Consider the following 57671-nt stretch of genomic DNA (forward strand, 5'->3'; position numbering starts at 1 on the left):
CACTCCTTTCAAAAATTATTAATTGGCGTATATTGCCATGTTTTTAATGTAATTGTTGAACTAACTGGAAGCTTTTACGTGAATTAAATGATCTAAATCATAGCTTTCTGCAATGTCAACATAACGTGCATTCATATCAAATGGATCGAATGCTCTTCCTCCGGCTTTGTAAAATTTGCTGAAGAATTCGACGTATTGGAGACGCAAGGAATGGACAAATGCCCCTAAAACGTTAACAGCTATGCTAAATATATGTCCGCCTGCGAACAAAATTATCCCCAATAGCCAGCCTATGTAGGGAATATGAAATAGCTGCAACGTCAATGTATTGATGATCATCGCTATGGCTGACGTGGCTAAACCAAGCGCTAAGAGCCTGCTGTAACTTAACACGTCACCTAAGTACGATGTTATGGAATATAGGCTCATGATACCGGAAAACAATTTGGAAAAGATATTTTTCTTTTCCCTTCCCTGAGTTGCAACCAGTATACAGGCTCCTGCAATCGCTGCTATTGCGCTGGGAGAAGAAAGCGAAGGCGACAACATTCCAGCACGAACGAGTATATAGAGAGCCAAACCCAGAAGGAAAGTTATCCAACCACCTTGGTCCCCTATCGCTCCGATGTAATCCTTCTTTCGAAGATTATCGAAAAAGGCGATGAAGAGCCCGAAGATTATTTGTACGAAACCAATGAACAGAGAAAAACCGAGGAAAGGCATGGGATTGTACATTACGTCAGTGATCTTTAATGAATTTTTGATATCTCGAAGTGATGTTAATATGGGAAATGCATCGATCATATCCCCGAACAGCGAGCCGGTCAAAACACCCACAAGTACCGATGAAATTCCTACCAGAACAAACAAAGTAAAGAATTTAAAGGCATCTTTACGGGGGCAATACTTCTTAATAGTATACAAAAAGATCAAGGCTAAGAGGGCGCCATATCCTGCATCCCCTAAACACATGCCGAAAAATAAAAAATAAAAGGGAGCAAAAAATGGTGTTGGATCGATACCATTGTACTCTGGTAATCCGTAAAGTTTTGTCAATGGCTCAAAGGGAGATGCCCATTTCCTTGAGACTAGATATACAGGCGGTTCATCCTCTTCCTCCGGATCCGAAATTTCCATGTGAACTAATGAGTCGTAGGAAGACAATACAGACTGTATGCGATCGATCGCAATCCTTGGAACCCACATCTTATTCCAAGTGGCATGTTCCGTCGAAAGCCCGGAACCAATAGCTTCAAGCCTTCGTTTAATTAAATCATAATAATCGTGGAGTTGCTGGAGGCACATGAAATTCTTTTTAGCTTCATCGGAGATTGACGCAAATAGTTTTTCTTCTTCAGCGATGAGTTCCTTCTTTGTCTCTGCCATGTTTTCAAGCTCTTCAACTGGCGTTCCAAGCAATCTGGGATCGAGCTCTATTATTGAAGCTCCGTTAGACGTCAACAAATTTCTGATTTCTTCCTTTTTTTCCCTTACGAAAAGGGCAATCAGATATACCTCCTTGTCCTTTTCTTTAGGGGTAGATATGAAGAAATCCCCTTCGTCCGGATTGATCGAACCTTCCAGCAACGATTTAAACACCCCAGTTTGTTCGACCGGTATAGCAGCCATTATGCCGGTTACGTAGTCCGTTCCCTTTGTTATCAACGAAAGAGGAAGTTGAAAATCGACGACTTTTGCTACTATTCCTTCAATGTTTCTGAGCCTGGAAAGTTCTGCCCTTATTTCAGATAATTTCTTTTCGACCTCTCTCAACTTAGCCGCATATTGAACAATGTCAAAACTCTCTTCCAGCCTCGATATTTCGTCAAGTGATACCTTAGGCTTGTTTCCAAGCATTCTGGCTATCTTGCTTCCCTCTCCCTGATAGTAAGGCTCGAGAAATCTTATAGCAAATCTTGCGTCAGACAGCTTTTCGTCGAGAGATTTAATGCTTTCGGGCCGCCATTGATCTTCTTCGGCTCGCTCTGTAGTAATTACCTCACAGCACCCGAGACGCTGAAGTTCGCTCATAACCTCTTCTCTTACGGACTCATGAACGACGAGATCGAGCTTGCAAAACTTAGTTATTGCCATATGTTTTCATCACCTCTTCCATCACTAAAGCAGCAACACGATCTACTTTAGGAAGGTAGGTCTCTCTTTCAGAGAAGATTTTCTTTTTGCCTTGCTCGATAATAGATTGGGCCTTTTTCTCAGCTTCGGCTTGAGCTTGTTGAACTATTTCCCTGTACTGAGCTCTTGCTTTGGTTTTTGCCTCTTTGATGATTTCTTCTGCCTTCACGCGAGCTTCTTCGATGATGCCGTTGGCTTTAGATTTGGCCTCTTCCACCAACTTCTTCGCAGATTCTTCAGTCTCCTTGAGCTCTTGCGCTATATCTGCCGGCAATGTTATCAACTCCTTTGCTCAGAAATTGTGAGACCGCTTATGGACGGGATAAACCTTGTTATGAACAACACAATCGAAACTCAGTGTAATCATTTTTAGACGCCCTGTCAAATCGATAGAGTTCTTTGTATAAAAAAAATGGAGCAATCATCGGGAATAGAGCATTTGGCCAATTATGACCTGCCCGATCGCGCCCCATGATATACTATCACAAATCATAATTTAATATCAATGATTCATATGAAAATTCTTAAAAATCAAATGTACCTAATATTATTTTACACAACAAGAAGAGAGGAAAGATCTTACATTTCGGGAAAATGCTAATTTTTAGGAGTCATCTAAAGCACTGCCTTATAAAATCCAGGCCGACGCTCCTAAATAAGCACAAAAAAATCCCCGACAGGCCAAGAAGGCTGTCAGGAACTGATTTTTGGCGCGCCCGGCGGGACTCGAACCCACAACCTACGGATTAGAAGTCCGTTGCTCTGTCCAGTTGAGCTACGGGCGCCCTTCAAATAAACTGGAGCGGGAAACGGGATTCGAACCCGCGACCTACGGCTTGGAAGGCCGTCGCTCTAGCCAGCTGAGCTATTCCCGCCCTCGACGCGAATAATACTAGCATAACGAATGTGCTTGCGCAATACCTTGGATGTTAAAAAAACAAGGCAAGAAAATCATAAAATTCTCTAATTCTCAAATACTACATGCCAAACTTCCACAACCATAATAAAAAGGACAGGATAAAGCATATCTAATGATAATGTCCTGCCCTTTTTATTGTCATTCTGGTCGGGGCGAAAGGATTTGAACCTTCGACCCCCTGCTCCCAAAGCAGGTGCGCTAACCAGACTGCGCTACGCCCCGAAATTTTTATTGGTGGAGCTGGGGGGACTCGAACCCCCGACCTTTTCCGTGCGAAGGAAACGCGCTCCCTCTGCGCTACAGCCCCTTAAGCGAAATTCATTGTAAGCGTCTTATCGCTCGCTTGTCAAGCATCATTACATGTGATATGGTATTTTTTCGCGTCAATACCTGTTCATTATTAGTAACACAAGGGGGCTCTGAAATAGTGAGAGTTCGCTACAAAAATGAAGTGCTTGATTTTAAAGAGACGATGTCAGTAAATAAACTTTTAAAAAAAATGGCTTTAAATAAAGGCGAGGTGGTCGTCATAAGAAATGGAGCGATCGTCACCGAGGATGAGATGCTCAATCCCGACGACGAAGTCCGGATCATCGATACCGTCAGCGGAGGTTAAGCATCTATGAAGTGCAGAATTTGCCGTGAAAAGGCCATTATAGGCTTGCCTCAACATAATTTGGCCCTATGTGCCGATCACTTCGACAATTGGATGTTGAAACGAGCCGCCAAAGCTATAGATGAATTCAAGATGTTTACCAAAGACAGCAAGATATTGGTAGCCGTATCGGGCGGCAAGGATAGTTTGGCGCTTTGGGATATACTCACTCGCCTCGGCTACAATGCTCATGGTTTGTACATAAATTTAGGCATAAAAGAAAATGATTACTCCGATGAAAGCGAAGAGCTCTCGAGAACATTTGCAAATCGTATCGGGAAAAAGCTACAAGTCGTAAACGTCAAAGAGCTTCATGGCATGTCAATTCCCGATAAGGCGTATTCAAAAAAGCGCAAGACCTGCTCAGTATGCGGAGTAACGAAGAGGTATTACATGAACAAAACGGCCAGAGAGGGAAATTTTGACGTAATAGCCACAGGACACAATTTGGATGATCAGGCGGCTGCCCTACTTGGAAACTTTCTTTACTGGAAGTTCGATTATCTGGCCAAAGGAGCGCCTTACTCTCCTCCCCTTCGGAAGGGCGAATTTGCTAAGGCTAAACCGTTGATTCTTTGTACGGAGAAGGAAAATACCGTATATTGCTTGCTTCAGAGGATTGATTATATTCAGAAGGAGTGTCCCTATTCCAAAGGAGCCACGTTCTTGCGCTGGAAACACATTCTAAATGAGATCGAAGAAAACTCTCCAGGTGCAAAACAAGCTTTTTACCTCGGATATGTCAAACACATAGATATCTTTAAAGTCCAGAATGAGGACATGCCTGACTCCCGCTGCAAGATCTGTGACACTCCTTCTTGGAATGAAGTCTGTTCTTTCTGCGCCTTATGGGATTTGAACAAAAAATAAAGGAGAAATCTCAAGTGCACTACGGACCGGAGATGACCCATGGTTGGGTTTTGGATATAAACGAGCGATTCGCAAACAAAAAACTTTACCGTTGCGAAGCCGGACCTGAATGGTTGGCATTACAGCTTGGGCATAACGGCGACTGGCTTTGGTTGAGTTGGGATAGTCGCTGTTGCGGGATGGCATTGATCGATAGACATGAATTGAAAATTTTAAAGGACCTCAAAGACAAAACTCACCCTATTTTTGGAGTCGTCAAAAGCCATATTGTCGGTGGCTTGTTGGTTCGTGCCTTTCAATTGAACAGAGATCGTGTATTAGTGTTGGAATTTTCAAGACCACTGGGAGCCGGAGTTGACGTTTCCCGCTTTATCGTATTTGAAGCAACGGGAAGACAGGCTAACTTGATTATTTTAGATGACAAGGAAAAAGTCATAGAGACCGCAAAACACGTTCACCCCGAAATAAACAGGTATAGATCCGTGCTTCCCGGGCTGCCTTATGTATCTCCTCCGCCTTTCAACGGTCCTGACATTGAAAACTTCAGCAAAGAGGATATGACGAACTTAAAGAGGTACCGAGGCATTGGAGCCACTTTGGCCGGAATTTTGTCAAAGGAATGGGAAAATAAGTGCGTCGATTTTGAACCCTATTTGCAGAGGCTTTACTTTCTCCCCTTAAGTGAATTAATTTGCCAGGATATAGACGGCTATTTGACCGTTTTTCCGATTATTTTGGACAAAGCCTTGAAGTGCGACGAAACCCCCCTCCTTTTTTCCAGGAAGATCCTTTTTCAGTTTTTCGATCGGGAGAGAGAGGTTATGCTCCAACAAATACACAAAATCCTTGATTCCGATAGGCGGAGGTTATCGGATAAAATTAGAGGGTTATCGAACCTCATTTCCATGGTCGAGAAAGCAGAAAAATGGAATCACTACGGCACCCTGCTGTTATCCTATGCTCATGAGGTCCGCAAGGGATCTTCTTCGGTTAAATTAAGGAGTTGGGACGAACGCTTCGGAACGGTTGAAATAGAACTTGATCCGAAACTATCACCTATTGAAAACGCAAAAAGATACTTTAACCTTGCCAAAAAGTATCATAGAGATCAAGAAAGGCTTCAAAGGAAACTGGAGACCTTACAGGCTTCCTTAAGGGAACTCGACGAATATCGTGATTTTGTCTCAATTTTAACCGACATTAGCGATATAAAAAAGATATTGGATGATTTTACATTTAATGGCACCGGCACTGAGGACTCAAAAAGAAAGAAAAGATACATCCCCCCTCATAAGAGGTTTGACCTCAAGGGAGGTTATATCGTTTATGTCGGATTAAACGCAAAGGCAAACAGATATGTTACATTTGAAGTAGCTTCGTCGGAGGACATTTGGTTTCATGCCAAGGAAGTTTCAGGATCACATGTAATTTTAAAATTATCTGGGAAAGGGGCAAATGACAGATTAATCGAATTCACCGCTTCGTTGGCAGCCTATTACAGCAAGGCTAAAAATACATCCTATCATATTGTTGACTACACTCTAAGAAAGTACGTGAAGGCATTGCCGAAATCAGGCCCCGGACATGTCACCTATACCAACTTTTCTTCGATTCGAGTTTCGCCTAATTTGTGGATCGAGCTCCTAAAAGAGCTTTCTTGAGTTCCAAGGGCAAGAAGGACCTAAAAGTCATTATCCTGCCATTCCCAGGATGCGGAAAAGCAAGCTTCCATGCATGGAGAAAGAAACGATCCTTGGGAACCCATTCTGCTTTCAAATTGCATCCGTAAAGCCTGTCTCCAACGATGGGACATCCCATATCCTTTAAATGAACCCTTATCTGGTGAGTCCTGCCGGTATGGATCGTGCAGCGTAAGAAAGAAAATTTATCGTTACTCCAAAGAACCTCATATTCTGTGACAGCCTCCCTGCCTCCAGATACGACAGCCATCTTCAGTCGGTTCTTCGGATGTCTGCCTATGGGACTTGCGATGGTTCCCTTTTCTTTATTGAGATGCCCATATACTAAGGTTAGATATTCTTTTTTCACAGAGCGCGCTTTAAAGGCATCTGTAAGTTTCTGTTTCGAGAAAAGGTTTCTGGCTATTACCATTAGTCCCGATGTTCCGGCATCCAGGCGATGGACTATACCAGGTCTTCTCATATCCGAATCAGCAAGCTCAGGGTATCGATATACAAGCCCGTGTACCAAGGTGCCGTACCAGTGACCAACAGCAGGATGAACGACAAGGGGAGCAGGCTTATCTATAACTATGATATCGGCATCCTCGTAGAGCACTTCAAAATTTACAGGTTCAGGCTCGAGCGTTGCCTCCTTCTTTTCATCATGAAAGCTTAGCTCGAGGTTCATGGCCTCTCTTACTTTCATCGATGGCTTAAAACCCGCTTCCCGCAGAGCTCTTTGAATTTGGCTTCGAGATCGGGCTGTTATTTTGGATACTGCAACGTCGAGTCTTTCACCTATAAATTCATCCGAAACGACGACTTCAACTTTCTCAGCCATATTCTAGGATATCGTCATCTCCGTTTATCCATATTGCTTTTACAGGTTATGCAATAGCGAGACCACGGCATAGCCTGTAGCCGTTCATTTTCTATTACGTTACCGCATCGTTCGCATAATCCAAACTTATCGCTCTTTTTTTCGAGCTTGGCAAGAGCATGGTCTATATCGGCAATCATTGCCTTTATACTCTCCAATTTCCCGGTTATTTGCTCACGGTCGAGCATGTCCATAGCAGTATCAACTAGGTGATTTGTATCCAGCGTCGATAATTCACCAACATTGATATCCGTCGCCTCAAGTAGCAGCGATTCCACCACTTTGCCAAGCTCTTCCTTCTTCTGAATTAATTTCTTTTTCATGTCCTCACAGTAATTGTCCATTTTATACCAACGCCTGCCCCCATTCCGTTTACCGAGATTGTTGCAACACCTGATTGCACCTGTTGCAAAGGCCGATTTCCGACACTTCAGGCGCATACATCCAACATCTCGGACACTTCTCTCCCTTGGCCCTGGCAATCGCTACTTCGACACCCGTCTCATCGTCATCGTGCATTACCGGCGCTTCTGGCAAATCTTCAACCCACTGAACGTCAGATACTATAAAAACTTCCTTCCACCAGTAGGAAGATAAGAGATCCTTTAGCTTTCTAGTTTCGTCATCAAGTTTTATGTTTACACAGGCTTCCAGAGATTGCCCAATCAGATCTTGGTTGCGGGCAATTTCGAGGCCTCTGCTTACCGCTCCCCGAAGCCATAGTATCCTGTCCCATTTCTCCTCCAGCGATTCGTGATAAAGATTCGAATCCAGGACAGGCCAATCCTCCAGAAATACACTTTCGGGAAGCGAGTTATCAATTTGACGCAAGTATTGCCATACCTCTTCGGAAGTGAAGCTCAGTATGGGCGAAAGCATTAATGTTAATTCCTTTATTATATTCCATAATGCAGTCTGACAGCTTCTCCGCAATTTCGAGTCAGAAGCCTCCACGTAAAGTCGATCCTTATTCACATCCAGATAAAATGCCGAAAGCTCGTTGACGCACAGCTGATGAATCGTGAAGGTGGGAACGTGGAATTCAAAGTTCTCAAATCCTTTGGTGACTTTGCTTGTCACGCCCTGAAGTTTAGATAGTATCCAAAGGTCCATCTCCTCCATTTCCTCAAAGGGAACGCTGTCTTTATGGGGATCGAAATCGCTAAGGTTGCCAAGGATATATCGCAGAGTGTTTCTTATCCTTCTGTAGGATTCGACCAAATTGCGCAATATGGTTTCCGATATCCTTATATCGTTTCTATAATCGGTAGAGGCAACCCATAGGCGCAATATATCTGCCCCGTATTTACCTATGACCTCCTGGGGTTGTACCACATTACCGAGGGATTTTGACATCTTGCGACCCTCACCGTCCACGATGAATCCATGGGTTAACACCATCTCAAAGGGAGCTCTTCCTCTTGTGGCAACGGACGTAAGCAGAGAAGTTTGAAACCATCCTCTATGCTGGTCACTCCCCTCCAGATACATTGTGGCAGGCCACTTTAGCTCGGGTCGTGTAGTCAGAACCGCCATGTGGCTAGTCCCCGAATCGAACCACACGTCGAATATATCAGTCTCTTTTCGGAGGGACTTCGATTTGCATTTCGGGCAAAAAGCAAGATCATCCAATAAATCCTCCGGTTCCAGCCGCCACCAACAATCGCTACCTCCTTGGCTTACCTTCTCGCTTACCCTTCTAATGCGATCGCTTGTGAGAATTAGCTCTCCGCAGTCGTTGCAATAAAATGCAGGTATGGGAACACCCCAAATCCTCTGTCTGCTGATGCACCAATCCGACCTGTCTCTTACCATATTGGCAATTCTGTCCTGCCCCCAGGAGGGTATCCACTGAACCGACGATATCGCCTTTAACGAATCATCCCTGAATTTTGACACGGCAATAAACCATTGATTCGTCGCTCTGAAAATAACCGGCTTTTTGCACCGCCAACAATGAGGGTAGGAGTGCATTATCTTGCCCTCTCCCAAAAGCCTACCTCTTTCCCTCAAAACTCCCATCAATTTTTTAGATCCGTCATCCAGACTTAAACCGCCAACTAACGGCGTCTCCGGGGTAAAATAGCCTCTGTCGTCGACGGGATTGTATATTTCGAGTCCATACCTTACTCCGGTTTCAAAGTCCTCAACGCCATGTCCCGGTGCAGTGTGGACGCAACCGCTTCCTTCGTCCAAGGAGACATATTCTCCGAGGACAAATAATATCTCTCTGTCATCGTAGAAGGGATGAACGGCCTTCCGACCTTCTAATTCTTTTCCCTTTATCTCGTGAAGTATACTGTCGAAATGAATACCTGTCTGCTGCTGAACCTTCTCAATCAGCCCCTTTGCCAACAAGAAGATCTTGTCCCCGGAACTCGCGAAGACATAATCGAAATCAGGATGGACTGCTATTGCTAGACTTGCGGGAAGAGTCCATGGCGTAGTAGTCCATATGATGGCATAGGCTTCTTTCCCCTTCAAAAAAGAAAAGTCGCTCGCTTTCAATGAATAGGCGACGTATATAGATGGCGAATATATATCTTCGTATTCTATTTCTGCGGCTGCAAGTGCAGTTTGGCAATCCGTGCACCAGTAGATGGGCTTCTGGCCCCGATATACGTACCCATGGTCTACCATTTCTGCGAAGGCCTCAAGTTCAATAGCTTCAAATTCCGGCTTGAAAGTGATATAAGGGTTTTCCCAATCTCCGATTACTCCCAAACGCTTAAACTCATCGCGTTGAACATCTATGTAGCGTTCCGCGTATTGCATGCATTTTTTTCTTAATTCGAGGGGATGCAGGGAATCTTTATCGAGGCCCTCATCCTTCAGGGTTCTAAGCTCTATAGGAAGACCGTGAGTATCCCAGCCGGGCACATAGGGCGCAAAATAACCCCTCATCCATTTATACTTAGGTATCATATCCTTTAATATCTTGTTAAAAGCAGTCCCGATGTGTATATTGCCGTTTGCATAAGGGGGACCGTCATGTAGGATAAAGGGTTCGGCACCCCTTCTTTTTTCCATTAATTTTTCGTAGATATCGATGTCCTCCCAGAACTTCAACATATCCAATTCTCTTTTTGCAAGGTTAGCTTTCATTGGAAATGAAGTTTTAGGCAAATTCAACGTGTCTTTATAGTCGTCCGGCATTTACAAAACCTCCTAGAATCGTTGTTTAAGAAGGTGCCGCAAAGACATAAGCGGCACCTTATAAAGTGCATTATACACATAATGACATGAATATAGTAGCCTTATATATTTTTCAATTTATCTTTAATGCTCTCCTTTTTTGGAAGAAGATGGTAAATATCATGACCGCCAGACCAAAGGTATCGGAGTATAATCCAGGTTTTAAAAGGCTTATGGCTCCACAGAAAATTATACTCCTGAGCCAAAAAGGTATTTGGGCTTTATAGTAGCCTATGGTCGACATTCCAAGGAGAAATACGCCCATCATGGCCGTTGCTATGGCTAGGACAAAAGGTATAGGTGTTACGTCCACCAATACAAGCATCGGGTTCATTACATATATATAAGGAACCAAAAAACCTGCCAGCGCCAGTTTGACAGCAGTAACGCCTGTTTTCATTGGTTCAGACCCTGCAATGCCCGCCCCGGCGTAAGCCGCCAAAGCTACCGGCGGACTCAAATCCGCGGCAATACCAAAGTAAAGGACGAACATATATGCCGCTATGGGAGCGACGCCGAGCTGAAGAAGGGCAGGTGCTGCAATTGTGCTCGTTACGATGAAGTTCGCCGTCGTAGGAAGACCTGCTCCCAACAATATACAGGTTACCATTGTAAGAAGTAGTGTTATTAACAAATTTCCTTTAGAAATCGTAATTATCAGGCTCGCAATTCTAAGTCCGAGACCCGTCAATGTGGCCATTCCTACTATGATCCCTACCGTGCCGCAGGCGCAAGCCACTCCCAGAGAACCCTTGGCTCCGTTGGCTAAGCCGTCAATTAACTTGGGAAACGTAAGCCTCGTTTCTTTAGATATGAAGGACACGGCTATTGTGGTAAGTACGCCATAGTAAGCAGCCTTCATGGGAGTATAGCCGGCAACGAGGAAATATATGATTGCAAACAATGGAATGAGCAAATGCCCCTTTGCTCTCAGCAATTTCCAGAGTTCGGGCAATCTTTCCTTAGGCAATCCCAACAGGCCAAGCCTTGTAGCTTCGAGGTGTACCTGTATGATGACGGCAGCGTAATATAAAAGTGCCGGAATTATGGCTGCCAGGGCAACCTTTATATAAGGAACGCCCAAAAACTCAGCCATGATGAAGGCAGCTGCGCCCATTATTGGGGGCATGATTTGCCCGCCGGTGGAAGAAACGGCTTCAACGGCAGCTGCGAAATATGGTTTATATCCTATACTCTTCATAAGGGGGATGGTAAAAGTGCCGGTTGTGCAGACATTTGCTACCGACGAACCTGATATGGTCCCCATGATTCCCGAGCTTAATACGGCCACTTTCGCGGGACCTCCCGTAGACTTGCCGGCTATGGCCAATGCCAAATCTATTACGAATTTACCCATCCCCGTCTCCTGAAGAATGGAACCAAAGAGGATGAACATAAAGACAAAAGTTGCCGAAACGGAAATAGGCACTCCAAATACACCCTCTGTGCCCAAGTACATATGGTTAATTATGCGAGCGGTGTTAAACCCCCTGTGGGCAAAAAGCGCAGGAAAATATCTGCCGAAATAGCAATAGATGATAGAAATAATAGCAAGGATCGGCAACACAGGGTTTGAAACTCTTCTGGTAGCTTCAAGGAGCATGCCAATACCCAAGAATCCAATGAATATGTCCATGGTCGTTGGAAGCCCGGCGCGCATGATAAGCTCGTTAAAATGTATCACCATATAAAGCACAGAATATGCCGCAACAGTCGCCAGAATGAAATCATACCAAGGAATTTTATCACTTGGGGATTTTTTGGTAGCAGGATACATTAAAAAGGTCAAAAACAGCACAAATGCCAGGTGAACCGCCCTCTGCTTCATGGCCAAGAGAAGACCGAAACCAGCTGTGTAAAGATGAAAGAGCGACATTGCAACAGCTATTACTAAGATAAAATAGTTCTGCCACCCCTTTAGCGTTCGATAACGCGATTCAGTATCGTATTGACGTATGACTTCATTTAGGTCGATTACTTGATCCTGAAGCTTGTTATCCACCATTCAGCGTCCCCCTTTTAAGAATGAATTTTCTTTATTTTACTATAATAGGGGTCTCATTAGCACGTATAGGCGAATCGACTCTCCTCGATAAGTATTGTAAAGTTCGTATCGCTTACTGCCTATGGTCAATATATTCTCACCTATTGAATCATTACCCACTCTGCATTGAACATATGGCCAATGACGTCTACCTCCACGAAATATCAGCCAATCCTTCGTCTTGATCATCGAACCCGGATATTGGTCAAATGTCGGCAGCCCCGCATTGTGGGATTTAACCCTCTCTTCGTAAAGCCATATGCGGTCCCCCTGTAATATGAACACATCTTCGACGGGAGTTCGCTCGAGGCTGTGGATATAGCTTAAAACCACCCCTTGCCCTAGGGGAACCAAAAATCCGTCTCTTCCGCTTGCATGGGAAAGACATAACCAATACTGCGGAACAAACAATAAATAAACTTCAGCAAATAAAAGAAGCAAACAAAGCAATACCAAGCTGAGCTTTTTTCTCATATCTCTTTCACTCCTGGCAAAAGCGGCACAAAAGAGCAATAGTCATGTCGTTCTTCATGAAGCCTGCCTTTGAGTTTTGTCATTTTAATCAATTGTTCTGTTCTGAAGGATACGACCAGTGGGACCACCAACCTGCCGCCTTCTGCAAGTTGATCTATCCATGTCTCCTCTATTTTGCTCGCTGCTGCCGTTACAATGACGCAGTCGAAGGGAGATTCTTCTGCCCAGCCCAACCTTCCGTCGCCTATCTTTGTCCGGACCTTATCTGCAATTCCAAGCTTCTCAAAGACCTTTTTCGCCCTTTCCGACAAAGGGGCGATCCTTTCTATTGTGTATACCTCGCATCCTAAAAATGCCAAAACCGCTGCCTGATAACCCGATCCAGTGCCAATTTCAAGGACTTTGTCACCCTTCTGAGGATCCAGCAATTCTGTCATCTTGGCCACGATGTAAGGTTGCGATATTGTCTGGCCTTCGCCGATAGGTAGAGCGCAGTCCGCATAGGCAACGCGTCGCAAATTATCGGGCACAAAAAGATGACGCGGCAACTTCGACATCGCTTCAAGCAATGCTTCGTTTTTTATATTACGACTTTTTATTTGAGTTTCCACCATCACTCTTGCTTCCTCATGCCAATCTGGGGATGCCATTTCATTCACCCTATATATGAAATGTTTGTTACCAGTATACTATAGAATAGAATAGCGCATAAAAAATAATAGACAGATCGAATTGAAAGACCTGTCTATTATTTTTTATGTCATCATTAACTCGACGAACTACATTAAATGGCGGGCCTGGCCGGACTCGAACCGGCGACCTACGGCTTAGGAGGCCGTCGCTCTATCCTACTGAGCTACAGGCCCGTCAAGGACGGAGTTAATATTATCATGAACAACGGTTGTGATTCAACTACCTTTGAGAGAAATCCCAAAAATTACTAGATGGTTAAGAGGTAAATGAACACTTCTCTCGCAATCTGTGAAATAATATTTCTTGTATTTATTACGTATCTCTGCTGACAGCATTAAATATAACGGTCAAGCAGAAGCAAGTTTATATACACGCTGATAATTTGCGAATATATTGCAACATCATAATTAAGCCTTTATCTAGAAATTCTATTATAATTCGTAACCTTCAAGCGATACTCATAACTTTTCCAGCATCCTTTTAGCGAAAACAACAGCCCCTCCCGCCTATAAAACCAAGGACGGCAAATTTCTCTTACCCTGTCAACATCATCTTTCATTTGAACAACTAGCCCTTCTGCTGATTCAAACTTTTTTTCTTCTCTTATATGGGCCAACAACAGAACAGCGATCATTTCACCGTAGAGATCGCCTTCGAATTGATCCAAATGCACTTCTATCCGAATTTCATCTCCTCTTTCAAAAGTGGGATTATATCCTATGTTTAAAGCTCCACACCACCATCTGTCATGAGCCAAGACCGCCGTCGCATACACCCCTTTAGGCGGTAGCAGTTTAAGTTCTGATGCAAGTAAATTAGCCGTAGGAAATCCCAGTTTCCGCCCCCTGTGATCGCCTTCCGTAACTGGCGCTATGATGAAATAGGGATATCCCAACATTGCTTCGGTTTGTTGCATATATCCTTTTTTCACGAGTTGCCTTACCAGGGAACTACTCACAACCGAACCGTCAATTTTAAACGGCGGTATAGCCGCGAAAAACCAGCCTTTTTTTGTTAAGTAACTTTTCAAGAATTCGACATCACCGGAGCGATTTTTACCGAATTTGAAGTTTTTACCCACTACTATTCCTCTTACTTTATATCGAGATCCTAACTCCTCGATGAAATCTTTTGGGTTTAAATCTTTCACGTCGCTGAAGGGGATTTTTATAAAATCCGGAATATTGAGGAAAGAAGCTATAAAATCCCTCTCCGAATCTGTAAAAAGGGGAACAAAACAGCCGTTTCCCAATACGATTTGGGGGTGTGGCACAAAGGTCATTACCCCCCAAGGCATATCCATCCTGTCCGATGCATCTCTGGCAACTTCAACCAAAGCCTGATGTCCCTTATGAAATCCGTCAAATGAACCCAAGACAACTATCACAGACACCACCCCGATCGCGTCTGGTAAAAATTAAAGAACAATGTTAGTGTCTGGTTTAATTGCACAGCCACCATTGAGCCACCTGATCTTACAAAACGATATTGTTCTACATCCTTTTACCACAAAGGCCTTTGAGGGTTCAATTATGCCCCACCATTTTATTCTCGGGATGTTTGTTAACTCCTGTCCATTCAATAACCTGTCTTCCTCGGTTTCATTCGCTTCGCAGGTACAAAAGTTTTTGAGCATTTCTTGAGGAGGGATTATCATTTCTTTTGCAGCATCATTCGAAAGTTGTCTAATAAAATCAAGACTAAGGGCATCCTGCAACTTAAAGGAGCCTATTTCAGTGCGTTCCAAGAAGGCAACGTGGGCCAAACTGGCCAATTTAGAACCTAAATCTCGAGCTAGGCTTCTAATATATGTACCCTTAGAACAAACAACTTCAATGGTGAACTTACCCTCTTTCGTGATAGGGCTTATTCTTTTGATGCTCTGTATGAATACCGCCTTTGGCTGTAAGAGGACTTTTTTATTTGCGCGGACAAGCTCGTAGGCACGACTCCCTTTTACGGACACGGCAGATACGTTAGGAGGAACCTGTAACCTGTGCCCTAAAAAACTCAGCAAAGTTGAGTCTATATCGCTTTCTTTGATATGCCGCCATTCGGCTGTGCCTATGACCCTTCCGCTTGCATCGTCGGTGTCCGTTTGTTCTCCAAGTTTTATTGTAGTTATATACTTTTTGGGAAGCTCCATAACGTAAGATGAAGCACGAGTCATTTTACCTACGAGTAAAACGAGCAGCCCGAAAGCGGGTACATCTAAAGTTCCGGCATGCCCCACTTTAGTCTTTCGCCCGACTTTTTTCTTGAGCAGGGCAACACATGCAGCACTGCTTATACCTTTAGGCTTATTTATCAAAAGAAAACCCGATTTACACATTTTTGACGTATTCCTCGATCGATTTCGACACTACATCCAAAGCTTTCTCCATGGGAAGGTATATCTTACAGGCTGCAGCCTGAGGATGACCTCCGCCATCCCATTTCTGTGCCAATTCTCTCACGGACACGCCGGTCACCGCTCTGAAACTAACCCTTACTTCTTCGCCGTCTTCTCCTTCTGTCATCAGAGCGCTTATTATAACTCCTTTGACATATAAAAGTTGATTCACTATACCTTCTGAATCGTAAGGATCAGCATCGAGCTTTTCAAAGTCTTCTTTTTTTAGCCAGCTGACAACCGCCTTCCCATCGGGCGTGGAAAAGGCTCGCATAAAAGCTAAACCCCAAAGCTTAAGGCCTTCGAGTCTCCTGCTGGCATATATATATCTAAATATTTGTTCGGGATTTATCCCGGAGCTCAAGACGTCCTGAGCAATTAAGTGGGACTTAGGCGTAGTATTTGAATAGGTAAAATGACCCGTATCAGTAATTATTCCGGTGTAGATTCCAATACGGGCGTCCTTTGGAATAGGAAGCTTGCTCTCATTAAGCAAGTCCCAAATGATTTCAGCTGTAGCCGATGAAGATGTATCTATATAATTGAGCCGACCGAACCTCTGATTATCCATGTGGTGATCGATGTTTACAATTAAAGTAGAATCATAAAGATCAAGAATGCCCTGGACGGTCCTCTCGAGATTGCTAGTATCTAGCACTATTATTGCTGTATCCGGCTCCCTTACGACATCGGGCACAAAATTCATAACTTGATATTCCTCGACAAAGGGCAAATATCCATATGCTTTGGGCACAGGATGAGTACCTCCCCAAATGCACCTTTTACCAAGAGCCACGCCCCAAGAATAGAAAGCACTGCCCGAACCGATAGCATCGCCATCGGGCCGCTCGTGAACAAAAATAGCCCATGTTTTTTTAGTCAATATGGCATTTAAGATTTCTTTTAAAGAATCCCCATTACCATTCATCGTCTGACAACTTTTCGTCTCTCTTCGGTTTTGAATGTTTTTGGGCTATTTTATCGAGCAGCTCCTCAATTCTTTGAGCTCTGTCTTCGGTATCGTCCACGACAAAGACCAACTTTGGCGCAAATCTGAGTCTCATTTGCCTACAAACAATTCCACTCAAAGCTCCTGCCAAGCTATTCAATGAATCGCCGATCTCTTTTAGATCGGATTTATCGATCGAGGTGAAGTATACTTTGGCAATGCTCAAATCGTTTGTACATCTTACTTCTGTGATGACCGCCTTTTTCAACATTGGATCTTTGGCATTGTTCACTAAAAATTCGGATATCTCTCTCATCATCTCCTTGTTGACCCGTTCAATTCTCAATTTGTCCATAACATTCAACCTCTCGATCGAAATTAATTATTTCAAAACCGTTTTTGGCTTCTGCCAAAAGGACGTGGCGTTCCACAGCATCGAGAAGAGACTCGGCCTCCTTAGCGGAAGCCGATGCCGAAACAACAGCTATATAGGCCAAATCCCATATATTATCAGGACCGAGATCGACAACCGATACGTTTAACCTCTTTTTCAAAAGATCGGTCAGAGATTTCACGATTTGACGTCTGTCCTTCAGGCTGCCGGCAGAGGGTATTTTTACGGTCATTATTACAACGGCAACGAATAATTTTGGGATATCTCTCATGAAACATCACTTAGATGTCTTTTTTCCTCTAGAATCTCGAAGGCCTCTATCATGTCGCCTTCCTTTATGTCTTGAAATCCAGCGAGAGCTATTCCGCATTCGTATCCGGCGTTTACTTCCCTTACGTCGTCTTTAAACCGTTTGAGGCTGGATAGCGGTCCTTCCCATATGACAATGCCGTCCCTTATAATTCTTGCTTTGGCATTTCGCCTGATTGTTCCTTCTTTTACGTAACAACCGGCGACTTGTCCTACTTTGGGAACCTTGAATACTACCCTGACCTCCGCTTCTCCGAGGATGTGTTCCTTTAGTTTTGGAGCAAGCATCCCTTCAACCGCTGCTTTAACGTCGTCGATCACGTCATATATGGTACGATAAAGTCGTATCTGGATGCCCTTTTGTTCGGCTAATTTTCTTGCATTTCCGTCAGGCCTTACGTTAAACCCAATGATGATGGCATCCGACGCGTCGGCGAGCATCACATCGGACTCTGTAATCCTTCCAACGCCCTCATGAACGATCTCAATACCTACTTCTTCAACGGAAAGACGCTGCAAAGAGGACTTTATAGCTTCCAAGGTTCCTTGCACATCAGATTTTAATATTATCTTCACTGTGGGCATTTCGCCTTTCTCCATCTGTTCAAAGAGCTCTTCTAATGAGGCTCTTTTTACAGCTTGCATTTCCTGCTGTCTTTTCTTTTCTAAGTATTTATCGATGGCATCGCGCGCTTCCTTTTCGTCTTCAACCCTTACAAACCGTTCACCGGCTTGAGGAACTTCGTTTAAGCCCAAAATTTCAGCAGGCAAGCTTGGCGTGACCTCTTTTATGTTGCGCCCGAGATGATCTATCATAGCCCGAACCCGTCCCCACGTGGTCTCAAAAAGGAGTATATCTCCTCTCCTTAGGGTCCCTTGTTGGACTATCACCGTCGCCACCGGACCTTTGCCTTTATCTAATTGTGCTTCTATGACAACCCCCTCTGGATTTGCTTCGTAGTCAGCGACCAGTTCGTTCATTTCTGCAACGAGGAGTATCATTTCAAGAAGTTCGTCTACGTTGAGCCCCGTTTTTGCGGATATCTCAACCATGATGGTGTCCCCGCCCCACTCTTCAGGGATAAGGCCGAGATCTGCAAGTTGTTGTTTTACCCTATCGGGCTTTGCGTTTGGTTTGTCGATCTTGTTTATAGCTACTACTATAGGCACATTTGCTGCCTTAGCATGATTTAATGCTTCAACGGTCTGTGGCATAACTCCATCATCTGCAGCCACTATAAGTATTACTATGTCGGTAACTTGCGCCCCTCTGGCACGCATAGACGTAAATGCTTCATGCCCCGGAGTATCCAAAAAAACTATTTTTTTGCTGTTGTGTTCAACGACAGAAGCTCCTATGTGTTGTGTTATACCTCCTGCCTCTTTTGCGGTGACGTTGGTCTTTCTTATGTAGTCCAAAAGTGTCGTCTTGCCGTGATCCACATGGCCCATAACCGTGACTATAGGGGGCCGTGGCAATAATTTTTTGGGAGGTTCCTGTTGTCTTTTTCTCTCAGATTGTATTGCCACTTCCTTTTTCTCTTCATCAGACACCTCTGCTTCGACAGGAACTATCGATAAAACCACATTAAATGCTTTGCCGATTGCCTTAGCTATTTCATCATTCACTATCGCGCTAGCAGGAACCATGAAACCTGCCGTTATAAGCTCTTTTACCACCAAATTAACGGGCTTTCCCAAAATTTTTGCGACCCTTTCAATTGTAGAGCCTTCATCGATCCTTATAACTTCCTTTGCAGTTACAGTAGCTTCTTTTGAATCGCCATGTTTTGCTTCCTTGTCTTCCCGCAACGTTTCCTCAACTATTTGTGCAATATCTGTATCTATGGAGCTCATATGGCTCTTTGCCTCCACCCCTAAGTCTTGTAAAATTTCAAGCAGATTTTTATTTTCGATGTTTAACATCTTTGCCAATTCATATATCCTTATCTTTCTTTTTCCCAAATGCCATTCCCCCCCTTGAAAATCATTGGCCGGCATTTCCTGATTCGCCAATCTTTTGCGACAACTCCTCATAGATTTCCGCCGGAACTTTTGTCCTCAAAGCTTTGGACAGAATGTCCTTTTTCTTTGCCTGTTCAATGCAATTTTGATCGCTACAGACGTAGGCTCCCCTTCCCTGGCCCTTGCCGGTAGGATCGACATAAACGTGCCCTTCGGGGGATCGTACGACTCTAATGAGCTCTTTCTTTGGTTTTTCTGTTTTGCACGCCACACAGGTCCGAGGACGCCTTTTCGTCATCATTCCTCTTTTTCCCATTCTTTGGGCAATTCCCCCTTAATTATATCCTCGAATAGATCTTGAAGTGTTGGAAGTCGGTCCGGCTCCATTACATTTATATCTATCTTCCATCCTGTAAGTTTGGCCGCCAGCCTAACGTTCTGCCCTCCCTTCCCGATGGCCAAGGATAACTGATCGGGCCTTACGTAAACGTTGACTGCCTTATCCTCATCGAGCCTCGGCTCTATTTTGACTACTTTTGCAGGCGAAAGTGCGTTTTTGATATATGCTATTGGGTCGTTACTCCAAATAATAACATCAATTCGCTCGCCCGCAAGTTCGTCGCTGATAGCTTTAATTCTATTTCCCTTAGTGCCAATACAGGCACCTACCGGATCGACGTTTGGGTCCAAGGTGGTCACGGCAACTTTGCTTCTTACCCCCGCTTCCCTTGCGATGTTTTTGATATCTATTACGCCTTCCTTTATTTCCGGGACTTCCAATTCAAGAAGGCTCTTCAAAAGCCCAGGATGAGATCTTGACAATACTATTCGAGGACCTTTGGAAGTTTTGCGCACATCCAATACATAAAATTTCTTTCTGTCTCCCGGCCGATACGACTCCGTAGGAATTCTCTCCTCGCGCGGAAGCATGGCATCTATCTTATCTCCTATGCGCACTAAAGCCTGGCCGCCTTCGTCCCTGAAGACCACTCCGGTGACAATCTCTCCCACTTTTCCCGAAAAGTCGTTGTAAATGATCTGCCTTTCGGCATCTTTTAACCTTTGAGTTATAACCTGTCTGGCCGTCTGAGCCGCAATCCTGCCAAAATCCCGGGGGGATACCTCTATTTTGACCATCTCCCCTTCTTTCGCATCATCTAACCCCATAGATTGAGCTTCTTCTACGGAAATTTCAAAGGCAGGATTTCTAACCGAATCTACTACCTCTTTTATTTCATAGATCTTTATAATTCCGTTATCCGAATCGAGTTCTACCTCGACATTTGAATTGGTCCCTTTATATTTTTTATATGCCGAAACCAGGGCTGCCTCTATGCTGGAAATTATTACTTGGAGAGGCAATCCTTTTTCGGTTTCTATTTGTTTTAAAGCTCTCATGAAATCTCGTCCCAACTCCATCTCAACCATCTCCCTCTTTAATACGATTACTCGCCGTCATCAATTTCTGGCACTAATCTTGCCTTTGATATGTTCTGAAAGGGAATTAATATTTCCGTTCCGTCATCCAGCCCTAATTTGATATCGTTATTAGCTAATATTTCGATAATTTTTCCTTTAAAATTTCTGCGCGATCCAACGGGATCATGAGTTTTTATACGCACTGTTTTGCCAACGTAATTTTTGAAGTCTTTTATATAAAATAGAGGGGCGTCCAGTCCGGGAGAACTTACTTCCAGATAGTACCTCCCTCCGAAGATTTCTTCTCTGGAATCCAAAAATTTATCGACTTTTCTCGACACGGTTTCGCAATCCTTAACGTTTATTCCTCCGAGTGTATTGATATAAATCCTTAAAACCATTCTTCCCTGTTCGTGGACCAATTCCATTCCCACAAAGTCATATCCCAATCCTTCTATTATTTCCCTTATTTCGTTTTCTATTGACATCAATTCGTCATTCTTACGTTGCATTGCCCTTATTCCCCCAAAAGTAAATTAACGAGGCGTTTTTGCTTTAAAAAAAGAAGAGTGGGATTTGCCCACTCTCCAAAAGATATGCCTCAAAGCCCGTTGTGTATTGAATTTTATCATCGACAGAATTTATTTTCAAGCACTACACGTAACACACAGGCTTTAAAAAGCTGCCAAATAAGGATAACTACTTGGCGACGGCGTCTTTCAGCATCTTCCCTGCTCTAAAAGCGGGAACTTTTTTCTCGGGGATCTCTATGATCTCCTCCGGATTTTGTGGGTTGCGGCCCTTTCTTGCAGCTCTATTGCGCACCTCGAAGGTACCAAAACCCATGATTTGAACCTCTTCCCCCTTAGATAGGGCATCCACTACAGATTTGATAAAGGCATCGACTGCGACAGCTGCGTCTTTCTTGCTCATTCCCGTAGCTTTCGCCACTTCACTAACGATGTCGCTTTTTGTCATTTCCTACACCCCCTTTGATTTATAAAAAATACATCTCGACAATAATTATCAACGCTTTAATTGCTGTGGTCAAGCGAGTTTTCGCCTGTTTTTCCAAAAAACCCTGATTGGGACTCCTCTAAAATCACCGATCTTTACAAGTTCATTTATAACTTTTCGTTCAAATGGTTTATCGACCAGATTTTTATCGTTTACGAAAAAGAGAAAAGACGGCGGTGCCGTTCCAACTTGTGTCACGTAAAATATCTTTAAAAACCTCCCCTTTCCATCCGAAGGAAGCCTTTGGAAAGATATTATATCTCGAATTATATTATTTAAGTTTGAAGTAGAAATCCTGGTCTGCCAACGAGTGTAAACCTCTCCGCAGACATTAAAAATTTTAAAAAGATTTCTTTTTGATAGAGCTGATATAGTGACTATAGGGGCGTCATTTATAAAATACAGCTGATCTTTAACATCTTTTATGATATTATCTCCCAATTTTGGTTGCCCCTCCGGCAACAGATCCCATTTATTGATCGCAACGGCAATCCCTTTGCCCTTTTCCAGAGCGATGCCGGCTATACGCTTATCCTGATCAGTGACTAGTTCCGTTACATCCAAAACGAGCAAAACTACATCGGATCTGTCGATTGCACGTTCCGCCCTAAGGAGAGAATAAAACTCTATATCATCTTTAAGCCTGCTTTTCTTTCGCAATCCTGCGGTATCGATGAGCAGATATTTTTTTCCTCCAAAAGTAATTTCCGTATCAATAGGGTCTCTTGTAGTTCCCGGTAAATTACTGACTATTGCTCTCTCTTCCCCGATCATAGAATTGAAGATACTGGATTTACCAACGTTAGGCCTTCCTACTATTGATATTTTTATTGTTTCGCCGTCCTCTTGAAAAGAGACTTCGCTTTCTATATACATAACAACTTTATCAAGCAAATCCTGGATGTTTCTGTTGTGTTCTGCGCTTACTCCAACCACATCCTCAAAACCCAAAGCGAAAGCTTCGTATAGGAGAGGTTCATGCATGGGTTCGTCTATCTTGTTGACGGCCACAATCACCCTGCGATTACTTCGCCGAAGGATCTCGGCTATCCTGAAATCAAGGGGTAATATTCCCTCTCTACCATCGACAACAAATATGATGACGCTGGCTTCTTCTATAGCTCGGTCTATTTGCTTTCCCACCATATCAAAAAGCGGTTCATCTTCGTTGGGAAACCCTCCCGTATCTACAAGATAAAAACTCTTCCCTGCCCATTCTACTTGGGCGTAGAGCCTGTCCCTAGTTACACCGGGGATATCGTCAACTATCGCCATACGCTTCTGTATGAGCCTGTTAAAGAGTGTAGATTTGCCTACGTTAGCTCTTCCGATTATCGCAACTACATTAGTATTCCTGTCCATTTTTACTCACCGCTTTTGCCCTTATTAGTCTCTCCAAATTCTTATCTTTGGGAATCCGATTTTAGAACGCGAGATATGGAAGTATGGTTCCAACAGCTCTCTAAGAACTCTTACATCTTTCACTTTGACCCATATTATGCCTTTATCAGCTATTGGCTTATACACGGCAAATCCGGATTTGTCAAGTAACAGAAAGATCTCTTCGATTACTTTTACCGGAGCAGATATTTCGATCAACAGGGTGAAAGGGGGGAAATTAAGCTCATACCTCTCTTTGAGTTCATCCTCCCAAAAAAAGTTCCATCCATCTTTCAGTCCCCTTTGCCAACCATGATATGGCCTTCTGGACTGAATTATAACTTCTCTGCTTTTGGGATTAATACCTCTGAAGCGTGATTCCCACATCATGCTGAATGCCATAAATCGAGCGTTATAATTTGGCCTCCACGTTTCGGCATCAGCATCGATCCATCCTATTAAACCTACATTGCAATCATCGCAAAGAGAAAGAGCCAACCTAGAGCCAACAACAAGACCGCCTTTTCCTATTTCTTGCAACATTGCAGTTTTACGTTTTTTTCCACTTTTCTCCTTGTACCACATATAAACCGATGTTACGTCCCCAGCCAAAGCTTGAGCTATTCCATGAAGCGCCTCCAGACCCGGACGTTTACCAGTCAAAAGCCTAGACATGCAGGATGGACATATCGTAGGCATTTCATATCTTTTTCCGCAAAAGGGACATATTACAATATTTTCGCTGATCCTGCAAATACTGCCGCAATGACTACAGGCAAAGGTCCAGCCACACTCCTCGCAGGATATCTCTCCGGCATAGCCTTTGCGGTCCAAAATCCACATCGCAACTTCTCCGCGGTTTACAACTTCTAAGGATGATTTTAAAAGAGACGAGCTAATGGGAAGGCCTTGAGAAATCCCCGGAATAATAATTTTATTCGCAGTCTTTATGTTTACGAATCGAATCTGTTCTTTAACATTTTTGCTTAATTTTGGCTTTTTTAGTAAATACAATCGGGATGATGGCAGCCTGCCTCCCAAGATTAGCTTCGCCTTCCACATTTGAGCTCTTTTGGCTGCTACATGGCGTAAGGATAAATTAGGATATCGGGCTAAATTGTAGGAAAAGCTGGCATCTTCCTCCACTACAATGAACTTAATTGGGGTTAATGGAGCGAAGAGCAACCCCACTGACCCCACCAAGAAAGACACTTCGCCCCGCCTAGCCTTTAGCCACGCTTCAAAGGCTTTTTTGCCCCCGCCGGATGGCCATAACAGGCCTTGCTTTTTAATGTCTTCTGGAAGGTCATTCCAAAAAGTTCTGGCCACCGATTCCTCGGGAAAGAAGACGAGACCGCATTTGCCTTCGCCGATTGTTTCCCTGTAGCGTCCATATCTTTCATTATCGTATACCTCGTAAAAGCAATATTCGCTGTAGCCTTCTTTCGGCGGGTTAAAAACAAGGGGAGGAATATCATTCACTTTACTACCCTCGATGATGGGAGTAGGGCACATTAATTTTAATATCTCACCTTGGCTGCATAGATATTGTCGGGATATCCACTCGCTTAAGCTCCACAGTTCTTGCCCCAAAAGAGGCACATCGTCCAATATCTCAATTACCTCTTTTACCTCGTAATCAATCTTATTTTCGATATTTTCTTTTATCGCTGAAAGAAATCCCAATCTCTTGCTGTCTCGCGAACCCATGGGGACCAGAACTCTGCTGCCAATTTTCGCGGGTGCCGATATTTTGTAAGTTAATGAATGCCACCAAACACCAGGCACAAGAACATCGGCATACATTTCTATGATAAAAACTCCGCCTCAACGATATCCCATAGGCCCCATGCAACCTCTTCCTTTGAACCTTCGAGCCTCGAGGTGCGTCCTGTCTTGCATATGACCGTTACGGAATTGGTATCCGATTCGAATCCGCTTCCCCTGGCTGTGATATCATTGGCGACTATCATGTCCATATTTTTTTTGTTGAGCTTTGAAAGTGCGTTTTCTACTACTTCCGTCGATTCGGCTGCAAATCCAACCAGAATTTGCCCTTGTCTCTTTCTTTTCCCCACTTCCGCCGCAATATCGGGGTTTTCTTCTAAGATTACCTCTAGGTGGCCCCTGCCTTCGCGTTTAAGCTTTTGATCTAAAGTATGAGCAAATCTATAGTCACCTACAGCTGCTGCCTTTACTACTATATCCGCGCCATCACTCTCTTTTAATACGGCATCGTACATCTCTTGGGCAGTGGTAACGTCTATTGTTCTTACACCAAAAGGAGGCTCGAGATATGTAGGGCCTTTTATCAACGTGACATCGGCACCCCTATACCATGCCGTCCTTGCTACAGCGTAACCCATCTTACCGGAGCTTGGATTGCTGATAAACCTGACGGGGTCCATGAATTCCCTGGTAGGCCCTGAGGTCACAATTATCTTTTTGCCAATTAAATCTCTCTTAGGGGACAATACCCTCCACAAAATTTCGAGTATGACTTCTTTTTTTGGGAGCCTCCCTTTGCCCTCATATCCACAAGCCAAGAACCCTTCTTCAGGCGGTATCACGATGTAGCCAAGTTCACCTGACATCTTAACATGACGCTGAGTTGCGGGATGTTCCCACATATGAATGTTCATGGCAGGAAAAATTACTACCGGTGCTCTCGTTGCAAGCATGGTAGCCCCTAAAAGGGTTTCTGCTTCTCCGAAGGCAGCTCTCCTGATCACATTAGCTGTTGCCGGCGCAATGATGAAGACTTCCGCCCAATCGGCCAAAGATATGTGGGGTATTTTCCACCCACGTTGATCGCTTAAGAAGTCCTCCTCCATCCAGGTTTTTTTGCCCGTCAATGTGGAGAGGGACAAGGGTGTCACAAAAGAAGAGGCAGATCGAGTCATTATTACCTCGATATCGCTTTTATACTTCATTAACGTGCTAACAACATCAGGAATCTTGTATGCCGATATACCCCCCGAAATACCAAAGAGAACCTTCCTGTTGGTCTTCCATTCGAGCATGATTTTCCCCTTTTAAATTATTTGGTTATTTTTTGTTTTTACAATAAATGCGACCTTACCCTCTTTAATTTCTTCTATGGCCGTATTTATTGGCTTATCTCTATCTCCGCCAAAGAGACGCTTCGAAGCGTCCTCGCTAAGAGCTCTGGCCCTTTTTGCGATCAGCATGGTTAAAACATATTTATTCGGTATATTGTATTTTTTCATGATCTGATTTACATCAATATATATCATTTCTTCTAGCCTCCCTTCCTGTAGCTTTTTATTAACCTGACAATCTCTTCTGCAGCACGATTTACATCATCGTTTATTATCGCATGGTCGTACAAGCCTGCCAATTTCATCTCCCACGCTGCGTTATTTAACCTGGTGCGCAGAGATTCCTCGTTCTCTGTGCCACGGGATATAAGCCTTTCCCTTAAAGCCTCCTCTGACGGGGGTAGTATAAATATCAATACTGCTTCCGGGAATACCTTTTTCACATTTAGAGCTCCCTGGACATCTATCTCGAGGATGACATCTTTTCCCTCTTCCAGGTTCTTCAAAACCTCTTTTTTAGGAGTTCCGTAGTAATTCCCGTGGACAAGGGCCCACTCTAAAAAATCTCCCGACCTTTTTCTCTTTTCAAATTCCTCGGCCTCGACGAAACAATAATCTACGCCGTCTTGCTCCCCCTCCCTTGGTTGACGCGTCGTGCACGATATGGAATAGACCAAATCGGAGAGCCTTTTAAAAAGCTCCCTTCGTATGGTCCCTTTTCCTGCCCCGCTGGGCCCGGAAATTACGAAGAGATGCCCTTTTTCCCTTTTGCCATTTACATTGCTATATTTCGTCATTTTGTGCAATTCCCTCGAAACGATGAGCTATTGTCTCAGGCTGTATAGCCGAGAGTATCACATGATTACTGTCGGTTAATATGACTGCCCTTGTTTTCCGGCCCTGAGTGGCGTCTATAAGCTGTCCCCGTTCCTTTGCTTCGTCTTTGAGCCTTTTAACGGGCGAGGAATCGGGATGAATGATTGCGATTATCCTGTTAGCTACGACTACATTTCCAAATCCTATGTGAACTAATTTATACATGTAAGATCGACCCTCATTCAACGTTTTGGATTTGCTCTCTCATTTGCTCCAACAAGCACTTGCTTTCAACGACATGCCAACGAATTTTGGCGTTTTTCACTTTAGAAGCTATTGTATTGATCTCCCTCAACATCTCCTGCAACAAAAAGTTAAGTTTTTTGCCCTCCGAAACATTCGATTTAAGCGTTTCGCGAAACTTTTCAATGTGAAACTTGCTTCTCGTGATTTCTTCTTTTATGTCCCACTTATCTGCTAAATGTGCTACGGCTTCAAAATGAGATGGGTCGTCCTCTAAGGCAATGTTTGAAACTAATAAATTTATTTTACTCTTTAGTTCCAGAAGCTCCTCTTCAAATGCAACGTCCCACTCCCCAGCTATCTCATCTACCAACTTTTCAAATTTATCAAGAGATTCGTTTACAAAAGAGGATATGTGTTCACCCTCGCCCTTTCTCATTTCGTTCCAATCAGACAAAGCTTTATCCAGCAAGGCTATAGCGTCCTTATTTATTTGTTCGTAAAGATCCAATATTCTTCCTTCGGGTTGTTCTAGGACGCCGGGCAAATCGAGGAGAAGTTCGAGCTGTATTTCTTCCAGGAGCTTTAACTTACCGTGGATTGACATTAATTCCTCGAAATAATTCCCGAGAACCTTGCCGTTAATGCTTGCCATTTTCAGTTCTGGGGCAAAAGTTGAATATAGGGTAACGATTACCTTTCCTCTTACATAACGATTTTTAAGTTCCTCTCTTAAAGAGTTCTCCAACATGGAAAGCTCCTTTGGACAACGAACAATTATATCTTTGTATCTGGAGTTGACGCTATAAACGTCTATACGCAATGTACCCCAGTCGAAGGTATCATAGGCACTACCAACCCCTGTCATGCTTATCAGCAAAGAGGCTCCCTCCATTCAATGTGCATTGTCATTATATAAGCATTTAATCATGCTAACTTATAAGTATCTGTAAACAACTTTACATCGGAATCAATATGAGACAAAGAAGATTCTATTCTTTTTAAAAGCGTCGATATGTTTATATTTTTGAGCGCACTTACAGGCACTGCCTCAAACCCCGAAGGCAAGGACAACCGCTCAAGTAATGATTGTAACTGATCTTTTTCTATCATATCAATCTTATTTACTACTATAATCCTCGGTATGGAGGCTGCCCCTATTTGTTTTAAGGTCTCCTCTACGACGGTTAAGGATTCCAGTGGATCTTTGTCAAGGGGATCTATGACGACCAATAGTAAGTTTGCTTCATTTACTTCTTCTAGTGTCGCTCGAAAGGCGGCAACCAACTCTACCGGCAGTTTGCGAATGAAGCCGACAGTATCGGCAAAAAGGACATGCTTGCCTCCGGGAAGTTTTACTCTCCTTACCTTGGGATCTAAAGTAGCAAAAAGCTTATCTGCGCAGTATATTTCATCGTCGTGACTCAATGCTCTAAGAAGGGTGGATTTGCCGCTGTTCGTATAACCTACAATGGCAACTGTAGAAATATTGCTCCTTTTTCGCCTCTTTCTGGAGTTGCAACGTCTTTTGCGCACCTGTTCGAGCTTGCGCTGAAGCGATACAACTTTCCGTTCCAGCTTGCGACGATGTCTTTCGAACTCTGTTTCACCTGGGCCTCTTGTGCCAATACCTCCCCCTGTTTGAGACATTTGTTTACCCAGACCTTTTAATATTGGAATTTCATATTTACACATAGCCAGTTCCACTTGAAGTTTGGCCTCAGCGGAATGCGCTCTTGATTCAAATATTTTCATAATGACAAAGGGCCTGTCCCACACTTCAACGCCCAAGAGAGAGCGCAAATTGTGCAATTGCGTGGGCAGTAAAGAGTCGTTGCACACAACGATATTAACCCCGAGAAGATTTATCAACTCCCTTGCTTCTAAAACCTTTCCCTTTCCCAAAAAAGTTGCAGGATCGGGAGATATCCGCTTTTGATCGATCCTGCCTACGACTTTTATGTTTAAATTGGCAAGAAGCAGTGCCAGTTCATCGGCAAGTATATCAGGGTCTTCGTCGCTTCTTTGTCTATCTAAGCAAAGAAGCAGGGCCTTATTATATCTATTTTCCAAGTTCGTACATCATCTCCTCCATCTGTTTTTCCAACTGCAAGAGCAAATGGAAGCGTTTCTGCTTGTCCTTCATATCCGTTGGCAAATCCAAGGGGTCGATTAGCTTTCCAAACAGGACCTCTATCTTCTTTGGTTTTGGGAAGGAGGTACCTCGAGGCATTGCCTCGAATGATCCTTTAACGTATACTGGTAAAATAGGAGCTTTTGAGTGTAAGGCCAACATGGCCACTCCACCCTCAAGGGGTTGTAGCTTTCCGTCTAATGACCTGCTTCCTTCGGGAAATATCAATACATCTTCTCCACTGAGCAAAATATCTAGCATGGTTCTCAATACGACCCCGGCTTTAAGCTCATCTTGCCTTGAAACGGGAATTGCTCCAAGGTGCCTTATGATAAAGCTTAAGAAAGGCACTTTAAATAGCTCTTCCTTTGCCAGGTAACTCAACTTCCTTGGATAGGCCACGCCCACGATTACCGGATCCAAATTGCTATTGTGATTCGAAGCCACGATAACAGCCCTCCCTTCGGGGAGAAGGGGAGCGTTATTGATGCTGAGTCTATTGTATAAAGCCAAAAACACTCTACACAGACATTTGGAGAAGGCATAAAAAAGGGGGCTGCGCTTAACAGTCACGCTCTTTCACCTTTAAAACGCACTCTTTTATCAGGTTTTTAACAGCTTCTACGACCTCTTCCAGTGTTAAGTCGCTTGTATCCAATATTATCGCGTCCTCTGCGGGCAACAGAGGGGATAACTTCCTTTTGCTGTCCAACTCGTCCCTTTGAATGATTTGATAATATACATCATCGTAGGATATTTCTACCCCTCGTTCTGCCAGTTCTTTCCATCGCCTTGCCGCTCGCGTCCTAGCATTGGCCTTCAGAAAGATCTTTAGATCAGCATTGGGAAAGACAACCGTTCCCATATCTCTTCCTTCAGCTATCAAATTCTGTCTATCCCCTAGCTTTCTTTGAATAGAAAGAAGCCGGTGCCTGACTACCGGCAAGGAAGAATAAAAAGAGACAACTTCATCCACTTTAGGAGAGCGTATTTCCCCCGTAACGTCGGCACCGTTCACGAAAATACGCTGCTGATAGTCGATTTGAATTGTCAGTTTCTCGAGCTCCACTTCAATTTTTGCAACATCATCCGAAGAGATACACTTTTGAGATAAATAGAGAGACACAGCTCTGTATATTGCCCCGGAATCAAGATAGGCAAACCCCAATTCTTCGGCAACCCTTCGAGCGACGCTGCTTTTTCCTGAACCCGCAGGACCATCTATGGCTATTATTATCGTTTTACCGCTCTTCATATGATCTCCTCTGATCTTATTTCTTCGTCCAATTGATATAGTATGTTAACTGCCTCAGACATCAGAAGCTCAATTTCGTCCTTTAATTGCAGCCTTTCTAACGATTTTTCCGACATATAATGCTGGAGACCGTCAGCACCCAGTCCAAATCCCAACATAAGACATATAGAATTGGATGCATGCACGACATCGACAACAGGCCTATAGGAGGCCTTCTCGTCCGGCAAATCATCTGGTGTATGGTGATATCGAGCGGCCAAAGCGTATACTTCCGGCAAAGCCCATTGATCTATTATTATTTCGCCTATTTCGGCGTGATCGAATCCTAAAACTTCCCTCTCTGCTTGAGTAAAGGGGACAGCCTCTTCTTCTACCATCTTGCTTATTATCGAATATCCGTATCTGACGTATTCGTTGAGAACTATTTTCCCTATGTCGTGCAACAATCCGGCAAGGTACAATTCCTCCAGATCCAATCCACCCACCTTCTCACCAATATAGCGGGAAAGGTATGCCACACCCAACGAATGACGCCACAACTCGCCCTTATCGAGAGCATATCCCTTTTGCGATCCCGACATATAGGGATAAATACTAGCTGCCAAAACTATGCTTCTAAGGGTTTTATATCCCAATATGGCAACAGCTTCGGTTACACTGGTAATTGTCCTTGGAATCCCGTAATAGGCAGAATTGGCCAGACGTAAGACACGAACGACCAACCCCTGATCCTTTGAGAGAGTGTTGGCCACGTCGGAGGCACTGCTTCTTTCGTCATCTAACTTCTTGAGTGTTAAAAGCACAAACTGAGGCAGGGATGGAATATCTTTTACCTTTTTGAGTATGCGTTTTTTTACTATTTCCCTCGGACTTCCATCTGTTGGCATATCCTGTCCCCCATATCTTAACTGGATTGATTTAAACTACGCCCCCATTGCAAATCATTTTTAATAATTTATCTTTACCGAACTTCAAAAAACAACCTTCATCTAATGTTTTAAGCTCCAGGCGGCCTATCTTTATCCTGACCAATTCGACGACCTTATATCCGAGACATTCGGCCATTCTCCTAATTTCACGCTTCTTGCCTTCGTAAATCTCTATTACGCACCATTTATCCGAGAGTATTTTAACATCTTTTGGTTTTATTAATCTATCGTCGAGATAAACTCCCTTACGCCATTTTTCCAAATCGCCTGAAGTCATAGGCTTATTAAGCATTACACGATATGTCTTGGTTATGCCGTTCCTAGGATGTATTATATCTTGGGCGAAATCACCGTCGTTCGTTAATATCAATAGTCCACTGCTGTTTTTGTCCAACCTTCCAACAGGAAAAAGGCGATACCCTATAAAATCTTTGGGAAGAAGGTCTATGACCGTAGTATATCTTGAATCCACAACGGCACAAACGCAATTGCGTGGCTTATTCATAACCAAATAGAGATTCCTTAAAGGAGCTACGATTTTCCCATCTACTTCCACATTATAACTTGTATTGACCATGATCCAGGGACCTGCAGCGATCTCTCCGTCCACTTTAACCCTTCCGCTTACGATTAGAGCCTCTGCCTTTCTCCTGGAACCCAAGCCACACATGGCAAGGTACTTATTTAACCTTATTGGTTTATCATAATGTAAATTAGCATCAGCTGTTATTTCCTTCATTTTTCAATTCCTCTTCAGTGGGCAATTCGCTAAGGGAATTGATCCCAAAGACCTCCAAAAATTCCTGAGTTGTTCTGTATAGCAAGGGAGATCCTGTCCCCTTTTTGCGGCCTGCCACTTTGATCAACCCCGTTGATAATAGGGTTTCCAGAACTTTATCGCTTCTTACGCCCCTTATTTCTTCTATCTCGGTCCTGGTGATAGGTTGTTTATAAGCAATTATCGCAAGCGTCTCCATTGCGGCTTTGCTCAAACGAAGCTTATAACCATAGGAGTTGTTATACTCCTCTATCACATCTTTCAGATCGCCGGCCGTTGCCATCTGCCATCCCCCGGCCACATTTATAAGGGTAAGACCGTGGTGAGATTTGTAATGTTCTTTGATGTCATTTAATCTTTCCTCGACAATTTTAACGTCGACTCCAAGTGCATTGGAAATGTCTGCAGATTTCACCGGTTCCGACGATACAAATAAAATAGCTTCCACTTTTCTTGCAAGCTCATCCATTGCATTCCTTGAGTCGGACATGTATATCTCCAAAATGCTGTCTTTGTTTTAAGTAAATAATACCAATACGGGCAAGTTCTAGCAATGCTATGATAGTGCTTACAACAAAGCTTTTATCCCTTTCCCCTTTAAGCAACTCATTCAGCGTCAATTCCTTATATTCGAGCAAAGAATTTTTGATGTCCTCCATCCTGGCCTCAATTGAATATCCTTGATTTTCTTCTATAGATATAGAGATAATGTCTTCCTCGGGCGAATTTACCTTAAAACTGAAGTTATTTATCAATCCCCACCAAAGAGAGGCCAAAAAATAAAGGTCACCGACTTCATAAAAAGGTCTTGTTTCTCCTAGCTGTCTCGTAAAATATTTGGAGCGCCGGTAGTGTAAAACCTCCAAATAAATTGCCGCCAACTGGAAATGATGAAGTTTTTCGTTGGGTTCATCTTGATCATCCGATATGACATCCTCTTCCCCCTCGCATTTGAACACAGGGCGAGGAAAGATGGCACGGACTTTGGACAAAACTAAAGCGGCTGCCTGTGCCAAAAAATCAGCTACATCGCTTAAAGAAAAGTTTTCCGATCTAAGCAAATATGCAGCGTAAATTTTTATAACCTCGCTTACGCTGACGTTTGAAGCTTCAACTTCCCTACTTTCAAGTAAACGAATCAAGTTGTTTATAGTATCACTAAAATTATTATAATCTTCTACTCCGGCAGCCACTTGGTCCTCCTATTGCGGGGATCGCTTTATCTTCTACAGGATGAAGCCTACGGCACTTTTTACTTCTTCGATAGTCTTATCTGCCACATTCGAAGCTCTCTCGGCTCCCTCCCGCAAAATATCCATCATCTCAAGCCCATGTTCTTCATAATATTTTCTTCTCTTCTGAATTGGTTCGAGTTTGAACCTGATCCATTCCATTAATACCTTTTTGCAATCTATGCAGCCAATCCCTGCAGATCGACATCCATGGGCAAGCTCTCTTTTTTTCTCCTCGTCCTGGGTGAATATTTTGTGCAAATGCCATACAGGGCATTTCTCTGGCTCTCCGGGATCCGACCTTCTCATCCGAGCGGGGTCTGTCATCATAGTTCTGATTTTGTCCCACATCTCGTTTAAATCCTCTGAAATGAAAAGGGCATTATTGTAAGACTTGCTCATCTTTCTGCCATCGATGCCTGGGACTCGGGGCGTTGGGGTGAGCAATATCTCCGGCTCTGGAAATACCTCTTCAAAAGTACTATTGAATTTTCTCGCCAACTCTTTGGCAATTTCTAGATGTATTGATTGATCTTCACCCACGGGGACTTTTGTTGCTTTATACAATAATATATCGGCCGCCATTAACACCGGATACCCAAGAAATCCATAGGTTTGAAGGTCTTTATCTGCAATGTTTTCGAGTTGTTCTTTATATATGGGGTTTCTTTCAAGCCTTCCAAGGGGAGCGATCATCGATAAAGCAAGATGAAGCTCGGCATGACCACTAACATGGGACTGTTGAAAGATCACCGCCTTTTCGGGATCTAAGCCGACGGCAAGCCAATCCAGAAGAATTTCCCGGCAATAATCTTTAATTTTTGAGCTGTTCATGTATTCCGACATCAAGGCATGCCAATCGACGATACAGTAATAACACTCAAATTCGTCCTGAAGCTTCAACCAATTGGACAGGGCTCCTGCTAGATGGCCAAGATGCAATTTTCCGGTCGGACGCATGCCGCTAAACACGCATTCTTTCATTGTATGTATCACCCCATTATCAATATATTTCTCATACCAATTTTATAAATATATTACAAAGGCATCGTCTGTATTTTATTCTATACAGATAATCTTTGGGTCATCGTAAGCTTTAATCTCCGTCAGATCGTATACCCTTATTTCCGGAAGTTGCTTTAATTTCTCCATAAATTTTGACAATCCGCCTCGCTCCATCTGTCCGTGATCGACGATTGCCAGGGTTAAATATCTCTGGGCCTCGGCTATTTGATGGTACTTCATATCAGCAGTTATATAAATATCAGCTCCTACATTAAAAGCATTGACCCAAAATTCTCCACCCGATCCGCCACAGAGGGCGACTTTTTTAAACCTTACCCTTTGCCCGTAAAAGGCTATCCAGGAAACATTCCAAGCCCTGGCCATCAGCTCTGCCAATTCATCCTTTGAAACTTCGGCTTCAAAATGTCCCCATGCCCCCAGTCCAAAGGCGTTTTCTTGGAAATCGATCAATGGCTTATAGTCATGAATTTTAAGGGATTCAGCTAGGGTAACATTTATGCCATTATATGACATATCGAGATTTGTATGAGCTGAAATTACATTCATTCCATAATGTGCAGATTTGTAAAATAGAGAGGCGCTGTAGTTTGAAACATCCCATTTCTTCATTGGAGAAATGATGGGGGGATGGTGGGTAATAATTACATTGACGCCCAAATCGCGAGCTTTATCTATGACCTCCGGCGTCAAATCCAAAGCAAGTGCCAGGCCATCGACCTTGCAAGACAGATCACCTATAACCAGTCCCGAGTTATCCCACTCTTCCTGCACATTGAAAGGAGCTATCTTGTCTACGGCTGCCAAGATGTCCTCAACGACATAGGGCATAAAAACATCTCCTTGCATAGGTGGTTGTAATTAACAGAAAAAGCCACCTCTTCGGTGGCTTTTGTTGGCTTTTGGTGGGCCCACCTGGACTCGAACCAGGAACCTTCCGGTTATGAGCCGGTGGCTCTGACCTGTTGAGCTATGGGCCCGCCCGCTTGAGCATTTATGATTATAACTACGAGTTTCGTTTAGGGCAAGTAGTAGGTCGTATTTTTTATTAAAAATTTACCTACTTTTCAACGGTTATGCAGCTGACAGGACAGCTTTCTGCTGCTTCCATGGCACATTCAGCACCGCTGGGCTTCACCACCTTGGCTTTGCCTAGTTCTTCGTCCAGCTCGAAGACCTCCGGACACACCTGGGAACAAACACCGCATCCAATACAAAGTTCCTGATCCAGTTCCACCTTCATGTAATTCCACCCCCTTTGGCACATACTATAGCAGCATTTTCGTTCTAATCAAATATTTTTGATCACAAAACTTTCACTAACGGTTCCCCCAAATTTTTTTCCAACATTAACAGAGCCTTATATTCTGTTATTGCTTTATTTTCAGGTAAAGCCGACACAATAAATACCCCTTTCCCCACTACAGCTGCATCGAACTCCCGCGTCATCATAATCATGCCCGCTATCGTACTGCCTCCACGCATGAAATCGTCGATGACCAAGACTTTGGAACCTTTCTTTAAATTACGAGTGCCCATGTACATGGTTCGAACATCACCTGTGCCTGAAGGAAAGTGAAGCGCCACAGCCGGACCATCACTTGGTCTGTTTCTGAATCGACAAACAGCCAGGGGAAGACCTAAAGCCTGGGCAACGAATAAGGCTATGGGTATGCCCTTGACCTCTGAAGTCATAACTACATCGGCACCTGAATCGACGAACATGGAAGCCAAGGCCCAACCTAACCACTGTGCATAATAGGGATTAAATATGATATCGCTATAGTATATTAATCCTCCAGGCAGAAATCTTTCTTCTTTGGAAAGTTCTAAAGCAATCTCTTCTAGGAATTTTACTCTGTCCTTTTCGTTGAAGGAGGGAATTAAATATGCCCCTCCTCCCCTTCCCCTATCGATGATAATTCTGCTGTAGCCTTCATCGTTTATTGCATTTGATATGATCTCAACGTCATCGCTTAACACGGTTTTTGATACCTCAAATTCTTTTGCAATATCGCTTAAAGAAAAGGATTGAGACGGATTTTTTGCCAACCTCCAAACGATCCTTGCAATGCGTTCCGGCCTGGAAATTTTCATATCAGATCACTCCAGCACAAAAGTTTTACAATCACATTCGAGCTTCGAGCTTACCAATTCTTGCGCTTTGATAGCCTCGTGCTTGTCTGTGAAAAGACAAAAAACGGAAGAACCGCTCCCGCTTAAACCCCAAGCCAGGCTATTGTTGAAAGTTGAATTGCATAGATCGAAAAATCCATCGTAAAAGTCGCTTTTTTTTCTCAAAACCGCTACGAAGTCATTTGGCAAAAACCCGATCCTTCTTTTCTTTTCAAGGTCAGCATAAAGGTTTAAAGCTTCGTATATAGCAAATGAGACGGGCACTATCTCGGCTTCGCCCCTTTTCCTGCTTTCATCGAGCTCTCTGTATGCTTCAGCAGTAGAAATTTTTATATTAGGTATGGCAAGCAATGCATATATCCCTGTGAGGGGGTCCAAAAGTTTTAACCTTTCCCCAACGCCAGTAGCCAATGCCGTCTTTGTCTTCGAGAGAAAGAAGGGGATATCAGCACCAAATTTAGCAAGTTCTGCAGGATCTAGGATTAAATCGTAAATTGTCGAAGCCCATTCTAATAAGGCAGCTCCGTTCCCGCTTCCGGCACCTATGCCGCTTCCAACGGGTAAAACTTTCCAGATATTGCATTCTATTGGAGGCAACTTTACAGATTTCGACCTCAAAAATTCGATTGCCCTTGAAATAATATTCGTCCCGGATATTTCAATATTATGGGAATTTATAATATCATCCCGATTTGATCCATTTAACCTTCTAATACCCAACCATTCGATTGGCCCAAGTTTATGGAATAACGTAGAGATTTCATGGTAGCCATCATCTCTGGGAACAAATACCCTTAAGGTAAGGTTAATTTTTATATAGCTCGGTATATATATCAATGTACTACCTCCAATCTTTGTATCGCAAATTGTCCGCCCAATTTAAGGCTTATTATAAGCTCTTCGTCTGCATTTTAGCCATTCGGATGAAAATTAGTATAGATGTTTGAAATTATATTAGATATGTCCAATGATATCAAAGAGCACACAATGGCTATTTAGCCTATTGACATTACATCTCCTTAAGCGCATCATTTTATGTTTTCTCATGCTTGCTCTGTTCCCCCTAGCGGGATAAAATAAATAAAAGAATTGTTTAAAATTATCTGTCAAGTTTTTTATTGCGCTATAGAATACGAATGTCACTTTAGCTTAAGACACGTAATGCGAATGGGTGTGGTGGGTATGCTTAAAGTTAAAAAAGTGTTAAATAATAATGCCCTTATCGCAGAACACCCTGCTTACGACGAGGTTATACTCCTGGGAAAGGGTATAGGTTTCAACAAAAAGGCAGGCGAAAGCATATCTAACGCTGATGCCGAAAAACTGTTTGTCCTCAAAAACCCTGAGGAAAGGGAGCAATACCTTCAAATGCTAAAAGAAATTGATGAAAATTTTATCGGCATCATGAACGATGCTATATCTTTCATTGAAGACAAGCTTGGCACTACATTAAATGAACACATTCATACCAGCCTTACGGATCATTTATATTTCGCCTTAAAACGCCTGAAAAACGGTGTGGAGATAAAAAATCCTTTCAGATTCGAAATTGAGCTGGCATATCCGCGAGAATACGCGGTTGCTGCTGAATTGACGGAATGGCTTGAGAAAGAGCTCAGTGTAAACATTCCCGAAGATGAGGTGGGGTTTATAACGTTGCACATCCATAGCGCCATTTCAAAGGCAAGCATAGCTAATCTAACGAAAAGAACGCAAATCGTCTCCCAATTGATTTCTATCGTGGAGAACTCGCTAAAAGTAACTTTAGATAGAAGCGATATAAATTATTCGCGCTTCATCAGACATCTTCATTTTGCTCTCGATCGAATAGAATCGGGAAAATATGTGGAAAATGCGGAGTTCTTAAAAGATGTTTTGCAGAAAGAATGTTCGTTTTGTTATTCCATTGCCTGGAAAATGATAAAATATATGCAGAAGCAACTAAAGAAAAAAATTCCAGAGGCGGAATCAGTGTATTTGACATTGCATTTACAGAGATTGTATAATATAGCTCAGGCTGGAACCGCTAAAGTGTGTTAAAGCGCATTAGTTTCATTGCAGCAGGAGCTTTCATTGTCTCGTAATAAGTTACAGCATAAATAATAGATAGCTAATATACTCTTCTTGCGTGTTACTGTGTAAGCACAGGCATGAGCAAAGGAGTGTACGGTAAGTTATTGCCGTATCTCTTTTGCTCATGCCTTTTTTAATGCTCGAATCCATAGGACAGGAGGTTGTGGTAGGTGTTCAAAAAATCATTTGGACAATTGCAAAGAATAGGTCAATCGTTGATGTTGCCGGTGGCTATTTTGCCGGCGGCCGGATTGCTGCTTGCCATAGGTACCAGCATGAAAAGCCCAAACGTCGTAGCTCTCTTGCCTTTTTTGCAGAATAGCGCTTTCGCCGCCTTGGCATCGATGATGCAATCTGCGGGAGGAATAATTTTTGAAAACCTGGCTTTAATCTTTGCTTTGGGAGTTGCCGTAGGATTATCTGGGGGAGCAGGGGCTGCTGCTCTCGCAGCATCAGTAGGCTACCTGGTAATGAACGTCACTATGAGCGTGATGGGCGGAATATCATTAGATAGCGTCATATCGCAGACAAATCCGGCCTATGCCCTGGTTTTGGGCATTCCCACCCTGCAGACTGGGGTGTTCGGAGGTATCGTCGTTGGGGCTTTGGCAGCATGGTGTTATAACAGGTATTACACTATCGAGTTGCCGCCCTTTCTGGGTTTTTTCGCTGGCAAACGTTTTGTTCCTATTGTCACCGCTTTCAGCTCCTTTTTCCTTGGCATCCTAATGTTTTTTCTATGGCCTCACGTACAAGCGGGGATCAACGCCACATCGCAGTATTTAATGGGGTCAGCCTACCCTATTGCAGTGTTCTTCTTCGGGTTTGTAAAACGTTTGTTAATACCTTTCGGCCTTCACCACATCTGGCATGCTCCATTCTGGTTTGAGTTCGGTCAATACACAACCGCGGCAGGAAATATAGTGCGCGGAGACATGAATATTTTCTTTGCTCAGTTGCAAGATGGAGTAAATTTAACGGCGGGGCATTTCATGGCTGGCGAGTTTCCCGTAATGATGTTCGGCCTTCCGGCAGCGGCCTTAGCCATGTACAGATTGGCAAAACCGGAAAGCAAGAAATGGGTCGGTAGTTTAATGGCTTCCGCGGCGCTCACGTCTTTCTTGACGGGAATTACGGAACCCATAGAATTTTCCTTCCTATTTCTGTCTCCTTTGCTCTTTTTATTCCACGCAATTTTAGACGGCATATCCTTTGTGGCACTCTATTTTTTAGATATCAACATAGGCTATACTTTTTCCGGCGGAGCCATCGACTTTTTCTTATTTGGAGTGGTTCCCGGCCGTGAGCCCTGGTGGCTCGTTATTGCTGTTGGCGCTCTTTACGCGCTCCTCTATTATTCTGTTTTTACCTTTGCCATCAAAAAATTTGATCTGCCGACTCCCGGACGAGAAAAGTCCGAGGCCAAACTTAACGGGGCTTTTATCCCCACATCAACTCCAAAAACGTCAGAAACTTTGCCCTACGACGTCCTGGAGGCCCTAGGCGGTCGAGAAAACTTGACTAAACTCGATGCCTGCATTACCCGACTGCGCGTTTCAGTCAAAGATGTTTCCAAGGTAAATAAAGAAAGCCTACGAGCCTTGGGAGCTTCGGGAATTATGCAGGTAGACAAAAACCTTCAAATTATATTTGGGACCAAATCGGAAAAGATAAAAGAACAAATCGCAGACATCCTAAGGGGAGAAAGACACGAAATCTCTCCTTCGGAAGACGAACAACTTGGAGAAGGAAGCAGCATTTCGGGCAAAGATATGATAATCTCAATGCCCATGACCGGAAAACTGATGCCTATCTCCGAAGTGCCCGATAAGACCTTCTCAGAGAAAATCTTGGGTGACGGCTTCGCCATATTGCCGAAGGACGGCACCGTCGTATCTCCGGCAGACGGAAAAGTGGCTGTCTTCTTTCCCACCAAACATGCCATAGGAATTGTTGCAGACAACGGACTAGAGATGCTTATTCACGTAGGCATCGATACGGTAAAACTCAACGGAGAAGGTTTTGAGGCATTTGTCAAACAGGGAGACGTCGTCAAACGGGGACAGGTCCTCCTTAAAACAAATCTGGAGTACATCTCTAAAAATGCACCCTCTACGATATCCCCGATAGTATTCACAAATTTAAGCTCCGACGAAAGAATCGAGATAATCGAGGAAAGAGATGTGAAAATCGGGGAAACTGGTTGTGTGCGCATCATAAAGAGACAACCTGTACCTCGGGAAACGGTTAACCTATAAGCAAAGAGGTCCCTACAAGGGGCCTCTTTTATATTTGCCTGTAATGCAGATTGTCATACTATCTGGCCTTGTGGGGCATTCGATCATTGGATGACAGAAATTCCAATTCCACGTCATGCGTTAGGAGATCGGAATAGCGAAAAGAGACAGTGCTGTTTTGGGCCTTTACATACAGAGTAAATACATTCGGATAGGTCTCCATGATAACACCTTCATGTTCCTCTGTCTTTCTCCTGCCCTTGGCCTGTCGATATCTAACGCGATCACCGATGTGGGAAGCCAGTTTTTCGCGTATACAAAGTAACTTCTCAGACACCGGACATCACTCCTTAAATGTCATTTGTACATATTTTACTACATATTTCTATAAAATACAAGCAAAACAAAATTCACACATCAAATTGTTAGTATATAAAAAACTACGGCCCCCACGTTCGACATTGGAGGCCGCTGCAAGACCGCCGATCTTCAGATGTTTTAATTATTTCCTTTCGTACTTTCCAATCAATTCCCCATATGCCAATATATGGCCTTTGATCGCCTTTTCCACGGCAGACTTATGAGCCCCACTTTTAAGGTTGAGGGAAGGTATATCAAGGGCGTATACTTTGAAGTAGTACCGATGTGGTCCATGCCCCTTTGGAGGACAGGGACCGCCATACCCCAGCCGACCAAAGTCATTTACGCCAGCAACTCCTGGAGATTCGCCCTCTTCTATACCCTTTTTTTGGGGCTCTATATTGAAGAAAATTGCATGAGTAAAAGTTCCGCTAGGCGCATCCGGATCATCTACTATCAATACTAGGCTTAGCGTATTTTCCGGCACTCCCTCCCATGTCAGAGGTGGCATAATATCCTTCCCCTCACAGGTATATTTTGATGGGATGAACTCATCGTTATTGAAGGCCGGCGATGTCACTCTTATTTGCATTTCACACACCTCCGCCAAATAATCGCCTGTAGAATTTGCCATTAAATTATGTACTGGCCATAAAATTATTATACAACACAAAATATATAGCACTTTTTTCACGTTTTAATAGCCTCTTTCCTCGTTATTTTTACTCTTTTTTGTCACCGCACTCCCGCCTAAATAGGCAGCTTTCACTCTTTCGTCGCCTGCAAGTTCACTTGCAGGCCCTTCAATGCTTATCTTTCCCGTCTCGAGAATGTAGGCATAATCCGATTCGGCCAAGGCTTTTTTCGCGTTTTGTTCCACAAGTAAGATGGAGGTCCCGCTTTCTTCATGAATCTTTCTTATGGCATTAAAAATTTCCTTTACTAAAATTGGGGCTAATCCCAAGGAAGGTTCATCTAACAAAAGTAAAGTCGGCCTCGCTATCAATCCCCTCCCTATGGCAAGCATTTGTTGCTCTCCCCCGGAAAGAGTACCGGCAAGTTGGTTTTTCCTTTCGGCAAGGACAGGAAAAAGCTCAAAAATCCATTTTTTTGTCTCCTCAACTTCCTCGTCCAACAGCCGCTTTCTCGCCCCATAAGCCCCCAGGTTAAGGTTTTCTTCAACTGTCAGAGTAGAAAATACCCTTCTGCCCTCAGGAACATGCGAAATTCCTTGAAAGGCAAGATCATGGGCGGAAAGAGAGGTCATATCTTTCCCTTTATAGAAAATCTTTCCCTCTTTTAAAGGAACTATTTTGGAAATCGATTTGAGCATAGTAGATTTTCCCGCTCCATTGGCCCCTAGGACAGCTATTATCTGGCCTTCATTAAGTTTTATAGATACGCCTTTAAGAGCCGTCACGGCACCGTAGGACACTACCACGTCTTTTAAAACCAGAAGCTCTGACATCACCTACTCCTCCCTGCCAAGATATGCCTCGATGACTCTGGAGTTGTTGTAAATATCCTGTGGTCTTCCCTCTGCTATTTTTATGCCCATATCCATTGCAACTACCCAATGTGAGATACCCATGACCAAGTTCATGTCATGTTCAATGAGCAAAATAGAGAGATCCATCTCGTCCAAAAGGTTTTCAAGAAATATCATGAGGTCTTCCGTCTCTTTGTCGTTTAGGCCCGAGGACGGTTCGTCGAGGATGAGCAACTTTGGCGAAGAGGAAAGAGCTCTGGCCAACTCCAGAAGCTTTTGCTTACCGTAAGGAAGATTTTTGGCAAGTTCGTCGGAAAGGCCGGCAAGTCCTGTCTTATCAAGCCAATACATGGCAGTTTCTATGGCCCACTTTTCTTCCAATATTTGAGATTCCGTTCTCATGATCGAAGAAAATACGTAAGAATTCATTCTATGATGAAGACCGGCCATAATATTTTCAACACATGTAAGGCCAGGAAAAAGGCGTATGTTTTGAAATGTTCTCGCAATGCCAAGGCTCGCTACTTTGTGGGGCTTAAATCCCGTAATATCTTTGCCTTCGAAGTATACTTTTCCGGAGACGGGTTTATATATGCCGGTTACGACATTAAACACAGTAGTCTTTCCCGCACCGTTGGGACCTATTATACTAGTTATCTTTCCATGGCCCACAACTAAATCTAAGTCCTTTACAGCAACGAGGCCTCCAAATTTCATGGTAAGTTTGTCGGTTACCAAGATATGTTTTTCAAACGAGCTGGCTTCTCCATTAACCGATTGTTTCGCCGTTGCCCGAGTTTGGTCGACGGCAACAGGTCTTATCATTTCTTCGGCTTCTTCTGCCGATCTGACGTTTGGTATCGCAATTTCCCTCTTACGTGGCCAAAGCCCACCGGGACGAAAAATCATGGCTAAAACCAAAGCGCCTCCAAAAAAGAGCATTCTGTAGTTTGCCACTACCCTGAATATCTCAGGAAACACTGTGATAATACCAGCTCCAAGTATTGAACCGGGAATAGAACCCAACCCTCCCAACATGACAATGCAAAAGAGCATGGAGGATTCCATGAAAGTAAAAGTGTCGGGAGAAACAATCATTAGTTTGCTAGCGTAGATGTTACCTGCAACCCCTGCCAGGGCAGCCCCCAAGACAAAGGAGAGCAGTTTGAAGTGCCTGACATCTATCCCGCTCATTTCGGCAGCTATTTCATCTTCCCTAAGGTAGTTCCAGGCCCTCCCTATGCGAGACCGTTGCAATCTGACCAAGCCCAAAATTACTATAGCTAGTATGATCCAAACGTAAAAATAAAACCTCATAGATGTATCTATTGTAAACAACCCGAAGGAGGGTCTGCCTATTCCAGTGATCCCATTTGGTCCTCCAGTAAGTCCAAAGGGATTGTTTATTAAAGCCAGCCTGACGATTTCGCCAATTCCTATCGTAACTATACATAAATAGTCTCCCCTCAAGTGTATTATGGGAGAAGTCACAATATAGGCAAAAACACCTGCACATAGGGCACTTAAAGGTATTAACCATACGATTGGTATGCCATATAAGGTATTTAAAATAGCAGTAACATAAGCACCAATGGCATAAAAAGCGGCATGACCAAGGTCAAATAATCCCGTTTCCCCCAGTACTATGTTCAAACTCAAACCGAGCAAGGCGTATACCCCAAAGAAAAAGGCGACATCAATCCAATAAAAATTAGAAAAAAGGGGAAATGCCAAAAAAAGGGCGATGACCATCCCTAATATCAATTGAGATCTCTTATGTCTTTTATTCATCTGTTACACCTTTTCCGCAACTTTTTCGCCTATCAATCCGGTAGGCCTGAAGATCAATATCAATATGAGTATTAAAAAAGTAAACACATCTTTCCACGCGCTTGATATGTAGGCTGCTCCAAACATCTCTACCAAACCAAGGAGCAATCCGCCAAGCATTGCCGCCGGTATATTCCCTATCCCTCCCAAAATAGTTGCAGTAAAGGCTTTAAGACCGTAGTTCCACCCCATGACGAAAGAGATCTGGCGATAGTACATGCCGTTCATCACTCCTGCCATGCCGCCCAAGGCAGGGCCCAGAAAGAATATAAATAAAGTGATCTTCCCCACATCAATGCCTAGCAAGGTTGCCATCTCCTTGTCCAAAGCTGTAGCCCTAATGGCGGCACCAAAGGTTGTTTTTTGGACGATGTAATATAAAATCAGCATCAATATGAAGGATAAGATCAATATGAACAGTTGCATTGACGTAATATGAAACCACCCAAAAGAGATGGTATAGATGGGAACGACGGAAGCGGGATAAGCTTGATACCTGGGCCCCCATACAGCCATTATCAAATTTTCTAGGAATATGGAAACACCCAAAGCCGAGACAACTAGCGGCAATCTTCCCGATTTTTGAACAGGCCTGTAAGCCACTCTCTCCATCAATACACCTGCACAACCTACGGCGAAAAAAGCAAAAAGCAGGGCCGCAGCCATGCCTCCCCACAAACCAAACCTCTGGCTTACGGCCCCGGCACTCCAAACCAAAAGAGTATAGCCCAAGTAACTCCCTAGGGCGAATAAATCACCATGGGCAAAGTTTATTAATTTCATCACTCCATATACCATAGAATATCCAAGCGCGATAAGGGCATAAAATGAACCTATAGTCAGTCCGTTAAGCAACTGTTCCAGGATTATCGACAAGACGAGCCCCTTCTTTCCTGATCAGTTTTATGGTTGATAAACCACCATGTCTCCCTCTCCGGTCACCACATACATCTTGTAAATAATTCCCTTTCTATCCCCGCGTTCCGTGAAGGCAATGCTTCCGGTTATCCCCTCGCAGCCTTCCATACCGGTTCTTAATACCTCCAGCACTGCATCGGTATCGGTCGAACCTGCCTTATCGATCGCCCAGGTAAGGGCAATAAGGGCATCAGCAGCATACACAGGCCACGGACTAGTCGGTACGGTGTTATGTTTTTGTCTGTAAAGTTCCAGGAACCGCTTTGCCTTTGGAGTATCCAAATCTGTAGGCATGGGTTCTTGCGTCATCAGGCAACCTTTTGCGTACTCTATGCCCGCTATTTTAACAAAATCTTCATTAATGGCTGCGTTTCCTCCGACGAAGGGACACTTTATTCCCAATTCTCGTCCCTGACGCACCAGCAGGCCGGCCTCGGGAAAGTATCCGGTAAAATACCATACATCGGGATTGGTCTCGCGGAGTTTCGTCAATATGGGCGTAAAATCTTTCTCGCCTGGTGTTATGGCATCATAGAAAACGAGTTCGGCTACTCCGGCATCCAGGTATTCTTGAAGAGCCTTTCTAGCTTCTTCGGCAACTCCCAAGGCAAAGGTCGTATTGTCATGCATGATGGCTATACGACGCGCCTTCATCGTCCCTACTGCATATTCACTAAAGAACTGACCCTGAGTGTCATCACGTCCGCAGGTTCTGAAAAAGTATTTACGTTCTTTGGCCATTGTCAGCTTAACGGCGGTGCTTCCATAAGCTATATCGATCATCTTGCTTGCCTCGTAAATATCGGCAGCCGGTTCGTTCACGGAAGAACCGTAAGTACCGATAACCGCTGCAACCCGTTGGGATACTAACCTTTGAGCCGCCAATGCGCTGTCTCTGGGATTGGAGGCATCATCGGCTACCACAATCTCAATCTTCCGCCCTCCGAGGATACCCCCCTGCTCTTGGATCATCTGAAGGGCTACTTCAACTGAATTTTTGGCCATTTCTCCTTCATATGCCCACTGACCCGTTATAGGCGCTTGCAACCCTATCTTTATGGGCTTCTCCTCGGCTGCAACAGCTCCAGCAGAAAGCACGAACAAAAAAACTATAAACAGACAAAACCACGCCTTCTTCATTTTTCCCCTCTCCTCCTTTTAGTTGTGTTCTTTATTATATTACTATGGATTTTGATTTGTTTACAAGCAAGTTGTAGTAATTATACAACATACTCTTCCCCAAAAAAGAGATGAACTCAAAACCAATTAGAGGAAAGGGGTTCAGGTGCAGTTTTATGCTAAACTAAATTCTCTGGCGACTACTCTAACAGCTTTCTCTGCATCATATTTGGGAACCAATGTGGATATTTTGATCTCTGATGTGCTAGTGCCTAGCAAGCTAATGCCTTCTTTATCCAAGGCGGCAAAAAATCTTGCGGCCACTCCAGGCGAGGACTCCATACCGACGCCCACTGCCGTTACCTTTGCTACTTCGTCATCTTCTATGAGCCTATGTTCGCCGTATTGAGATAAGACCTCTTCAACTACCTCCCTGACCCTTTCGCTTGCACCCTCAACGACAGTAAACGTCAGGTAAGTATCTCCGTTGTCCTTCACTATGGAGATCATATCCAGATTGATATTGTTTGAAGCTAGCATTTCGAACAGATGGACCTGGGCCCTTTGTCCACCCGACATCGGACTGATCGTGAACTTGCGTTGGTTTTTGTCCATCGTCACCCCCATTACCACAGGTTGCTCCAGCCATTCAGGCAGGCTATCCACAACAAAAGTCCCCCCTTCGTCGGAAAAAGTAGACGCACAATAAAGCTCGACTTTAAATTTTTTGGCTATCTCGACAGCCCTTGAATGAACGACCTTTGCCCCCATGGAGGCCAGCTCCATGAGCTCTTCGTAGGTTATGTATTCGTGCTTTTTAGCAGAAGGAATAACCTTGGGATCGCAGGCAAAGACTCCGGCTACGTCGCTGTAAATCTCGCATTTAGTATTAAGCTTGGCAGCTATTGCAACGGCAGACGTGTCTGAACCGCCCCGTCCCAGCGTCGTGATGTCCTTCAAGCTGGTTATTCCCTGAAAACCGGTTACGACGATAACGTCGTTGGTCTGAAATTCATCGAGCAACCGTTCGGCGTTTATGTCGATTATGCGAGCGTTGTTGAAATCGGAGGTGGTGGTCATCTCGAGCTGAAAGGCGTTGAAGGACACAGAGGGCACGCCGAGCTCATTGAGCGCGATGGAAAGTAAAGCCGCTGTAACCTGTTCGCCGGTAGAAAGTAACATGTCAAGCTCACGCGGCTTAGGTGAGTCGCTAACTTTTTTTGCCAACGCAATTAGTTCGTCAGTAGTCTTTCCCATGGCCGAGACCACCACGCATACCTTCTCTCCCGACTCGACTGTCTTTTTTATCTTCTCTGCGATCTTTTTGATCTTTTCAGGCGTCGCAACCGATGAACCTCCGTATTTTTGTACGATCAAGGACATATCCCTCCATTAATTTGTCGTTGCTATAGATTTCTCAATTCTTCGACGATTTTGCTCTTTTGGGCGACGTTTTCGTCCACTATTTTCACAACCCTCGCCGGGGCACCAATAACCACGGCATTTTCCGGTACATCTTTTGTCACAACGGAACCTGCACCCACTATGGCACCGTTTCCGATTCTTACTCCCTCCAAGATTACGGCGTTGGCGCCGATTAACACTTTGTCTCCAATGATGACGGGAGTGGCGCTGGGTGGCTCTATGACGCCAGCTATGACAGCACCTGCTCCTATGTGGCAGTTGGATCCGATGATTGCCCTTCCGCCGATCACTGCGTTCATGTCTATCATCGTACCTGCTCCAATGACCGCTCCGATGTTTATCACTGCGCCCATCATGATCACCGCACCTTTGCCTATATCGACCATGTCCCTTATTACCGCCCCAGGTTCTATGCGGGCATCGTATTGAGTGAGATCTGCCAATGGAATTGCCGAATTTCTCGCTTTTACTTCGATATGATAACAGCTAATGCGTTCTTTATTTTTTTCCAATACATCTGTGATATCCTCGTAATCTCCTATCAAAACACCAAAAGCGCTACTACCAACGAATTTCGCCTTTTCAACTTCCAGGCCTTCGAGTTCACCTGCAATAAATGCCATGGAAGGGGTAGTTTTTTTTGATTCGCTTATCATCTTAATTATTTCTTGAGCTTGCATCGCAATACCTCCTCGAAGGTGTAAAATCCGGGATTGGCAGTTCGGGCAAATTCCGCAGCCTCTAGAGCACCATAGGCAAATACGGCTCTGGAGATGGCGCGATGATTGAATGAAAGCACTTCTCCTTCGTTTGCGAAAATCACCGAGTGGTCTCCCGGAATGCCACCCATTCTCAGTGAATGCATCACAGCAGGTTTTTGCAATGCATCCTGAAGCATGATGGCTGTGCCGGACGGAGCATCTTTCTTTTTATTGTGATGGATTTCGACGATCTCCGAATCCCAATCCTCAAGCAGCTTTGAATAGCTTGCTAAAATCATTTTTAAAATGTTAACTCCTACGGAAAAGTTGTAACTCTGCACGACCGGAACATCTTTCCCCAGTTCTCTTAACATCGAAAAGTCGTCCTCGTTCAAACCAGTGGTACCTATGACTAATGCGGACCCATTCTCTACACATAAATTGACGGTATTCGTAAGAGAACTTCTGTTGGAGAAATCAACGATCACCTCAGGCTGAGTGCCATCGCTCCAGGTCTTTTCGGCATCCACGGTCATACAGAGGGTGTGATCGGCAAAGGCCTTCTGAATTTCCTGTCCCATCCTGCCGGTCGATCCAACTAGGCCATAACGCATTGTAGTACCCCTCCTTCTGTCATAGCCCTGTCAACTTCCGCCATCGTCTTCTGCGATGCGGGAACCAAGGGAAGGCGCAGCTCGTTTTTGCACAAACCCAACTTGCTGGCAGCGTATTTCACGGGAATTGGATTCGTCTCGCAGAAAAGACCCTTCATTAAGGGGAAAAGCTGCAGGTGAAGACGCCGCGCTTCCTCCACGTTTCCCTGCAGTGCGTAGCGCATCATATCTGAAGTTTCCTTTGGTGCTACGTTGGAAAGGACTGAGATCACGCCATCTCCTCCGGAGTTTACTAGATGAAAGGCCTGATCGTCGTTACCGGAAAGCACAGCGAAGTCCCCTCTTGCCTTTTTCACCATTTTTATCAGCGAATCGACTTGCGCCTGATTGCCTGATGCCTCCTTTATCCCCACTATGTTTGAAATCTCGGCAAGCCTTAAAACTGTCTCGGGCAGTATGTTGACGCCCGTCCTGCCCGGAACGTTATAAATAATTATTTGACCGCTTCCCAGACGCGAGGCAATAGTTCGGTAATGTTGATATAGCCCTTCCTGAGGCGGTTTGTTGTAATAAGGCGTTACGATCAATACTGCATCAGCTCCTAAGGAAAGTGCTGCAAGTGATGTCTCTGTCGTTGTTTGTGTACAATTCGAACCCGTTCCGATCACAACAGGGATCTTACCGCTCACTTTATTGATGCAAAAACGTATGATCTCATTTTTCTCTGAGCTTGAGATCGTAGCTGCTTCTCCAGTGGTTCCAAGCACCACCAGAAAATCTACGCCGTTTCTGATCTGAAAATCAAGTAACTTTTCGAGGCTCTCAAAATCTACCTTTCCTTCATTAAAAGGTGTTATCAATGCGGTACCAGTTCCCCTAAACATGTCTATCCCTCCTATATTTGGATATAAAAAAGCTCGTCCCAAAAAAACTGGGACGAGCTTTAATACCCGCGGTACCACCCATCTTGAACATCTCTGCTATATGGGCAAAGATGTTCCTCTCTTTAGCCCTTTAACGGAGGCAACTCGGGCATGTACTCCGGCCAAACAACGCCTTTCCATGCCAGCTCTCGCAAGCTTTGGGCCTTACGGTGCATCAAGAGCGCCTCTCAGCTCGTTAAACGCTCCTCTCTGTTGATGCCTGAACCCTCCGGCCTCTTGCGTCATCGCCGTTACCATATTAAAAAATGAGTTGCATGAATCTTACAAGGATATTTTTAATTTGTCAATGGGTCTTACTCGCTTTTTGCACGTTCCAATCTTGTCCTTGCGCGCTTGCCATCGGGATCTCCAAACCACGGCACTATGCAAAGGAACCTAAAGGGTTTGTCCGAGGCGTTTCCGTAGGAATGAGGAACGTTAGGCGGCACGAAGGCCCAGGACTTTTCGGGCAGGTCCCACGTCACTCCTTCTATGATGACCTGACCGTGTCCTTCTAGGGTGATCAGGTAGTGCGGCCATTCGTGTTGGTGTTCAGAGATCATCCTGTTTGGCGGAAGGGTAAAGAAACGGACGACGTAGTCATTGAAGAAGCGTCCGGGCCCGAAGACTATTCGTTTTACCACCCCTTCGCCAAGGGAAAAGGCCTTAAGTTCTGGGAGATCTTCCAACTTTCCTGCCAAAGGTTCCCTTAAATCTTCATCCCTCATTTTTTAGCCTCCTCCAAAGCTTTTAGTATCCTATCTGAAGTTGCAGGAATCGTCTTTAGCCTGATGCCGCAGGCGTTGTGTATCGCATTTATTATAGCAGCATGAGGTGCGGAGTGCGGAACTTCTCCCGTGCCGGAAGCGCCAAAGGGACCGAACTCCCTGGGAGATTCCATGTGTATCAGGCGGATATTGTCGGGTATATCCTTGATGTAAGGAAACCCGCAAGCTAATAGGTTGTTGTGCTTTTTTACGTCCTCGAAGTTTTCCTTCAATGCAAACCCTATGCCCTGGGCGATGCCTCCGTATAGCTGTCCTTCCACGACGGCGTAGTTATTGATCTTTCCCACGTCACATGCCAGCGTCATGCGATCGACCTTTACCTCTCCTGTCGTTACGTCCACCGACACTTCTGCTAAAAAGACGCCGAACATGTGGTTGGCAAAGGGATAGCCCTGTCCAGTCTCGTCGTCCATGCCCGTGCAGTGTTGAACCTCACCATTTACGTTTCGCAAGGTAGCTTTATAGTAGCCCTCGTAGTAAGTGGGTATGCCTTCGGCGATCATCTCGTCGTAGGTCCTGTACGTGCCGTCGGGCTTTCGCATGGCGTCAAGCAGTCTTCGGCAGCTGTCCATAATGGCCATCCCGACCATGACCTGAGAACGGCTAGCTGCTGCCGCTCCGCTGTTGGGCGCTTTGGCAGTATCGTTGCAGACAAGCTTTATCTGGTCAGGCCTTAAGCCCAATGGCTTTAGTGCTTCGTGTGCCGTGCCGACACAGCCCATGTCTGCTCCCTGTCCGTGATCTTCCCATGTGTTGTAAAGTATCACGCCGTCTTTGGTAAGCTCGATGTGGCTGTTTGCCTCGTCGGGGCCGTCGTCGTTTGAGTTGTAAATCCCTATGGCAACGCCCACGCCATGCTTTATCTTATCGGTTGACAGAGCGGCAGCTTGCTTTTTAGCCTCTTCGTAAAGTGGCCGTATATGGGTGACCATGGCCTGGAGAGGATAAACTTCCGGCCTTTGACCGCTCGGTAAGGTATCGCCAGGCTGGATTAAGTTCTTCTCGCGAAAATCCAAGGGGTCCATGCCGACCTTTTCAGCCAACATGTCTATGGCAAGCTCTCCTCCAAAGTAGGTTTGCGGTCCGCCGTAACATCTAAAGGCCGTGCACCATTTGTGGTTGGTAAAGACAGTGTAACCGCATCCGCGGATATTGTTTACTCTATATGAGGCAAGCATGAACTGTCCGCCCTTGTTGGTTAAGTCTTGGCTGGATTCGGAATATGGTCCATGGTCTACGTACCAGGTATGCTCTAAGCCTACCAGCTTGCCATTTTCGTCAGCTCCAACCCGAATTTTCATCAAAAAGGGCGACCTCTTGGGCGTGCGAACGATGTGCTCTTTCATGTCAAGCCTCATATAAACGGGTCTTCCCGTGGCAATTACGCAGGCGCCAATTAAGTGTTCGTTCGTGGGGCCGACCTTGTAGCCGAATGTGGCACCCATGTTATTTTGTATGACGCGTATCTTTGAAGGCGGCAATCCCAGACCGCGGGCTATCATGAGTTGATGGCGATACACGCAGATGCTTTTAGTCTGAAGCGTCAGACGACCTTCTTCGTCGAAATAGCCAAATCCGCAATCGGTCTCTATCGTCAAATGAGGTTGCCTCGAACTGTAAAATTCGTCTTCTACTACGTAGGGAGCTTTGTCTAAGTCTTCCTTTGGATCGTTGCCCTTCTTTATGGGCCTCTTGTTGAATACGTTAGGTATTCCGTCTATATCGGGTATATCCTCATGCACCTTTACTGCCCCAGGTGCCATGGCGTCTTTGACGTTTAAAAGCGCTGGGAGTTCTTCGATTTCTACCTTCACGGCATCGGCGGCGGCCCTTGCGTGCTCTTCCGTGTCGGCGCAAACTATGGCGACTGCCTCTCCCCACTGGCGGATCTTATCTCCTTCCTCTACGAGGATTCGACGTTCCCAGCCGTTGGTCGTGGCGGTCTTAGATCCCACCTGACCCCTTATTCTGTTCGTGCCCTTGTTTGCGTAGATGTCTTTTGCCGTCACGACCTTATATACACCGGGCATTTTTTCGGCCTCGAGGAAATCTATCTTTTTGACTATGGCATGGTGAGTTTCAGGGCATACGCAGGCGGCAAAAAGCGTCTCGTCAGGCAGCTTTAACGCTATGTCGTCACCGAAGTCCCATGTGCCGGTTGCCTTATATACCGCGCTTGGCCTCGGGTAATGGCTTCCCCATATTTTTCCATCTCGCGTCAGTTCCGAGAAATCCGTCATCTCCTCTTCGCCTCGCAAGACTTTAGTGGCAAGCATGACGGCATCTACGATCTGAACATAACCTGTGCATCTGCAGGCGTTTCGGTTCTTCTGAAACCAATCGCGCACCTCTTCGCGGGTTGGATTTGGGTTTTCGTCGAGCAAGGCTTTGGAGCTCATGATAAATCCCGGCGTGCAAAAACCGCACTGTATAGCTCCCGTCTTTACGTAAGCCCACTGAAGCGCGTGAAGCTTGTCGGGCCTTCCTAAGCCTTCAATGGTGAGAATTTCAGCGTCTTCCGGCACCTTATCCCATCTTACGATGCAGGAACGCACGAGCTTGCCGTTCATTATAACCTCGCATGCTCCGCATTGTCCCGATCCGCATCCAAGCTTTGTTCCCGTTAGCCCGAGTTGTTTTCGAATTATGTTGACCAGCATTGCGTCAGGTGAGGCAACTACGTGGTGGGGACATCCGTTGACCTTGATGCTTTTTCTCAAATACTGTTTCATGGTTTCCCTCCTCGTTTTTTCGAACGCCCTAAAGCTCAAATATGGCAAACTTCGACCCAAGTAACCTCCTTTCTTTAAATCAACTAATTTGCCATACCAGCCTTAAAGCATCTATCTAACGCTAAAGGAGGTTAAAAAAGCTGCCTCGCTTAAAGGAGGCAGCTTTTTGCTAAAGACAACTTACGATAGACGTAAGCTTTCTTTAACATTTCCTCCTTTCCAAACATGGGAGGCATCCTCGTTTCCAAAGATACCCATTGGCCAGAAACCATGGATCTCATGAAGGATCTTTAGGTTAAATGGCTCGGAGTTATTTGTATATTTTATACACGCAATCGTAACATCAATAAACATTTTATTCAAGATAGTTTATTAATTAAAAAGAAAATTTTTACCTATTACAATAACAATAAATGCAACATTGTTGCAAAATATGGCCGATTATGAAAGTTTCGCAAGATACATGAGCAGCTTAAAAATATAATACGAAAAGGAGCCTTACAGGAATGAAGTGTCAATGAAGGAATTGGCATTTTTCGTAGTATTTTACTTCAATTACTATAATCGTTAAATAGGTAAAATTATATAAGTTTTATAATATTATTCATCGCGAAGCCTGAGCAATCTCTCTGCGTGGACTACAGCTTCTTTTATTTCGCTAGTACCCGACAACATCCTCGCAATTTCCTGCACCCTTTCCTCTTCGTTTAACTCTTTAACGTAAGATTCCTCCCCCTCCTTTGTTACCCGAAAATGCTGGTCCGCAAGGGATGCGATGGTAGCCTCATGGGTTATGAGTATAATCTGGCATTTAGTCGAAAGCTCCTTAAGCTTAAGGCCGGCCAACAGAGCAGCCTTGCCTCCCAACCCGGCTTCCACTTCATCGACTATCAACAATTTGGGCAGGGTTTCCTCCGGTAATGCCATTTGCAGTGCCAACAAAATTCGACTCAATTCCCCTCCTGAGGCTATTTTGGAAATAGGTGACGGCACATTGCCGTTTGCCTCTATCATAAAACTGATCGATTCCGCTCCGCTGGATCGAACCTTCTTCAATTCCTCAACTTTGATCGTAAGCACAGTAGTCTCCATTCCAAGATCCTTTAAATGAGAATTGACGGCTTCTTCCAATTCCCTCGCTATTTTAATTCGAGAAGCGCGTAGATCAAGCGCGTGCTGGCTCACATCTTTTTTTAATTTACTTAGCTCGTCTTTTAATCTTTCCAGTTCGACGAGGCTTTCGGATAACCAGGATATTTCCTTTTGGGCGGTATTGTAATATTCTACAAGCTCTTCAATAGATGAGGCTTTAGCAATACGCTTGCACTTTCTAAGCTTTCCGAGTTTTGTCTCCAATTCTTCTTCTTTGTGCTGCAACTCTTCGATTGTTGGGGTGTTTTCGAGAACTTCTTGTATCTTATGAGTCAATTGTTGCAGGCTTATTAAAAGATTTTGAACAGTACGATCTATTTCTTCCGAATTCAAGATCGCTTTAAGCCTCCCTGAAATACTTTCCACCTCGCCCTCCAAACCGCCTGAGGCAATACCGCCTTCTATAGCAATTAATATCCTTTCCAGCTCTTGCCTTCGACTTATCTCGTCTCTTATCATCCTCAGTTCATCTTCCCATTCGTATTCGCTGGAAAGCGAGGGATTCAACGACTTCAATAAGTTGGTTAGCTCATCTGCACCGTTATATCTTTCCTCGACTGACTTACGCCTCTGAGTGAGCTCCTGAATACGCCTTTCCATTTCTACGGCCCTGTGGAATACCGTCGCCATATCCATCTTCTTTTGTTTCAATTCTAAGCCACCGTAACTATCGAGCAAGTCAAGCTGGCTGTTTTCGTCCAACAGATCCAATTGTGAAAATTGACTTTGAATATGGATAAAATGCACCATTGACCTGGAAAGGATGTTAAGCGGCACGACATGTCCCTGAATGTAGGATTTGCTTCGCCCCTCAGATGTAACCACACGCTTTACTACCCACATTCCCTCCTGAGGCTGAAGTTCCTCGGGCAATGAGGGAATATGATCAGCCTGAAAGGCTCCCTCCACCTCGCCGTTATCTTCCCCTACTCGTAAATAATTAGCCTGTGCCCTTTTTCCTGCCAATAATTCAAGGGCCCTCACTAAGCTGCTCTTCCCCGACCCGCTTTCGCCAGTGATGGCTATAAAGTTGCCCCTGAGCCTCAAAGATGCTGTAGTTATACCGCCTATGTTCTTGACATGAAGTTCTTCGAGCACTACCAATCCTCCTCGCCCTGACGCACGCTCACGTTGCCCCACTGCAATTTCTCCCTTAAAAGGTCGAAGTAATTATCTTCTTTGAGCTCGATCGTTGAAACGCACTTATCTCGGGCAATTGATATGTCTATCCTATCCTTAACCATTAGCTCGTAACCCAGTTGTCCGTCTTGAGTGAGATATATCTCCTTCTGATCGCTTTTGGGTATAAGAGATATTGTGTCCTCCGAACCCAGCACTAAAGGTCGGGCATATAGCGTATGAGGGCATATGGGAACCATGACCATCGCATTTACATGGGGAGGTAAAATAGGTCCGCCAGCTGAGAGAGCGTAAGCTGTAGATCCTGTGGGAGTCGATACGATAATTCCATCCGCGGGAAGCAGACTCAAAAAGTAATCGTTTACTCTCGACTCGACCTCGATCAACCTGGCAAGCGGTCCCTTGGTTATGACTAAGTCATTGAGGGCGTACAACACGTGAACAAGGCTTCCCTTTCGCGTCACGCTGCCCTTGAGAGCCTGACGCTTCTGTATCCTGCATGCCCCGGATAAGATCTTTTCAATTTCTTCTTCAGCATTATCTGGATTGCCCGTCACCAAAAAACCCAGACGCCCGACGTTAATGCCGTACAATGGAATGTCATAATCCATCACCATACGAGAAGCCCTGAGAAAAGTCCCATCTCCGCCAATAACAACGCCAAATTTCACCGGGTTGGTTTCAATGTTCCAATCGAATTCGGGCAATCCAAGCATGGCAGACTCGTGGGATGGAGCCACAAAGCCGATCGTCCTTTTTTTACCCCATCCTATCAACCTGTATGCCAGGTTAAGTGCCGTTGACTTTCTAGTATTCACAATTAAAAGAATTTGATCCATAAAATGTACCTCATTTCGACGTCAATTAAGTTCGTCATGGGCAGCAAGGACAGCTTCATTAAAGTTCAAAGGGCTTTGCTGTATTTTCCTGAGAGTCAAATGTAATAGAAATTCGATGTTTCCCTTTGGACCCTTTATTGGAGAATGCGTCAGCCCCGATGCATTAAAGGCGACATTTCGTTCTATCCACAAAATAAGATCGCGTAAAACTTCTTCGTGAACCTTTGGGTCTGCTACAACTCCGCCTTTACCAATCCTATCTCTTCCTGCTTCGAATTGCGGCTTCACCAAGGCTATTATATCTCCACTTTTTGACAGCAGGTCGACTAAGACGGGAAGTATTAACTTCAACG

Annotated in this window: 57 protein-coding genes, 6 tRNA genes and 1 riboswitch (1 of these 64 cut by a window edge); of the genes, 5 read left to right on the forward strand and 58 right to left on the reverse strand. The window is 44.4% G+C overall.

Features of this window, described 5'->3' with window-relative positions; genetic code table 11:
- Positions 1-60: 60 nt before the first annotated feature.
- The 6 genes from BLU12_RS03660 to BLU12_RS03685 form a co-directional block, all read right to left on the reverse strand.
- Complete coding sequence (locus tag BLU12_RS03660) at positions 61-2094, reverse strand: V-type ATP synthase subunit I (protein WP_091460677.1); 2034 nt, start codon at positions 2092-2094, stop codon at positions 61-63.
- Positions 2081-2407: a hypothetical protein gene (locus BLU12_RS03665; RefSeq protein ID WP_091460678.1), complete on the reverse strand. Its 327-nt coding sequence runs from the start codon at positions 2405-2407 to the stop codon at positions 2081-2083. The genes BLU12_RS03660 and BLU12_RS03665 overlap by 14 nt, the downstream gene beginning before the upstream one ends.
- Before the next feature lie 434 nt (positions 2408-2841).
- Positions 2842-2918, reverse strand: a tRNA-Arg gene (locus BLU12_RS03670).
- Between the two features lie 13 nt (positions 2919-2931).
- Positions 2932-3008, reverse strand: a tRNA-Gly gene (locus BLU12_RS03675).
- A 188-nt stretch (positions 3009-3196) separates the two neighbouring features.
- Positions 3197-3274: transfer RNA gene (locus BLU12_RS03680), tRNA-Pro, on the reverse strand.
- 10 nt (positions 3275-3284) lie between these two features.
- Positions 3285-3359: transfer RNA gene (locus BLU12_RS03685), tRNA-Ala, on the reverse strand.
- A gap of 120 nt (positions 3360-3479) precedes the next feature.
- Between BLU12_RS03685 and BLU12_RS03690 the strand changes: the two genes are divergently transcribed.
- The 3 genes from BLU12_RS03690 to BLU12_RS03700 are packed head-to-tail and all read left to right on the forward strand — an operon-like array spanning position 3480 to position 6238.
- Positions 3480-3668: a MoaD/ThiS family protein gene (locus BLU12_RS03690; RefSeq protein WP_159428499.1), complete on the forward strand. Its 189-nt coding sequence runs from the start codon at positions 3480-3482 to the stop codon at positions 3666-3668.
- A 6-nt stretch (positions 3669-3674) separates the two neighbouring features.
- Positions 3675-4577, forward strand: coding sequence for an ATP-binding protein (locus tag BLU12_RS03695; RefSeq protein ID WP_091460786.1), 903 nt, complete (start codon positions 3675-3677; stop codon positions 4575-4577).
- Positions 4578-4591: 14 nt separating this feature from the next.
- Complete coding sequence (locus tag BLU12_RS03700) at positions 4592-6238, forward strand: Rqc2 family fibronectin-binding protein (protein WP_234945427.1); 1647 nt, start codon at positions 4592-4594, stop codon at positions 6236-6238.
- On the opposite strand, the gene BLU12_RS03705 is transcribed toward BLU12_RS03700, so the two are convergent.
- The 37 genes from BLU12_RS03705 to BLU12_RS03885 all read right to left on the reverse strand — a co-directional run bounded on the left by BLU12_RS03705 (position 6201) and on the right by BLU12_RS03885 (position 37815).
- On the reverse strand, positions 6201-7100 hold the full coding sequence (locus BLU12_RS03705; RefSeq protein WP_091460684.1) for an RluA family pseudouridine synthase: 900 nt from the start codon (positions 7098-7100) through the stop codon (positions 6201-6203). The two genes, BLU12_RS03700 and BLU12_RS03705, sit on opposite strands and share 38 nt — an antisense overlap.
- 14 nt (positions 7101-7114) lie before the next feature.
- On the reverse strand, positions 7115-7483 hold the full coding sequence (locus BLU12_RS03710) for a TraR/DksA family transcriptional regulator (RefSeq protein WP_091460685.1): 369 nt from the start codon (positions 7481-7483) through the stop codon (positions 7115-7117).
- A gap of 28 nt (positions 7484-7511) precedes the next feature.
- The gene (ileS, locus tag BLU12_RS03715; protein ID WP_091460686.1) at positions 7512-10295 is read right to left on the reverse strand and encodes an isoleucine--tRNA ligase; all 2784 of its coding nucleotides are present in this window, start codon (positions 10293-10295) and stop codon (positions 7512-7514) included.
- A 112-nt stretch (positions 10296-10407) separates the two neighbouring features.
- Positions 10408-12339, reverse strand: coding sequence for a TRAP transporter permease (locus BLU12_RS03720; protein ID WP_091460687.1), 1932 nt, complete (start codon positions 12337-12339; stop codon positions 10408-10410).
- 39 nt (positions 12340-12378) lie between these two features.
- Entirely contained in the window at positions 12379-12852 is a 474-nt protein-coding gene (locus tag BLU12_RS03725) for a DUF1850 domain-containing protein (protein WP_091460688.1), read from the reverse strand.
- A complete protein-coding gene (locus BLU12_RS03730) occupies positions 12849-13466 on the reverse strand; it encodes a protein-L-isoaspartate(D-aspartate) O-methyltransferase (RefSeq protein WP_234945441.1) in 618 nt (205 codons plus the stop codon). The genes BLU12_RS03725 and BLU12_RS03730 overlap by 4 nt, the downstream gene beginning before the upstream one ends.
- Before the next feature lie 175 nt (positions 13467-13641).
- Positions 13642-13718, reverse strand: a tRNA-Arg gene (locus BLU12_RS03735).
- Positions 13719-13960: 242 nt separating this feature from the next.
- A complete protein-coding gene (ribF, locus tag BLU12_RS03740) occupies positions 13961-14938 on the reverse strand; it encodes a riboflavin biosynthesis protein RibF (RefSeq protein ID WP_234945428.1) in 978 nt (325 codons plus the stop codon).
- Between the two features lie 24 nt (positions 14939-14962).
- Complete coding sequence (truB, locus tag BLU12_RS03745; protein WP_091460691.1) at positions 14963-15877, reverse strand: tRNA pseudouridine(55) synthase TruB; 915 nt, start codon at positions 15875-15877, stop codon at positions 14963-14965.
- Positions 15870-16865: a DHH family phosphoesterase gene (locus BLU12_RS03750; protein WP_091460692.1), complete on the reverse strand. Its 996-nt coding sequence runs from the start codon at positions 16863-16865 to the stop codon at positions 15870-15872. The genes truB and BLU12_RS03750 overlap by 8 nt, the downstream gene beginning before the upstream one ends.
- Positions 16855-17241: a 30S ribosome-binding factor RbfA gene (gene rbfA / locus BLU12_RS03755; protein WP_091460693.1), complete on the reverse strand. Its 387-nt coding sequence runs from the start codon at positions 17239-17241 to the stop codon at positions 16855-16857. Before rbfA ends, BLU12_RS03750 begins: the two co-directional genes overlap by 11 nt.
- Positions 17222-17551, reverse strand: coding sequence for a DUF503 domain-containing protein (locus tag BLU12_RS03760; protein ID WP_091460694.1), 330 nt, complete (start codon positions 17549-17551; stop codon positions 17222-17224). Before BLU12_RS03760 ends, rbfA begins: the two co-directional genes overlap by 20 nt.
- Entirely contained in the window at positions 17548-19515 is a 1968-nt protein-coding gene (infB, locus tag BLU12_RS03765; protein ID WP_234945442.1) for a translation initiation factor IF-2, read from the reverse strand. Before infB ends, BLU12_RS03760 begins: the two co-directional genes overlap by 4 nt.
- A gap of 61 nt (positions 19516-19576) precedes the next feature.
- A complete protein-coding gene (rnpM, locus tag BLU12_RS03770; protein WP_327020376.1) occupies positions 19577-19870 on the reverse strand; it encodes an RNase P modulator RnpM in 294 nt (97 codons plus the stop codon).
- Positions 19852-20973, reverse strand: coding sequence for a transcription termination factor NusA (gene nusA / locus BLU12_RS03775; RefSeq protein ID WP_091460696.1), 1122 nt, complete (start codon positions 20971-20973; stop codon positions 19852-19854). Before nusA ends, rnpM begins: the two co-directional genes overlap by 19 nt.
- A gap of 26 nt (positions 20974-20999) precedes the next feature.
- Positions 21000-21485, reverse strand: a complete 486-nt coding sequence (locus BLU12_RS03780) for a ribosome maturation factor RimP (RefSeq protein ID WP_091460697.1) — start codon at positions 21483-21485, stop codon at positions 21000-21002.
- Positions 21486-21672: 187 nt separating this feature from the next.
- Positions 21673-21951, reverse strand: coding sequence for an HU family DNA-binding protein (locus tag BLU12_RS03785; RefSeq protein WP_091460698.1), 279 nt, complete (start codon positions 21949-21951; stop codon positions 21673-21675).
- A 69-nt stretch (positions 21952-22020) separates the two neighbouring features.
- On the reverse strand, positions 22021-23352 hold the full coding sequence (der, locus tag BLU12_RS03790) for a ribosome biogenesis GTPase Der (RefSeq protein WP_091460699.1): 1332 nt from the start codon (positions 23350-23352) through the stop codon (positions 22021-22023).
- 24 nt (positions 23353-23376) lie between these two features.
- On the reverse strand, positions 23377-25176 hold the full coding sequence (locus BLU12_RS03795; RefSeq protein WP_091460700.1) for a primosomal protein N' family DNA-binding protein: 1800 nt from the start codon (positions 25174-25176) through the stop codon (positions 23377-23379).
- Between the two features lie 2 nt (positions 25177-25178).
- On the reverse strand, positions 25179-26393 hold the full coding sequence (gene coaBC, locus BLU12_RS03800; protein WP_091460701.1) for a bifunctional phosphopantothenoylcysteine decarboxylase/phosphopantothenate--cysteine ligase CoaBC: 1215 nt from the start codon (positions 26391-26393) through the stop codon (positions 25179-25181).
- A gap of 12 nt (positions 26394-26405) precedes the next feature.
- Positions 26406-26627, reverse strand: a complete 222-nt coding sequence (rpoZ, locus tag BLU12_RS03805; protein ID WP_091460702.1) for a DNA-directed RNA polymerase subunit omega — start codon at positions 26625-26627, stop codon at positions 26406-26408.
- 5 nt (positions 26628-26632) lie between these two features.
- Positions 26633-27229: a guanylate kinase gene (gene gmk, locus BLU12_RS03810; RefSeq protein ID WP_091460703.1), complete on the reverse strand. Its 597-nt coding sequence runs from the start codon at positions 27227-27229 to the stop codon at positions 26633-26635.
- Positions 27216-27473, reverse strand: coding sequence for a DUF370 domain-containing protein (locus BLU12_RS03815; protein ID WP_091460704.1), 258 nt, complete (start codon positions 27471-27473; stop codon positions 27216-27218). The genes gmk and BLU12_RS03815 overlap by 14 nt, the downstream gene beginning before the upstream one ends.
- A 13-nt stretch (positions 27474-27486) precedes the next feature.
- Positions 27487-28371 carry a YicC/YloC family endoribonuclease gene (locus tag BLU12_RS03820; RefSeq protein WP_234945429.1) on the reverse strand — a complete coding sequence of 295 codons (885 nt, stop codon included), beginning with the start codon at positions 28369-28371 and terminating at the stop codon, positions 27487-27489.
- A 47-nt stretch (positions 28372-28418) separates the two neighbouring features.
- Positions 28419-29564: a GTPase HflX gene (gene hflX, locus BLU12_RS03825; protein WP_091460707.1), complete on the reverse strand. Its 1146-nt coding sequence runs from the start codon at positions 29562-29564 to the stop codon at positions 28419-28421.
- Positions 29554-30198, reverse strand: coding sequence for a lysophospholipid acyltransferase family protein (locus tag BLU12_RS03830; protein ID WP_268753502.1), 645 nt, complete (start codon positions 30196-30198; stop codon positions 29554-29556). Before BLU12_RS03830 ends, hflX begins: the two co-directional genes overlap by 11 nt.
- Entirely contained in the window at positions 30188-30880 is a 693-nt protein-coding gene (gene cmk / locus BLU12_RS03835; protein ID WP_091460708.1) for a (d)CMP kinase, read from the reverse strand. The genes BLU12_RS03830 and cmk overlap by 11 nt, the downstream gene beginning before the upstream one ends.
- Complete coding sequence (locus tag BLU12_RS03840) at positions 30877-31767, reverse strand: HDOD domain-containing protein (RefSeq protein ID WP_091460710.1); 891 nt, start codon at positions 31765-31767, stop codon at positions 30877-30879. The genes cmk and BLU12_RS03840 overlap by 4 nt, the downstream gene beginning before the upstream one ends.
- Positions 31768-31798: 31 nt before the next feature.
- Positions 31799-32548: a pseudouridine synthase gene (locus tag BLU12_RS03845; RefSeq protein ID WP_091460711.1), complete on the reverse strand. Its 750-nt coding sequence runs from the start codon at positions 32546-32548 to the stop codon at positions 31799-31801.
- Positions 32529-33077, reverse strand: coding sequence for an SMC-Scp complex subunit ScpB (gene scpB, locus BLU12_RS03850; protein ID WP_234945431.1), 549 nt, complete (start codon positions 33075-33077; stop codon positions 32529-32531). The genes BLU12_RS03845 and scpB overlap by 20 nt, the downstream gene beginning before the upstream one ends.
- Positions 33049-33780: a segregation and condensation protein A gene (locus BLU12_RS03855; RefSeq protein WP_091460715.1), complete on the reverse strand. Its 732-nt coding sequence runs from the start codon at positions 33778-33780 to the stop codon at positions 33049-33051. Before BLU12_RS03855 ends, scpB begins: the two co-directional genes overlap by 29 nt.
- Positions 33781-33813: 33 nt before the next feature.
- Positions 33814-34803: a tryptophan--tRNA ligase gene (gene trpS, locus BLU12_RS03860; RefSeq protein WP_091460716.1), complete on the reverse strand. Its 990-nt coding sequence runs from the start codon at positions 34801-34803 to the stop codon at positions 33814-33816.
- Between the two features lie 75 nt (positions 34804-34878).
- A complete protein-coding gene (locus BLU12_RS03865; protein ID WP_234945432.1) occupies positions 34879-35673 on the reverse strand; it encodes a Nif3-like dinuclear metal center hexameric protein in 795 nt (264 codons plus the stop codon).
- A 72-nt stretch (positions 35674-35745) separates the two neighbouring features.
- A tRNA-Ile gene (locus BLU12_RS03870) sits at positions 35746-35822 on the reverse strand.
- A gap of 80 nt (positions 35823-35902) precedes the next feature.
- Positions 35903-36085: a ferredoxin gene (locus tag BLU12_RS03875; protein ID WP_040347994.1), complete on the reverse strand. Its 183-nt coding sequence runs from the start codon at positions 36083-36085 to the stop codon at positions 35903-35905.
- Positions 36086-36147: 62 nt separating this feature from the next.
- Positions 36148-36939: a phosphoribosyltransferase family protein gene (locus BLU12_RS03880; RefSeq protein ID WP_091460719.1), complete on the reverse strand. Its 792-nt coding sequence runs from the start codon at positions 36937-36939 to the stop codon at positions 36148-36150.
- Between the two features lie 6 nt (positions 36940-36945).
- The gene (locus BLU12_RS03885; protein ID WP_091460721.1) at positions 36946-37815 is read right to left on the reverse strand and encodes a 4-(cytidine 5'-diphospho)-2-C-methyl-D-erythritol kinase; all 870 of its coding nucleotides are present in this window, start codon (positions 37813-37815) and stop codon (positions 36946-36948) included.
- Between the two features lie 345 nt (positions 37816-38160).
- On the opposite strand from BLU12_RS03885, the gene glcT reads away from it, so the two are divergent.
- Together glcT and ptsG are read left to right on the forward strand one after the other, a co-directional pair.
- The gene (gene glcT / locus BLU12_RS03890) at positions 38161-39018 is read left to right on the forward strand and encodes a glucose PTS transporter transcription antiterminator GlcT (RefSeq protein ID WP_234945433.1); all 858 of its coding nucleotides are present in this window, start codon (positions 38161-38163) and stop codon (positions 39016-39018) included.
- Between the two features lie 203 nt (positions 39019-39221).
- Positions 39222-41309 carry a glucose-specific PTS transporter subunit IIBC gene (gene ptsG, locus BLU12_RS03895; RefSeq protein ID WP_091460723.1) on the forward strand — a complete coding sequence of 696 codons (2088 nt, stop codon included), beginning with the start codon at positions 39222-39224 and terminating at the stop codon, positions 41307-41309.
- Between the two features lie 58 nt (positions 41310-41367).
- On the opposite strand, the gene BLU12_RS03900 is transcribed toward ptsG, so the two are convergent.
- The 15 genes from BLU12_RS03900 to BLU12_RS03970 form a co-directional block, all read right to left on the reverse strand.
- Positions 41368-41625: a Veg family protein gene (locus BLU12_RS03900; RefSeq protein ID WP_091460724.1), complete on the reverse strand. Its 258-nt coding sequence runs from the start codon at positions 41623-41625 to the stop codon at positions 41368-41370.
- 165 nt (positions 41626-41790) lie between these two features.
- On the reverse strand, positions 41791-42240 hold the full coding sequence (locus BLU12_RS03905) for a YbhB/YbcL family Raf kinase inhibitor-like protein (protein WP_234945434.1): 450 nt from the start codon (positions 42238-42240) through the stop codon (positions 41791-41793).
- 105 nt (positions 42241-42345) lie between these two features.
- Entirely contained in the window at positions 42346-43116 is a 771-nt protein-coding gene (locus BLU12_RS03910; RefSeq protein WP_091460726.1) for an ABC transporter ATP-binding protein, read from the reverse strand.
- Positions 43117-43119: 3 nt separating this feature from the next.
- The gene (locus tag BLU12_RS03915; protein WP_234945435.1) at positions 43120-44928 is read right to left on the reverse strand and encodes a branched-chain amino acid ABC transporter ATP-binding protein/permease; all 1809 of its coding nucleotides are present in this window, start codon (positions 44926-44928) and stop codon (positions 43120-43122) included.
- A gap of 3 nt (positions 44929-44931) precedes the next feature.
- Positions 44932-45843 (reverse strand): branched-chain amino acid ABC transporter permease, encoded by a 912-nt coding sequence (locus BLU12_RS03920; RefSeq protein WP_200778700.1) that lies wholly within the window; start codon positions 45841-45843, stop codon positions 44932-44934.
- 27 nt (positions 45844-45870) lie between these two features.
- Positions 45871-47025, reverse strand: coding sequence for a branched-chain amino acid ABC transporter substrate-binding protein (locus tag BLU12_RS03925; protein ID WP_091460728.1), 1155 nt, complete (start codon positions 47023-47025; stop codon positions 45871-45873).
- A gap of 153 nt (positions 47026-47178) precedes the next feature.
- Positions 47179-48387 (reverse strand): aspartate kinase, encoded by a 1209-nt coding sequence (locus BLU12_RS03930; protein WP_234945436.1) that lies wholly within the window; start codon positions 48385-48387, stop codon positions 47179-47181.
- A 23-nt stretch (positions 48388-48410) separates the two neighbouring features.
- Positions 48411-49109: a 2,3,4,5-tetrahydropyridine-2,6-dicarboxylate N-acetyltransferase gene (dapD, locus tag BLU12_RS03935; RefSeq protein WP_091460731.1), complete on the reverse strand. Its 699-nt coding sequence runs from the start codon at positions 49107-49109 to the stop codon at positions 48411-48413.
- Complete coding sequence (dapB, locus tag BLU12_RS03940; protein WP_091460733.1) at positions 49091-49744, reverse strand: 4-hydroxy-tetrahydrodipicolinate reductase; 654 nt, start codon at positions 49742-49744, stop codon at positions 49091-49093. The genes dapD and dapB overlap by 19 nt, the downstream gene beginning before the upstream one ends.
- Positions 49729-50628, reverse strand: a complete 900-nt coding sequence (dapA, locus tag BLU12_RS03945; RefSeq protein ID WP_091460734.1) for a 4-hydroxy-tetrahydrodipicolinate synthase — start codon at positions 50626-50628, stop codon at positions 49729-49731. Before dapA ends, dapB begins: the two co-directional genes overlap by 16 nt.
- 353 nt (positions 50629-50981) lie before the next feature.
- Positions 50982-51395: a cupin domain-containing protein gene (locus BLU12_RS03950; RefSeq protein WP_091460736.1), complete on the reverse strand. Its 414-nt coding sequence runs from the start codon at positions 51393-51395 to the stop codon at positions 50982-50984.
- Positions 51392-54187, reverse strand: a complete 2796-nt coding sequence (locus tag BLU12_RS03955; protein ID WP_091460738.1) for a molybdopterin-dependent aldehyde oxidoreductase — start codon at positions 54185-54187, stop codon at positions 51392-51394. Before BLU12_RS03955 ends, BLU12_RS03950 begins: the two co-directional genes overlap by 4 nt.
- Positions 54188-54383: 196 nt before the next feature.
- Positions 54384-54509, reverse strand: a riboswitch (molybdenum cofactor riboswitch).
- Positions 54510-54787: 278 nt separating this feature from the next.
- Positions 54788-56437, reverse strand: coding sequence for a DNA repair protein RecN (locus BLU12_RS03960; RefSeq protein ID WP_091460739.1), 1650 nt, complete (start codon positions 56435-56437; stop codon positions 54788-54790).
- Positions 56437-57318, reverse strand: a complete 882-nt coding sequence (locus tag BLU12_RS03965) for an NAD(+)/NADH kinase (RefSeq protein ID WP_091460741.1) — start codon at positions 57316-57318, stop codon at positions 56437-56439. The genes BLU12_RS03960 and BLU12_RS03965 overlap by 1 nt, the downstream gene beginning before the upstream one ends.
- Positions 57319-57339: 21 nt before the next feature.
- On the reverse strand, positions 57340-57671 hold the final stretch of the coding sequence (locus BLU12_RS03970) for a TlyA family RNA methyltransferase (RefSeq protein ID WP_234945437.1). 472 nt of this gene lie beyond the right edge of the window; only the last 332 of its 804 coding nucleotides appear in the window; the start codon falls outside the window, past its right edge — the gene reads right to left on this strand; its stop codon occupies positions 57340-57342.

This window comes from Acetomicrobium thermoterrenum DSM 13490, assembly GCF_900107215.1.
Lineage (GTDB): Bacteria > Synergistota > Synergistia > Synergistales > Acetomicrobiaceae > Acetomicrobium > Acetomicrobium thermoterrenum.

What these genes read in the sequence shown, in the direction of transcription:
- trpS (WP_091460716.1), bottom strand. Translation starts at nt 34,803, where the DNA reads ATGAAAGAATGCGTGTTTAGCGGCATGCGTCCGACCGGAAAATTGCAT.
- BLU12_RS03705 (WP_091460684.1), bottom strand. Translation starts at nt 7,100, where the DNA reads ATGGCTGAGAAAGTTGAAGTCGTCGTTTCGGATGAATTTATAGGTGAA.
- nusA (WP_091460696.1), bottom strand. Translation starts at nt 20,973, where the DNA reads ATGGAGTTGGGACGAGATTTCATGAGAGCTTTAAAACAAATAGAAACC.
- BLU12_RS03710 (WP_091460685.1), bottom strand. Translation starts at nt 7,483, where the DNA reads ATGGACAATTACTGTGAGGACATGAAAAAGAAATTAATTCAGAAGAAG.
- BLU12_RS03880 (WP_091460719.1), bottom strand. Translation starts at nt 36,939, where the DNA reads ATGAAAATTTCCAGGCCGGAACGCATTGCAAGGATCGTTTGGAGGTTG.
- BLU12_RS03760 (WP_091460694.1), bottom strand. Translation starts at nt 17,551, where the DNA reads ATGAGAGATATCCCAAAATTATTCGTTGCCGTTGTAATAATGACCGTA.
- cmk (WP_091460708.1), bottom strand. Translation starts at nt 30,880, where the DNA reads ATGAAGAGCGGTAAAACGATAATAATAGCCATAGATGGTCCTGCGGGT.
- gmk (WP_091460703.1), bottom strand. Translation starts at nt 27,229, where the DNA reads ATGACGAAATATAGCAATGTAAATGGCAAAAGGGAAAAAGGGCATCTC.
- BLU12_RS03845 (WP_091460711.1), bottom strand. Translation starts at nt 32,548, where the DNA reads ATGAAGGAAATAACAGCTGATGCTAATTTACATTATGATAAACCAATA.
- dapB (WP_091460733.1), bottom strand. Translation starts at nt 49,744, where the DNA reads ATGCGTTATGGCCTAGTTGGATCGACCGGCAGGATGGGACAGGAAATT.
- BLU12_RS03750 (WP_091460692.1), bottom strand. Translation starts at nt 16,865, where the DNA reads ATGAATGGTAATGGGGATTCTTTAAAAGAAATCTTAAATGCCATATTG.
- infB (WP_234945442.1), bottom strand. Translation starts at nt 19,515, where the DNA reads ATGTTAAACATCGAAAATAAAAATCTGCTTGAAATTTTACAAGACTTA.
- BLU12_RS03950 (WP_091460736.1), bottom strand. Translation starts at nt 51,395, where the DNA reads ATGAGGGATGAAGATTTAAGGGAACCTTTGGCAGGAAAGTTGGAAGAT.
- BLU12_RS03780 (WP_091460697.1), bottom strand. Translation starts at nt 21,485, where the DNA reads ATGCAACGTAAGAATGACGAATTGATGTCAATAGAAAACGAAATAAGG.
- BLU12_RS03925 (WP_091460728.1), bottom strand. Translation starts at nt 47,025, where the DNA reads ATGAAGAAGGCGTGGTTTTGTCTGTTTATAGTTTTTTTGTTCGTGCTT.
- dapA (WP_091460734.1), bottom strand. Translation starts at nt 50,628, where the DNA reads ATGTTTAGGGGAACTGGTACCGCATTGATAACACCTTTTAATGAAGGA.
- BLU12_RS03840 (WP_091460710.1), bottom strand. Translation starts at nt 31,767, where the DNA reads ATGCCAACAGATGGAAGTCCGAGGGAAATAGTAAAAAAACGCATACTC.
- BLU12_RS03915 (WP_234945435.1), bottom strand. Translation starts at nt 44,928, where the DNA reads ATGAATAAAAGACATAAGAGATCTCAATTGATATTAGGGATGGTCATC.
- BLU12_RS03660 (WP_091460677.1), bottom strand. Translation starts at nt 2,094, where the DNA reads ATGGCAATAACTAAGTTTTGCAAGCTCGATCTCGTCGTTCATGAGTCC.
- BLU12_RS03785 (WP_091460698.1), bottom strand. Translation starts at nt 21,951, where the DNA reads ATGACAAAAAGCGACATCGTTAGTGAAGTGGCGAAAGCTACGGGAATG.
- BLU12_RS03725 (WP_091460688.1), bottom strand. Translation starts at nt 12,852, where the DNA reads ATGAGAAAAAAGCTCAGCTTGGTATTGCTTTGTTTGCTTCTTTTATTT.
- BLU12_RS03865 (WP_234945432.1), bottom strand. Translation starts at nt 35,673, where the DNA reads ATGCCCTATGTCGTTGAGGACATCTTGGCAGCCGTAGACAAGATAGCT.
- coaBC (WP_091460701.1), bottom strand. Translation starts at nt 26,393, where the DNA reads ATGCTCGAATGGAAGACCAACAGGAAGGTTCTCTTTGGTATTTCGGGG.
- der (WP_091460699.1), bottom strand. Translation starts at nt 23,352, where the DNA reads ATGGACAGGAATACTAATGTAGTTGCGATAATCGGAAGAGCTAACGTA.
- rbfA (WP_091460693.1), bottom strand. Translation starts at nt 17,241, where the DNA reads ATGGACAAATTGAGAATTGAACGGGTCAACAAGGAGATGATGAGAGAG.
- rpoZ (WP_091460702.1), bottom strand. Translation starts at nt 26,627, where the DNA reads ATGATATATATTGATGTAAATCAGATCATGAAAAAATACAATATACCG.
- BLU12_RS03955 (WP_091460738.1), bottom strand. Translation starts at nt 54,187, where the DNA reads ATGAAACAGTATTTGAGAAAAAGCATCAAGGTCAACGGATGTCCCCAC.
- rnpM (WP_327020376.1), bottom strand. Translation starts at nt 19,870, where the DNA reads ATGGGAAAAAGAGGAATGATGACGAAAAGGCGTCCTCGGACCTGTGTG.
- glcT (WP_234945433.1), top strand. Translation starts at nt 38,161, where the DNA reads ATGCTTAAAGTTAAAAAAGTGTTAAATAATAATGCCCTTATCGCAGAA.
- truB (WP_091460691.1), bottom strand. Translation starts at nt 15,877, where the DNA reads ATGTGTAAATCGGGTTTTCTTTTGATAAATAAGCCTAAAGGTATAAGC.
- BLU12_RS03905 (WP_234945434.1), bottom strand. Translation starts at nt 42,240, where the DNA reads ATGCAAATAAGAGTGACATCGCCGGCCTTCAATAACGATGAGTTCATC.
- BLU12_RS03720 (WP_091460687.1), bottom strand. Translation starts at nt 12,339, where the DNA reads ATGGTGGATAACAAGCTTCAGGATCAAGTAATCGACCTAAATGAAGTC.
- BLU12_RS03965 (WP_091460741.1), bottom strand. Translation starts at nt 57,318, where the DNA reads ATGGATCAAATTCTTTTAATTGTGAATACTAGAAAGTCAACGGCACTT.
- BLU12_RS03815 (WP_091460704.1), bottom strand. Translation starts at nt 27,473, where the DNA reads ATGTATAAATTAGTTCACATAGGATTTGGAAATGTAGTCGTAGCTAAC.
- ileS (WP_091460686.1), bottom strand. Translation starts at nt 10,295, where the DNA reads ATGCCGGACGACTATAAAGACACGTTGAATTTGCCTAAAACTTCATTT.
- BLU12_RS03795 (WP_091460700.1), bottom strand. Translation starts at nt 25,176, where the DNA reads ATGTATGCCGATGTTCTTGTGCCTGGTGTTTGGTGGCATTCATTAACT.
- BLU12_RS03875 (WP_040347994.1), bottom strand. Translation starts at nt 36,085, where the DNA reads ATGAAGGTGGAACTGGATCAGGAACTTTGTATTGGATGCGGTGTTTGT.
- BLU12_RS03695 (WP_091460786.1), top strand. Translation starts at nt 3,675, where the DNA reads ATGAAGTGCAGAATTTGCCGTGAAAAGGCCATTATAGGCTTGCCTCAA.
- BLU12_RS03730 (WP_234945441.1), bottom strand. Translation starts at nt 13,466, where the DNA reads ATGGTGGAAACTCAAATAAAAAGTCGTAATATAAAAAACGAAGCATTG.
- scpB (WP_234945431.1), bottom strand. Translation starts at nt 33,077, where the DNA reads ATGTCCGACTCAAGGAATGCAATGGATGAGCTTGCAAGAAAAGTGGAA.
- BLU12_RS03930 (WP_234945436.1), bottom strand. Translation starts at nt 48,387, where the DNA reads ATGTCCTTGATCGTACAAAAATACGGAGGTTCATCGGTTGCGACGCCT.
- dapD (WP_091460731.1), bottom strand. Translation starts at nt 49,109, where the DNA reads ATGCAAGCTCAAGAAATAATTAAGATGATAAGCGAATCAAAAAAAACT.
- BLU12_RS03910 (WP_091460726.1), bottom strand. Translation starts at nt 43,116, where the DNA reads ATGTCAGAGCTTCTGGTTTTAAAAGACGTGGTAGTGTCCTACGGTGCC.